A 41,299-nucleotide genomic window follows, 5' to 3' on the forward strand; every position below is an offset into this window, starting at 1 on the left:
GTTCTGAAATACTATAAATTTAAGAAATTTGCAATTGAAATTTTAGAAAAAAAAGACTATGATTTTATAATTGTTTGGAATGATATTGCAATTTTTATGTTTGCGGATTATTTAGCAAAAAAGTGGAAGGGTAAATATTGTTTAAATATAAGGGATTATAGTGGTCAAAACAATCGGCTAGTATACCTGATTTTTAAACATGTAATAAAAAACTCAGCTTTTACAACAATTTCATCGGATGGGTATAAAAAATTCCTACCGAAGTTTAATTATATACATGTTCATAGTTTAAATATGGAAGTTCTATCTAATATTGAATCTCGTAGTTCTTTACAAAGCATTGATAAGCCTATTAGGATAAGTTTTATTGGAAATATTAGATTTTTTGATATGAACAAAAAATTGCTTGATATTTTTAAAAATGATAAAAGGTTTGTAATACAATTTTTTGGTACTAATGCTAATGTTCTTCTACAGCACGCAGAATTAAATGGAATATTTAATGTTAAATTTCATGATACATTTCAAGTTTCAAAAACATCAAAATTCATAAAAGAAACTGATTTGGTTAATAATTTGTATGGAAATGGATCAATGGCATTAGATTATGCGTTGTCAATAAAGTTATATCATGGCGTTTATAACAGAACTCCAATATTAGTTTTGCCTAATACTCATATGGCTAGGGTAATTGAAAAATACCAAATTGGTCATGTTGTAGAATCGATTGATAATTCGCTTCCTGATAAAATATTTAACTGGTATAGGAGCATAGACTTTAAAATTTTTAATAGAGGTTGTATGAAACTTTTAGAAGAGATAAATGAAAGCAATGATAACTTTGAACAAGTCTATCAACAGTATATTAAATAGACAAAAATCCTTCTATTAGAAAGGGCAACGGTATATATGATACGCTTTTTGTTCCAAAGTGTAATAATAATCACTACAATTATTAGCTTAATAGTATCAATTATTCCTCAGCAGGTGGAATTAGGATACCATTATTTATGGGTTCATCCTTTCATCTTTCTGTGGGTATTTTCACTTATTTTAATTCCATTAATTAAAATAGGTCAGTACAGGATTACGGTATATTCTTTTATTGTAATTGCTTGGTTTAGATTTACATTGATACCTTTAGGGAGTGCATTAACCGGAATATACAACGGAGTTCCATATATATATGTCGGTAGTGACTCTATATTTAATGCAATTTTATTAGTTGTATACGAATTATTAGTGACAAGCTCTTTTTTATTTATATTGGTAATAATAAATAAGAGAAAGGGACAAATGACTAAAGGTAAATATAAAAATGTTAATTTGATATTAACTGGAAATAAGAATATATATGCGCTTTTTATTCTTTTAGCCATAGTGTTATATGTTGCTATCGGCAGAAACATGAATTTAATTCAATTATTTATTATATCTGCTGAATCAAAACAGAGAATTGGAGACTTAGAATCAACAGGGCTAATACTTATAAGACAAATAATAATCACATCTTTGATTTTTGTTTTTGTATGGATTGTAAGTTATTGCAAGAAAATGTATGACGTTACGGGTAAGAAAAGGTATGTTTACTACGCTATTATAATAGCCATTTTTAACATTGGTGTAATTGTAGGTGAGAGAAGAACATCACAACTATATACAGCTTTAATAGTTATGTTTATATTAGTTCATGTATTTGAAAATTATAGAAAAAGAATTATATCCATAGTATCATTGGCTGCTATGCTTGTATTGTTGTTCATGAGTGTATATAAACATTATTCTGCATTCGCATATGGATCATATTACTCAGCTTTAGACTCTTCAAGTTTTGATTTAGAATTCATTACAACAAATTTACAGTCATATTTTTTTGGAACACAGAATGTTGCTACAGTGTTTGAATTAAGTAAACATAAAGATATAAGTATTATTAATATGATTTATGATTTTGGCCGTTCTGTTTTTGGTTTAAATTTTTTTCTTAAAGATAAAATGGAAATGACACCAGAAATTTTCAATACATTCATTTATGGTTATAAAGTTTCAACGGGCCATATTATGTCCGGTATAGGGTATGGGTACTTGTATTTAGGTACAATCTTATCCCCCTTATTTGTATGTTTAAATATTTTTATATCAACTAAGCTTGAATGGTGGTTTAATAAAGCAAATTCAATAGAAATAAAATATATTGTAGGTTATATTCTTATCCGATTTTCTACTAACATTTTTGCAACTACACCTCCACTAATTAGCTTTGCTACGATATTCTTATTCACAGCTGGGCTGTTATATTTTCTGGCATTGATTTTTAAAAAAAGTAAGAAATCCAATATTATTTCAAATAATTAATTTGCAAAATTAAATAGTAAACTAATCATTATTATAACTCGTAGGAGCGAAAAGATATGTTGAAGAGTTTGTTCTATTCTAAGCACATGCTATGGTGTTGCAGACTTTTTTTTAGTTTGTTTTATAAACAGGAATATCTAAAAGGTAAATATTTTGAAGAAAAAAGAATGGGATGGCTCTGGGCATTTCTTGGATTACCTAGTAAAATTTTAGGCAAACATAGAAATATTCCGTGGCCTGTAGGGAAAAATACACTAGTCTCAAACGGTTATAATCTACTTTTTGATAATAGCAGTATAAACGTGTTTCAGATGCCGGGTTGTTATTTTCAGTGTCATGACGCAAAAATAACAATTGGTAAAAATGCTCAAATTGCACCGAATTGTGGAATCATTACTACGAATCACAATATATATAATCCGAACGAGCATATCCAAGGGAAAGATGTTGTAATTGGAGATAATTGCTGGGTGGGAATGAACTCAGTGATTCTGCCAGGAGTAGTTTTAGGTGACCATACAGTAGTTGGAGCAGGGTCAGTTGTAACTAAAAGCTATTCCGAAGGTTACGTTGTAATTGCAGGTGTTCCTGCTAAAGTAATTCATAAATTAGATAAGTCAAATTTTATCTGAGAAAGCTGAGATAATAAAGCAATGGGAATTAACATGAAAAACTCTTTTGTTAAATCAATATTTATTCTAGCTACAGGTTCGCTATTTGCTCAACTCTTAACAGTCATATCTGCCCCTTTTTTAACTAGATTGTTTTCTCCAGAAGACCTAGGTGTATATACTTATGTTCTTTCTGTAGCCACAATTTTCATGTCTGTAATTAATGGAAGATATGATATGTCAATTGTAAATGAGGAAAGAGAGGATCGAATATATCCACTTATAAAACTTTCTCTTATAATATCCTTTTTTGGAAGTTTAGTTATTGCTGTTGGCTATTGGTTATATATACTATGGTTTTCAGAGGAATATAATAGTTATTTATATACTGCCGGTTATATATATTTATTTTTATTATCCTATGGGGTTATTAATGTACTAACAGCCTATAACAATAGAAAAAAAGAATATAAAATTATTACTTCAGTTTATATAATAAGAACTGCTTGTCAAAATATAGGTGCAATCTTTTTAGGCTTTTTAAAATTTGGGCTTATTGGTCTTTTAATTCCATATACTGTAGGCCAACTTTTAGGGATTAACCGTCAAGCTCAGTCGTTAAAACCCCATCTAAAAGAAATAAAAAGAGTTAAAATTTCAGAAATGTTGGAAGTTCTTAAAATACATTATAAACAACCACTGTTTTCTGCTCCTGCTATATTTGCAAATAGTTTTTCATATTCTTCAATTACATTATTTATTGGATTTTTATTTGGTATGTCGACAGTAGGTTATTATTCTATATCAGTAAGATTACTCGGCTTGCCTTTATCGATCATAAGCGGGAATGTATCAAAAGTTTTCTTTGAGGAAGCTTCAAGAGAATTTAATGCAACTAATCAATTTTATAATACTTTAAAAAAAACCGCATTTTACCAAATTATTATAGCAATTCCCATGGTAATAGTTATTATGATTTCTTCTCCAAAAATTTTTGGTCTTATATTTGGAGCGGATTGGACAGTAGCAGGTGAATATGTTGTAATACTAGCCCCAATGTTTGGAATTAGGTTTATCGTATCCTCTATTTCAACGGGGATGATAATTGCTAATAAGCAGAATTTCGAGTTAATATTACAGATCGGATTTATTTTGGCTTCGGTTGTATCTTTTATTGTTACTAATGCCCTTGATTTATCTGTAGAACGCTTTTTAATAGTAGTTTCAATACTATTTTCGATTGCATATATATTGTATTTTATTGCAGTCTTAAGATACTCAAAAGGAAAAAATGGGATGTATTAGTAAATTTTAAAAAAACTAATGTAAATTGGAGAAATGTATAATGAAGAAAATTTGTGTAATAGGACTTGGGTATATTGGGCTTCCCACTGCAGCAATGTTTGCAAAATCAGGGCATGATGTTATTGGTGTTGATATTAATGAAAATGCTGTTAATCTTCTAAATAAAGGTGAAATTCATATCGAAGAAGTAGGATTGGATGATTTGGTTAAGAAGGTGGTCCAAGAAGGTAGATTAATAGCTTCATTGGAACCAGAGCCTGCAGATGTTTTTATTATCGCTGTTCCAACCCCTAACTATGAAGATCATACAGCGAATCTTGATTACGTAAGAATCGCAACAGATACTATTCTGCCATTCCTTAAAAAAGGTGATTTAGTTATTGTAGAATCGACTATTCCTCCTAGAACGATTGATGATTTTGTTGCCCCTATTATACAAAATGACGGCTGGATTGTAGGAGAAGAAGTATATTTAGCTCATTGTCCGGAACGTGTATTGCCAGGGAGGATTTTAATTGAACTGAAAGAGAATACTCGTATAGTCGGAGGAATTAATGAAACATCTGCACAGAAAGCAGCTGAAGTATATTTATCTTTCGTTACAGGAGAAATATTAAAAACGAGTGCAGTCACTGCAGAAATGTCTAAGTTAATGGAGAATACTTATAGAGATGTTAATATTGCTTTAGCCAACGAACTTGCTAAAATCTCAGATAAACTTGGGATTAATGCTTTGGAAGTAATTCAATTGGCCAATAGACATCCGCGAGTAAACTTACATCAACCAGGACCTGGCGTCGGTGGTCACTGTTTAGCAGTCGATCCATATTTTATTATCGAAAAGGCTCCTGATGTATCGCTTTTGATAAGTAACGCAAGAAAAATAAATAACTCCATGCCAGAATTTGTTGTTAATCTAGTTGAGAAACTAGTAGAAAGAAAGGGTAAAGTTGCTATTTTTGGTCTCACGTATAAAGGGAACATTGATGATGTTCGGGAAAGTCCTGCGATGGATATTGTAAGATTGTTAAATGAAAAAGGCTTTGAATTAACATATCATGACCCTCATGCTAGACAAGAGCAGCTAAGCTTTCTGCTTTCTTCTTTTGAAGAAGCAATTGATCAGGCGGATTGTATTTTAATCTTAACTGACCATAATGAGTTCAAGAGGATGGATGAAATTAAAATTTACTCAAAAATGAGAAATCCTGTTATTTTTGATACGAAAAACTGCTTACAGATAAATAGCGAAGCAATAAGTTATTATAACTATGGAAATCTTTATAAAATGGGTGAGAAGCCATTAGCCCTTGTTTAATATTATAAATTGTAGGTTAATCGAATTTTGTCCGGATTTTTAGTAGTTTTGAGATGGGGAGAGTGGGTCTGCTAGGCATACTCTCCATGGCTTCTTTTCTTCTTTTCTATTTCAAAACCGATTTGTCCGTCCCCATATTAGGAAACTTCGTACATCTCCTTTTTTATCGGATTTTTTAACACTGTCTTATACCTTACATCATCTTACTAAAACGGTGGAATCCATTGTAATAAGTTGATATTGCGACTCACACCTAAATTGTGCATGTTTTGCTAATATTCTCTATGTAGTATAAATTTTTACCTACAAAGATATGCGTAACTTGACGAATTTTTCTTTTATATTGAGCATTATAGCCAAAAGTATCGATTTCCAACTTGAATTCCTTCTGGCGGAGATAGAGTGTATGCTATTTCTTTTTCCTCCAGCTAGCTAGCAAATTCAACGGATGCTGATTTCTGCTCGACATTTGTATTTTGCAATAAAAAAGTGCATAACTGCGCAAGATTTTTTGCAGAGTTTTGCCACCCGATCTAAATAACTACCTAGCCTTAGATAATGCGTTTGAAAACCTGTAACTTCCACCATTGAACGTTTAACACATGTGCGTGATGAATCAACCGATCTACTAAAGCAGCCGTAAGCCTTGAGTCAATGAAGATTCGATTCCATTGACTAAATCCAAGATTCGAAGTAATAATTAAGCTTTTTTGTTCATAGCAATCGGCAATTAGCTGAAACAATAATTCCGATCCTTCCTTACTGAAAGGTAGATAACCCATCTCATCAAGAATTATCAAGTCTACCTTTTCAAACCTTTTCCTAAAGGATGGTAACTTATCCTGCTTAAGGGCATGTTCTAATTGCTCGAGACACCGGGACGGTTCTTATGTCTCATTCGGGAGCCGAAATAGAATTAGTAAGCGTAAGCGTAGTATTGGGCATTTTTAAATTGTTGCTAGATTTAGTGTATGTTCAAGAAGAAGTAGTAGGATGTACCCGCTTCTTCTTTTTTAGTTACTAAATTTAGCAAGGGTCAGATTGATTTTATTATTTATTGCTTCTGATTTTAAATAGTTCTGGATATGCTAGTTTATATAATTCCATCATTGCTTGCTTCGCTGCTTTTCTTTTGCTGCGTGGGTGGATGGCCGTGGTGGTGATGTCTTTGAATGGTGGTTTTTTGTCGCAGATGTTTACGGTGACTTGATATTCGGTTGGATATTGGATGATGTCCATTTCGATTTCGTCGCCGTATTCGTTTATTAATTGTGTTACTTCCCAAGAGATATGGCCTATTGTATTCATTTCGGCACCTACATTTGTGTAAGATATGGGAACTACTCAGTCATCTTCTTCAATGATTACGATATCAATGATTTCTTGAATGTCTTTAATGTTTAGTGCTTCGCTGATTCTTTAAATATGGTTTATATGGATGTTTTTTCTTTTATTGTTGGCTAATTCGCTGAGTGTTGCATGCCGGATATCGGTTAAGCGAGATAATTCTCTTAAAGAGATATCATGCTTTTTTAGCAATTTGTTTATATTAATCCTCACCAGAACTTCTGCCATACCTTACACCCATTTCCATTGACTATAAGGCAAAACTATCATCTTTAGATGAACGAAGTGGTACGCATTCGCGTACCACTTCGTTTGTTTTTGAAAGAAATTTTGTGAATAGAACATGGGGAAGGTTCTGGCGTACCAAATACATGTAAGATTCGTCCCCAGGTAATATTCTTTCAGACTGTGTAGCAATTAAAATATCTGGATATGGGTTAGAATTTAGCTGAATTTAATGAATTCTGTCGACATGTCATGAAGTGTGATTGGTAAAGATGAGTGATAAAGAGAGGAAGATAAAACTTTATAAACCCTACAGGCCATTTGATTTGAATGATGGAGATGATTATATTCGGATTGGTATAATGAAGTTCAATATCTCGAAGATCTTAGCTGACATTTCGTCAGATAAGCTGGTGGCTGAAAGAGTGGAAGTTAATGTTATGGATTGGTTCAAGTCGAATTTTAGAAAGAAAGTCAATGAGGAGCATATTCCTAACGTACAGCTCGGAAAACCAATCGTGATGGCAGAAATCCGGCCAGGAATGTACTCTGTTATTGATGGGAACCATCGTATGGAACGGGCGTATCGGGATGGGGTAGAGATTGTCGAAGCATTTCGATTGAAAGGAGAACAGCTTTTACCCTATTTTTCGGATAGTAGGGGATATGAAACATTTGTTGAGTATTGGAATTCGAAGTTGTAGGGATGGGTGCTTGGGAAAGAACAGCTGTTCATTTGAAATTCTTAGTCCAAATTACCAACATGTTATTTCCACAACATGAAGATGGAATCTCCCGGCACCCCTAACTAAAAACTCCAGAGATATGTTTTTCAGTCAGCTGATATTGGCGCAGTTATACATATGGAGGTGTCTTTTCCTTTTCCGGATAATCTTCATGGACATGATATTCGTCAACTTCCGGTATCCAAGAGTGTCAAAAACCCATTATTTATTTAATTACAAAGAACATTGACTGATTTAGAAGCATCCGAAGCCTAAGGTTTTCCCCATTTTTGCTGTTAGTGGGCTGATTGGATGAGGTCAAATTATAAAGACTTGAATATTTGGGCAAGCAGCAAAAAAAAGAAATGAATAATTCATCACCATAACAGTGACGAGTTCATCATTTCTAATATTTGATTATTTTTATTAAACGGAAGGCTATTACTCTTATGACAGAGTTATAGCCCAACCGTATCCGTTTTATAATTTAGGAAAGAGTCAGTGAGATTAATTGTTTAGAAATTATAGTTCGTATTCACATTCCAGTTAGCGTCTAAAGCGATTTTTAAGTTTTCTCATTGTTTCTTGGAAAAGGGGGTTGTGACAAAGATTCACAATTGCAATAATCAATGCAGCTAGCCCAATAAGTTTCATTATCCGGTTATCCTCCTGAAGAGGACACGGTTTAATACTGACTTTCCTATACTTGGATTATATTCATTAAATGATACAGTTATGCATGAGCAAGGGGACGTACCTAGCGCTTCTTTCATATGGTGAAAAAGTTGATTGTAGATAAAGATTGTCAGCCTTTGTACAGGCAACACTGTCAGCAAATTATGTTATTTCTGCAAGGATGTCAGCGGAATTTGTTTTGGAGGTTATTTTTAGCCAGCATTGAGAAAATAATTTAGATTACAAAATTATTTTTTAATTTTTCTTGGTTTGGGATTTAATGAGTGCTTAATTTCAATGATTGGTTTATGATAGATTTGATGATCGATATCTTCTAGTATTCTTCTTGATTTCCTATCTTGATTTCCTTCCTTTATGCTCTTCTTTTTAGACATTTTCCTTCTATGACTCATCCCTTTCTGACCTCAGTTGTATTATTCCTCTCTCAATATTTCTTTTCTAAGCCTCTGCCTATTCATTTTTTCTGCCTGTTTTCGTGCATCATTCCATTCCTGTTATAGTTTCTTATTCTCGATCGATTTTCTATATGGAAATCTATTTTTTTGGAGGTTTGTGTATGTCGGTTAAGGTTGCAAGTATTGGTTTGAAGGGACTTGAGGGATACCGTTTTGATGTTGAGGTCCAGGTAAAGGAGGGTTTTGAGTCCATTGTGATTGTCGGGCTCCCTGATGCTTCGGTGAAGGAGTCGAAGGAGAGGGTGACGGGGGCGCTGTATACATTGGGTTTTCCGCTGGTGGAAAAGAAGGTGATCATTAACCTGTCACCGGCGGAACAGAAGAAGAACGGGCCTTTGTTTGACCTTGCCATCGCTCTTGGTATTCTGAAGAGCGGGGGCTTTATTCAGGAAAGGATTCCGGTTGATGCGGGTTTCATCGGCGCATTGTCGCTCGATGGGACAGTCCATCCGGTGGAGGGGATGATCGCAGCTTTTAGCGGCGAGGAAGCTGCACTTGAAGCGGCTGATCCTGCCATTTGATCCAAGCATACCGAGGATTGAGATCGATGAGTTAGAGCTTGTATATGTTGAAACATTGCAAGATGTAATCAATCTGCTGGCTAGCAAATGCCTTTGCTTCCGAGAGTGGAATTGGTTGAGGAGCCTAGGGAGACCAGCAGGGATTACAGTCAGATTATTGGGCATGAGTTTGCAAAGCGTGCACTTGAAATTGCGGTTTGCGGTGGCCATTATGTGCTGATGGATGGTCCGCCCGGCTGCGGGAAGAGCCTTCTGGCTGAGACATTCCCGACCATCCTGCCATCCCTTTCGAAAGAAGCCCAGCTCGAAAAAATCAGCTTGTATCAGCTGGCGGGTTCCCCATACTCTTCGCTGACTCTTCCCCCCATTCGTCATCCCCATCATTCTGCATCTGCCGTCTCCATTATCGAAGGCGGTACCAACCCAAAACCAGGTGAAGTCTCCCTTGCTCACCGCGGTGTCCTTTTCCTTGATGAATTAGGCGAGTTTTCGAAAAAGACATTAGATATGCTCAGGTAGCCTCTGGAAAATGAGAAAGTGACCATTAGCCGCATTCACTCAACTGTTACCTATCCAGCTAAATTTGTTTTTATCGCAGCGATGAATCCTTGCCCTTGTGGATATTTAGGATCGGACAGCCATTATTGCACTTGTTCGGAAAAGCAAATTAAGTCCTACAAGAACAGGGGTCTCGGGTCCGATTTTAGACAGGATGGATATCCTGTTATCGCTAAAAGCCGTCAATCTTAAGGGGCATGATTTTAGTAAAAATGATCTTCCGGTGAGGTTATAAGAAGAGTCATGGCTGCGCGGGAAAGACAATATGAGCGATACGGAAAGGAAATCTGCAACAGCAGTGTTCCGTTTGAACAGCTGATCGGCAGCAGGCCGCTCACGGATTCGCAGCAGGGACGATTGCAGGATTTGTCCATGAAATATGGACTTAGCAACAGGGTCCAGATCAAGCTCATCCGTCTGGCAAGAACAATCTCTGATATGAGGGGTAGCGGTTTATTTCTGATGAAGCAATCGAGGAAGCGCTAACGCTGCGTAAAATCGGTAGGGGAGTTGTTTGAGTTGCCTCGGGAAGCGATACGAAAAAGCATAACTGGTGTCTATCATGTGATCCTGCGTGGAGCGAACCGGCAGGAGATTTTTCATGATGATGAAGATAATATGAAGTTCCTTGATGTTTTGAAAAAGGTTAAAAGGAAGGGGAGAGTTGTCCTGTATGCTTGGTGCCTGATGAGTAACCATGTCCATCTGCTTTTAAAGGAAGGGGAAGAAGAACTGGCCACGACGATGAAGCGGATCGGCGTGAGTTATGCATCATTTTACAATTGGAAGTACCACACGACAGGACATCTGTTCCAGGACCGGTTCAAAAGCGAAAATGTCGAAACCGACGAGTACTTCCTCACTGTCGTTCGGTATATTCACCAGAATCCGGTGAAAGCAAGGAACAGTCCCAGAGTTGAAGAATGGAAATGGAGCAGCTGCGCTGGATATTACGGTCAGGTGTATTACCCTGGGGGCATGCTTGATCGTGGGAAGACATTGAGGATGTTTGGAGAAAACCGCACATTGGCAAAGGAGCGCTTCAGAGAATTCAATGAGCGGAACAATAACGACGTATGCCTTGAATATATTTATCGAGTGAGAAAACTGACAGACGAGCAGGCAAGGGAAGAAATCAAGCAGATGCTCGGCGAGGTAGAAATCGCCCAGGTAAAGAGCCTGCCCGGGTGGCAAAGAGACCATTATCTCATACTCATCAAAAGCATCGAAGCCATCACCATACGACAGGCAGCCAGGATATTGGGAGTTTCTAAAGATCTCGTCCATAGAGCGGGGAGCTAGTGGAACATGGGGACGGTTCTCGCGATCCAACTAGAACTGCAAAGTCCGTCTCCATGTTTCGTTGCGATACTTTAGTGTCATTAATAAGTGAACTAGGTTAAATGGTAAGTGCTCCTCTGGTATCGGTTATAAAAACAGTCTATTACTTGTGTTATCCAATTATAATGCTGCGCTTTAACCGCTTATTCATTCTCCTCAATTAATCTTTTCTTAAACTCTGATTGATAAAGTTGTTGCAGATTGATTAGGTTTTCCGCTGTGGCTGCTCCATCCTTTGTCAGAAAAGAGAGATTATCTACTGTAAGACAGTTTACTAGCCCATCATGATACTTTCGCAGGCTGTCCAAGTACTTTTTTTCTCTATCGGTTTTGGCTTTCTCCTCGAAATCGCTCTTAGCTCGATCAATCATTATTTTAGATTTTTTTTCCAGATTATCTACTGATGAATCTAGCTTATCTTTCAAGTCCAGTAAATTTTCTTCGATCTCTTTCATTTCTTTATCCCACTTAAGCTTCAAGTCTTTTCTTATTTTCTCGAATTCAATCCTAATGTCTTCTGGAAATGCCTTAAATGGAACTTTCTTCTTTTTGATATTTTTCACTTGCACATGCATGTCCTGCTCCAACTTGGAGTCAGAGGGGATAAAGATCAAGTTGGAAATCAGTCCCGCTTCACCAGGCAGCAAAGGTGCTTGTTCCAGTTCAACTAAAAGCTTATTAGGTAATTTGACACTCAGCTTTTTTAACTTATATTCAGGATTGCTCATGCTAAGTTCCCTCCTCAATATAGGGTATTTAGTCATGAGAATGTCCTATTACATATTTGTTTTTCGAAGATGGATTTAAGAAACGACGCCGGCAAAAGTGCCAGGCACCATCCATATTACACCATCCATATTATGGATGGTGCCTGTTACTTTTGATTTATACTTTCGTGAATGGGAAGGAATTTCTAGGATTGAAGGAGTATGTTAAAGGAAGAGGGTAGTGATAGGAAGTTTTGCTTAGTAAACTAATACAATCTTAAAGACAAGGAGAATTTATATGGTCGGTACAAAAGGCTTTGTAAGGACAAATAGAGAGCGTTTAAACGATGATGATAAGCAGTTATTCGAAAAATGGCGACCGCTGATTGACTACTTGGAGGAGAAAAATAGAAATTCCACCACTATTTTAGAAGTCTTATCTCAAATCGATGTTATGCTAAATAAAGATAAAGTCTTAGTTTCAGGAAAAAATCATTCTTATGATAAAGATGTGGATACTATTGAGTTAAAAACTTTATCAAGAAACCGAACCTTCAGGTATAAAGGATCGGTTAAAGAAGGAACGACTATATTTTTTGGCCAGAATCGAGTAGAGGTCGTTAAAGCAGACCAATATAAGATAATGCACGCTGCATTTACAGGTAAAAGAGTACAAATAGGGACTTCATTCAATAATCCGGGTGCAAAAAGTTTAGGTGCCTGGCTTCAAAGCAACATTACCAAAAGGGCAATTGCATCCTACGTTGCTCCGATTTTAATTAAAGAACGCTATGCTACTATACCTGGAGAAAACAAGACTGAGATTGTATTTAGATGAAGCGTGGGGACTTTCCTAGTGCTTCTTTTTAAATGAAAGGAAGTGTGTACATGCTGGCGGAAATTGAAGGTAAGATTAGCAGGATGGGTTCGAATCTATCCGAGCGGCTGGAGGATAATTTAACCGGGAATGTGTTTGGTGCATTGCGCTATATTCCGTTTTCAATAGGGCTCGGAGAAGTGCTGGCCAACAGTGTCTTCCCGCGTTCAATTAGTGACGAATTGCGGAAGATTAATAGTGACTTTTGGGCAGATAAGATTGAGTTTTGGCCATATGACCGCGAAGGCGAATTGGATGCGCTGATAGATTTTTCTACTATGATGATTGGGATTGAGGTCAAATATCAAAGTGGGCTATCTTCAGATGATGACGTAGTGAATGGTGCTGACGACGAAGAGGTGCAGCTAAGTGTTAACCAGCTGGCCAGGGAATCGCGGATCCTGGCAAGAAAGGGGCAGGGTAAGCAGAAGCTGCTGCTTTTTATCGCTGACCGCAAGGCTTGTAAGGAAGTCTATGAAAATATCACAGGGCGAGGGATCATTGAGCAGGGAGTCGTGTTTGGTTATGTTTCCTGGCAGGATATTTTACGAGCATTAAAGCAGCTGGTGCTGACAGAGGCCTATCTACAAGTCATCATCCAGGACCTAGTCAATCTTTTAACCAGGAAAGGGTTTGAAGATTTCACATCGATGGAGGTAGAGACACCGGCTCCAATTAATGAACATGATTATTTCAAGTTTGATTTAAAGAGCAAAACGGACATTAGCTTTAAAACACCACTAACAATAAGCGGGGGATTGTATTATGAGTTCAGCAAATAATATTCGCAATGCTTTTCACGTCGTCTACCAAACCTATGAAAATATCCATAAACTGATGGATTATTGTAAAACGGTTGCTGCTGAGGAAAGCAATTATGTAAGCGTAGTAGATAAATTCCTGCGCTATAAATCCGATAATGACTTTTCAGGCTGGTTCATACAAGACTTCATTCTTTTATTCCAAAATAAAAACGATCCGGAATTAGAAAACGAATGGCGCGATGGGCCGGTGTATGTAATGGAAATCGAGCTTTATAAAGCCGATGATAAGTTAGAAGATCAGCAGGAACTCCCGTGTATTCGACTGTCCAAATTTGAATACAGCGATATCCAGGATTGGAACAAAGGATGCTCCCCGGCAAACCACTGGAGGTTTTATTACCCATTACGCAACGAGGAGTATATGAATATACAAAAAGAAGGCGACAAGCTGTACAGCACGCCGAAAAATCAAGAAGACAGCGACCGTTACTACTGGGGAGTGAAGAAAGTCACCAGTAAGAGGATATCGTTGACAGAGGTTACTGGAGAGAATGTTGTGGAGAAAGTGTTTGGGGTTTTTGATGAGTTGTGAGAGGAACATGGGGACGGTTCTTGCATTCCAATTGTAACATAAGAAAGGCCACATATTCTATGAAGGTCATTAAATCTGACGATTCGGTCTCAAGCATGAAGGCGACCTGGGTAAGACTAAATGCTGGTATATCATCCATTCTTAGAGACGATTGGCAACAGTATTATGGTAAAGATAAGTAATGTAAAGTGACAGGCACCATCCAATTAATTGGATGGTGCCTGTCACTTTATGAAATTACATTTGATTTGCAAGTATTGTTATGAATGCGCTTAATAGGATGGAGAGTAGAAGGAAAGAGGTATATAAAATGACCTTATTTCTTTTCTTCTTCCTTTGTTTGGCTTCAGGTGTTAACCATTGATAATGTGTCGTCATCAAATGATCTCCTTTATCTATTTTGATGGCAGCTGGCGGGCTTTGTCTCAGACAGAGGCCCCTATAGCTTTGCGTCATTACTTTTCAGTAATTTTGCTCTATATAAGTATAATAATTTTCAGAATGATATCGCTATAGGTAAAACTTACCGTTTTCGACATAAAACTACAAAAAAGCCATTCCTTTTATAAAAAGAAATGGCTAAAGGTTAAAATTTATTTTAACTCCAGGTGCTCTTTTAAAGCTTGTTGTAACTTTTGTTTCTCTTCATCAGCTACCATATAATAGTAGATTCCATCAATCTTCGTACCGCTTCCGCTGACTTCCATTTGCCGAATGTTTTTGCTAGCGTCCTTATAATTTTTCTGGATATCTACCATCTCATCAAATGTCATATTTGTTTTGACATTTTGTCCTAAAGCTTTAAAAATATCATCGAATTTTGTTAGGGACGAGAAGCTTGCACCTTCTTTAATCACTGCTTGTATGATTTGGCGCTGACGCAATTGTCTTCCAAAGTCACCACGTGGATCTTTATATCGCATACGGGCATAGCTTAAAGCCTTCTCCCCGTTTAGCAGGATTTCTCCTTTAGGAAAATGAAATCCCCCTTCTGAAAAATCAAGATCATTGTTCACGGTTACTCCGCCTACAGCGTTGACGATATCCTGAAAGCTTTCCATATTGATTTGCATATAATAGTCGATCGGAATATCCAGGAAATTCTCAACCGTAGCCATTGACATTTCGACACCGCCAAAAGCATAAGCATGATTGATTTTATCTTCTTTCCCTCTACCTATGATTTCGGTCCTTGTATCACGCGGGATACTCAGCATTTTTGTCGTTTTAGTATTAGGGTTAACAGTAAGCACGATTAATGTGTCAGAACGGCCACTGTCACCTTCACGTTTATCTACACCCATCATCAATACGGAAAATGGCTGCTTCTTATCCAAAGTAACAGGGTCTTGACGCTTCTCCGATTTAGCCCGGTCAATTGGCTGGTGCATCGTATCCACAGCACTTGTTAGAGAGTTATATACCGTAAACGCATATCCTCCTACACCAATTACTAATAGAAGAATCACTATTCCTATAACCTTAAGCAATGTAGGCTTTTTCTTCTTTTTATCTGATCTCATATTCTTGTTCCTTCCTAATAAAAAGGTTTTTTGCACTATTCACTATCTTAACAAATTTTCATTTAATAGAGAATGTATTTTTTATCCAATAAGGAACATGGGGACGGTTCTAATGTTTCATTTTTTATTAAATAGCGGATAAGAAGGTAAACTTAAACGGATTAAAAAAAGTCAGGTTCTCAAAAATGAAAAATAGTGAGAACCTGGCTTTGTCGTTTAATTAAATTCCGATCCGTAGCTAATTAGATTGGTGAAGATTCTGTAGCCTCCTGGCACCTGGGTCTGTACTTGACGATAAGATACCACGCGATAAAAATTTGATAGGATAGTCTGAAGAGAAGAAAAAAACCTAGCTGATGGGCAGCTAGGCTTTTTATGTGCAACACAGTGACGGTTCTGTTTTTTCAGTCATTAGCTGCATGTAAAAAGAATTTGAATCCTACAGAAAAACAAAGGAAGAGGTGCAAGCATCCGCCCTATAAGCCTTATTTTTTAACTTCTTCATAGGCTTCTAAAAGAATTTGTTCCATATCGGAAACAAATAGATCCAGCATCTTTTCTCCCTTTTCTTTAGTGGCTTTTGTTGCATCGCCGTAAACTCCGCTTTTGCTTAGATCTCCTAAGGAGATAGATGATTTTCCGTACAGTCTAGGCTTTTCAGGATATTCCTTCACCGCTTTAGACATTTGAACTAGTTCGGGTTTTAGGGCCAGCATTAATGATGTTTCAAATTCACAAGCATGTACCATGCCATGCCATGTAGGGGAGTCACAGATATCTTCCATCACTTTATTTAGGTTTGGATAGAATAAATAAATGACTGGAATGTCGAGTTCATCGGCTAATTCTCGGGTAGCGTATTTCATGCTGGCATTATTGGCGTCATGGCCATTTACGAGAACAAGCATTTTGATTCCATATCGTGCAACACTATGCGCGATATCCTTAATCACTGCTTCCACATGATGCTGCTGAAGTGAAACTGTGCCGGGGATGTCTCTCCATACCCAGGAATAACCGAAGGGCTGGGTAGGTAAGACCAAGGCACCGGTTTTCTCTGAGAGCTTCCTGGATACTCCTTCTGCAAGGTAAATGTCTACTCCTAGTGGCAGATGGTGGCCATGCTGCTCGGTTGCTCCCATTGGTAAAATAGCTACAGGGAATTCTTTAATTGATGCCTCAACTTCGTTTCTTGTCATATTGATCAGTTCTCTGGCTTTGCCCATGCTATCACCCCTCAGTACTTAACATTTTTACGTAATTTTGAGCATTGTTTTTGATTTTCTCCCAATCTTTTTTTGTAGCTCCTCGAGGGACCAGGTCACTGCCAATCCCAAATGATGTGCAGCCAGCTTTGTAATAATCTTGGATATTTTCCAATGAAACTCCGCCCACTGCCATAATGTTAAGGTGAGGGAATGGTCCTTTTAAGTTTTTAATATAGTCAGTGCCAAGATTGCTGGCCGGAAAAAGTTTGACAACTTTAATGCCAAGGTTCATTGCCTGCATGATCTCCCCAGGTGTAAACACACCCGGGAGAATTTCTATATTTAATTTTTGGATTTCTTTCGCTAGCTCTTTATCCCATCCTGGAGTAATGATATAACGGGCACCAGCGTCTATAGCCTTTTTCGCCATGGCGATGGAAGTGACTGTTCCAACTCCTAGATGAATTCGATCACCATAAGTTTCATTAAGTATTCTAATGCATTCCAGTCCTTTTTCCTCTTCGCTTAGGGATACTTCTACCCAGTTTATGCCACCTTCCAGCAATGCCTCCTGGATATCGACTACATCTGCTGGCTCTACTCCGCGAATAATTGCGACTATCGTTCCTTTTTTAATATTCATTATTTCACCTTCTTAAAACTGGCCAAGCCAGCGAGCAGGGTTTTTGATGAAAATCGTATCGATATCTTCCTGGCTGACGCCTTCGTTCAATAGACGAGGGATGAACTTTTTAATAATGTACTCAAAGCCAGGGCCTCCGCCATAAGCATGTAGATAACTCTTTCTGCCCATATCGGCTGAAACTAACAGCTGTTCAACATAACCATTTTCAATCATATTCTTGATCAGTTCCACTCGCACGCTGTCAGGATAGTATTTAATTTTGCTGACTCCATCAAATTGAACATATGCTCCACGCTTAGCGAGCTCAAGGTGGTAGTAGGGATCTGCGTTTCGGTCACTGTGGCCTACAGCGACTTTGGATAAGTCTACGTTTTCTTCCTCAAGGATATCGAGCATTTCTTCCCCCATAGTTCCAGCTTCGGTATGGAGCCAAACGGGTGCGCCAGTCTCAAGTTGCGCCCGTGCCATTGCCCGAGTCACCTTTTCCTCAAGAGGGTGGATGAGCTGATCCCATGAACCGGATTTTAAGAAGCCAGCTTTAGCAGAAGTACCGTCCATACCTACCGTAACGTCTCTGACTAGTTTTTGCGTAATTTCTTCAATTTCTAATGCTTGTACCCATCTTGGAAAGTAGATATGTTTGTTGAATCCGGTTGTCATGACGAGATTTACACCAGTTTCTTCGGCCATTCTGATAAGGTGCTTGGCATCTCGTCCGTAATCCATTGTTGTAGCATCTACAAGCGCATTTCCGCCCGCGCGTTTAAATCTCCAAAGTTCACTTACACTAGCTTCATAGTCTGTTAATTCTAAATCTCGATCCTTTTGACTAGCCGGTGGGTTTGCCCATAAGTGTTCATGGCTGTATGTGAAACCTAAATCTTTTGCATCAATATCTCCTAAAACGGTACGAACTTTACCCATTATCATCACTCCTGATCTTATTATTTAAATAGTGAGAGGAAAGAATTTTCGCTCTTTCCTCTACGGGCATTGAAATTAAATTTGAATTCCGAACAGCATGCCAACCAGACGAATGAGGATTACTACGATGATTGCATCCGGAGAAGCGAACCATAATCCTTCAACGCCATATTTTGTTACATCCACAAGAGGGTAGGCAAGGGCAATTAGCAATGTCCAGCTGACGCCTAAGAAGAATCCACTTATAATGGCTCCGCGTCTACCGCCAGTTGCATTTCCGAATACACCTGCTGCCCCGCCCATGAAGAATAGACCAATAACAGAAGGTAAAACGACGACTGGCAATATGCTAGAAATAGCTGTTACCAATAAACTGCCAATCAATGCAGCCAAGAAGCCTAGTGTTACTGCGATTGGTGCGAATGAATAGAAGATTGGGACATCCAATGCAGGCTTAGCTCCAGGAACAATCTTTTCACCGACCCCTTTAAAAGCCGGGACTATTTCTCCTAGGAACATACGGACACCTTGAAGTAATACTAAAATACCAACAACAAATGTTAGTGCGGACATGATAGAGAATTGGATCGCGTTCTGCCCGCCAGCTATTTCCGCCATTTTTGCTGGTTCTACAAAGAGGGAAGTAACAACATAGATGACGATCATGACTATACCCATTAATACACTCATATCTTTTAAGAAATCGAGTGACTTAGGAACTTTTACATCTTCAGAAGACTTTTCTTTATTCCCAAATTTTCCGCCCACCCATCCAGACAAGCTGATCCATGAGCTGCCCCAGAAACCGAAGGCAACATGATCATTTCCAGTTATTTTACGGACAAATGGCTGAGAAATGGCAGGGAATAATACCATTGAGATACCTTGTATAATCGAGCCAAGGATGACAGTCATAGTTGATGATAACCCCATTTGATGGAAGACGATCGCCATTGTACCTGCGAATGAGAACATCATATGGCCAGTAAGGAAGATGTACTTCCATTTTGTGAATCTTGCAATGACTAGATTGATTAGGAAAGAGAATACAAGAATGAAAGCAGTTTCTTTTCCTAATACATTTTGTACCGCTGCCACAAGAGCATTATCTTCTGCCACAATGCCCTTGAGTCCGAATGCTTCGGTAAACATAGTGCTGAAGGGTATTAAAGCGGTTACAATTATGTTTGCACCTTGCTGGAGAATCAAGAAACCAAATATCGTTTTTAAGGTACCCTTAATTACATCGGAGGTAGACTTTCTCAAGGCTATTAAACCTAATGCTGCGATAAGGGCAAGGATGATGGCCGGATTACTTAAAATAGATACAATGAAATCCAGCATCTATTTCACCCCTTTAGCAATTTTCTCAATGACGGGCATTACCTTTTGCTCTATTTCTTCCTTATCTAATAGATTATTAATGGAGACTACTTCAACAGATTCACTGCTTAACTCAGAGGCGATTTCGCTGGAGGTGACCATAAAGTCACAGGCTTTACCCTTGGCTGACCCCAAATCTACAGCTTCGCCGTCTACATCATACCCATGTTTCTTGGCTATTGCCTGAACGTCCATCAACAACATTAAAGATGTTCCAAACCCCATTCCACACACAGTAACAATTCTCATTTTCCCCACTCCTTAGTTTAAAATTGAAAGAATTTCTTCTTCTGAATCCGATTTCAGGATGATTTCCAGCTTAGCCTTATCTCCCAACACAGCGGCGATCGATTGCAGCATTCCAATATGACTTGTACTATCAGTGCCGCAAATAGCACAGACCAATTGGACAGGATCATTTGTAGGGTGGCCGAATACTACTGGCTTCTTCAGCCGTACCAGGGAAAAGCCCTGCTCAAGAACACCATGTTCGGGTCTTGCATGAGGTATAGCAATGGAAGGAGCTAAAACGATATAAGGACCGACATCTTCAAAGCCTTTTACCATCGCATCGATATATCCCTCCTCAACTTTGTTTTCCGCAGCCAGTAATTTGCCTGCAGCCCGAATGGCTTCTTCTGCGGTTTCTACTTCAACGTCCAATTGAATGAGGTTTTTATTTATGGTTAGCATCTTTACTCTCCTTCCGTATTAAATGTTTTTAATTTGTTTCTGCCGACTAAATCAATATCATATTCATAACGATCAGACCTGTTGGCCATTTCAACCATCTCGAATGGGGTTCCATCAGGTAAATAGGAAACCCGGGTGATATGAAGGATAGCTGAATCCGGAGAGATCCCTAATTCCAATGCTTCTAAATCGGTGGACAGTCTAGCCTTGATTCTTTCATGTGCTTGTTCAAGATGGATACCGTAATCTTCCTCAAGTACTTCATATAGAGATTCCTTCATCAGGCCTTTTTCCATGAAACCAGGTGTGAATTTTGAACGGAAGTAGTTGATCAGGATTGAAATAGGTTCTCCGTCTGCACATCGCAAGCGCTTCAAGCATATAACCTTTTCTCCTTTGGCTAGCTGCAACTCTGCAGCTATTTTCTTCGATGGCTCTATTTCATAAATCATCATATTTTTAGTTTCAGTGTGTTTACCTTTTACACGCATTTCTTCAGTCCAACTAGTGATATTACCAGCTTTTTGGACGATATTTTTTGACTGTACGAAGGTTCCCCTTCCTTGAGTCTTGGTCACTACACCTTCATTGACGAGTTCCTCAATTGTTTTCCTGACGGTAATACGACTGACACCAAACAACTTTTCTATTTCTGACTCAATCGGAAGAGCATCGCCTTCCTTTAAGTTTTCCTCAATATACTCCATAAGAGCATCTTTTAATTGCTTATAAAGAGGCATCTTTAAGTTTTTATCTAATTGCAAAATGGTTATCACCTTCTTTTTTAAAGATTATGATGTATTATATGATAATTACTTAATTAAATATTAACATTATAATGAATTGTGTCAATTTTTTTTTTATTCAGATAAAGATTATAACCTTTTAGAAGAACATGGGGACGGTTCTCGTGTTCCTTTTAGGAACACTGGAATCGTCCCTGTCTTCTACTCGCACGGGGAAGCGCGGGGGACGTACCCTGAGAGACACCGGGAAGGTTCTTATAGCGGACATTCAGAAGTTTTGCGAGAAAAAAGCACGATGAGTGGTTTTTTAACTGCTCATCGTGCTTTTTGTTTTTCCTTTATTTACACAACACGCAAAATTAATAGTCCATTTTTACTGCATTATTATTCCTTGTAAATTCTCTGTAGTTCATAGACACAGGTACGGTTCTCGTGTCTCATTCGGGAGTCGAAATAGTATTAGTAAGCGTGAATTTGACATTTGTAAATTATTGCTGAATTTGTATCCAGGAGATGGTGGGGACGTACCTGCACTAGGATGAGATTGATTTATGGTGATTGTTTCTGACTTTGAATAGTTCAGGATAGGCGTGTTTATATAATTTCATCATTGCTTGCTTTGCTGTTTTTCTATAGCTGAGGTGGGTGGGTGGCTGGCTGGCTGGCTGGCTGGCTGTGGTGGTGATGTCTCTGGATGGTGGTTGTTGGTCGCAGATGTTGACGGTGACTTGGTATTCTTCTGGATAGTGGATGATGTCCATTTCAATTTCGTCGCCGAATTCATTCGTGAATTATCTTACTTCCCAGGAGTGATAGTCGATAGGTTTCATATCGTCACCTACTCATCCACTTATCTAGTGAAGAAAGCGTGAGGTCGTATTCTCGAATAAGATTCTTTCTTGGCTTTCCATTCTGATGGAGTTGAACGATCTGTTGTTGAATTCCGGAGTGAATGTTCGGCGTTCTTTTTTAGTCATTGTAGATTTCTCCTCAAATGTATTATCTGTAGTCTGCTTGCCCTTAATTTTTCTGTCCAACTAAGTGTAACCTATCCATAGCACGAATTTGCTAAGAGAGCGTTTGAAATTGCTGCGAGCGAGGAGCACTGTTGAAAATTCAAACTTGTTGTAATGATTAACTCAGTTAATACATAAACTCAGTAGTGTAAACGGATACAAAAGTAGTAAGAGGGGAAAATGATGTGAAAAAATTAAATATGAAGAAGGGCGCAAATCTTGAGGATATTCAAGAAATGAACCGTTCATTGATTTTAAAGCTAATTCGGAAATATAAAGTATGCACTAGAGCTCAACTAGCTAAGGATACTGGCTTGAAGCAGGCTTCTATAACAAAAATTATTGCAAGCTTAATAGAGCTTGGGATTGTTCAAGAGCTTGGGGTTGTTGAAGGTGAAAGGGGCAGACGTTCGATTGGGATTTCGATCAACAACCACTTGTATAAGTTTATCGGTGTTAAACTGTCGAGGAAATCTTTTTCGATTGGTGTTTATGATCTTTTTGGAGAAGAATACAAGTTCAGCAGTAAAAGCATTGACATGTCAAAGGGAGCGAAGCTGACGCTAAACAATATGAAAAGAGTGGTACAAAAGTTTCTAGTGGAACACGCTGACGTCGCAGCTATAGGTATTGCGATCCCAGGTCCATTTTTAAAAAGTAAAGGAAGAATCGCTCTAATTACTGAGTTGCCAGGCTGGGAGAATATTGACATTCAGAAGGAGTTCACTAAAGCTTTCACTCTGCCAGTGTTTATTGAACATGATGCGAACGCAGCGGCTCTAGCAGAATGGTGGTTTAGTGATAATCATTTTGAACATGGGGTGATGGTAAATTTCCTTGCTGGTGAAGGCGTTGGAGCGGGAATTATCATTGATGGTCAGTTGTTTTCTGGGAGCCAAGGGATGGCAGGAGAAGTAGGGCATATGAGTATCGATTTCAATGGCAGAAAGTGTTCTTGCGGAAGTTTTGGTTGTTTGGAGAAATATTGTACTACATATGCACTTGTTCATCATACGAAAGAAAACTTAAGCGTGCATGCTGAAAGTGTTCTAAATGATGGGGAAAACATAACAGCAGAAAGAATCTTTAAGGCTATGGACTCAGGAGATGAATTAGCAATCGAGATGGTAAAACAAATGGGTCGATATATGGGGTTTGGAATTGTGAATATCGTAAATGCCTACAACCCCAATTGGATCATTATTAGCGAGACGATGTCGCGAGGAGGGGAATTGTTATTAGATTCGATTCGTGAAACGATAAAACCTAGACTTATTTCGAGTGTATATGAGAATTTAACGATTCAAATTACGGAGTTTGCCAATGATTCCATCCTATACGGTGCAGCCGCCATCGCGGCAGACCATTTCTTAAAATCCCCTAATCGTTATTTATAACCACTCCAGTTTCTCATAACATTTTGGATTCCATATTACATTATTTTTCATATAGAAAGGATGAATTTTTCATGCTAAATAAACAAAACAAACAGTACCACATTGATCTTGCTAAGGGTGATGTTGGGCGCTATGTTTTTTTACCTGGAGATCCAGGCAGGGTAGAGTTAATAGCTAGTTTATTTGATGAGTCATGGAAGGTTGCAGAGAACCGTGAGTACAAAACCTATACTGGTTATGTTGATGGAATCAAGGTTTCTGTCTGTTCCACTGGGATTGGCTCGCCGTCTACTGCGATTGCGGTTGAGGAATTAAGTCGAATCGGAGCTGATACTTTTATTCGCATTGGCACAGCAGGACCGATTCAAGATTATATCCAACCTGGTGAGGTCGTTATCGGAACCGCTGCGATTAGGGATGAAGGAACGACTAGGCAGTATATGCCAATGGAGTTTCCGGCGGTAGCGGATTTGAATGTTTCCATGGCGTTATGCCAAGCGGCTACGAATCTGGGGAAAAAATATCATGCAGGTGTGATCCAATCGAAGGATTCGTTTTATGGAGAAGTCGAGCCAGAAACGATGCCTCTTGCCAATACCTTGAAAGAACGATGGAATTGTTGGATCGCAGGCGGAGCGCTTGCTTCTGAAATGGAGGCGGCAGCTTTATATATCGTTTCGTCTGTCAGAAAACTGAGAGCTGGCTGTCTGTTGAATATGTCGGGTTCAATGGAAGAAACCATCAAGGTTGGTTTAGAGGCTATTAAAATACTAGAAAAGCAAAACCAGTAGGAGGGATCATTTTGAGCACTCCAATCATTGAGTTCAGGAACTTCTCCTATTATTACCCTAATACAGAAGAGCCAGCTATTAAAAATATAACAGCCACTATAGAAAAAGGAGACTTTGTGGGACTCATTGGGCCAAATAAAGCAGGGAAATCGACCGCGTGTCTTTCGATGATTGGAATTGTTCCTCATATTATGGGAGGCGATTGGATAGGGGATGTTGCTGTTAACAAAGAAGTCATCGAGTCCTCTAATGTCTCTGATTTTACCAAAGTAGTCGGCGTCGTTTTTCAAGATGCTGAGAGTCAGTTTACACAGGAAACCGTTGAAGATGAGATTGCTTTTGCGATGTGTAATATGGGCTTTGAACGTTCAGAGATGATGAAACGAGTACAGGAAGTGGCTGTTAGTTGTAATTTAACACCATTTCTGGCGCGCTCTCCTTTTCAACTTTCAGGCGGGCAGCAGCAACGTCTAGCGGTTGCCTGCCTTCTTGCCTTACGACCGCAAGTGATTATTTTAGATGAGTCGACCGCTCAGCTAGATCCGAAAGGAAGGGAGGAAGTATTTAAGCTGGTTAAAGAATTACATCAACGAGGGCGAACGATTATTATGGTAGACCATAACATCGAGAAAATGGCGGAATATACGACGAAACTGATGGTCTTTAACGAAGGGGAATTAAAGTTGTATGGTCCCACAAAGGATATCCTCCAAGAAAAGGAATTATTGAACCAATATCGTATTCGATTGCCGCAAGTAACCGATGCCGCATATGGTTTAAAGGAAGTCTATCACTTTGCTCAGCTTCCAATCAATCTAGAAGAAGCGAGTCAGAAATTTAAGGGGTGAAGGGGGCAGGAGAATGGAAAACATTATTCAAACAAAGAATCTTGTCCATGAATATAAAGGAGGAGTGCAGGCATTAAAGGGTGTTGATATAAGCATTTTGCCTAATGACCTGGTGAGTATCATTGGCCAAAATGGCAGCGGGAAAACCACATTAGTTAGGCATTTTAATGGACTATTAAAGCCCACTCACGGCTCCGTCATCATTGATGGTGATGATACGACGAATAAAAGTGTCAGTTATTTATCACAGAAGGTTGGATATGTGTTTCAAAATCCGAATCATCAAATATTCTCCTCTAGTGTTATGGATGAGCTAAAGGTGGGTCCGAAGAACTTCAAATTTAGTGAAGCCAAAACAAAGGAACAAATTGAGTATGTAGTAAATTTACTGAATCTTGAAAATATTTTAGAAAAACATCCCATGATATTGGATTATACCAGAAAAAAACTAGTAACCATTGCCTCTGTGCTTGCCTATGCCCCTAAGGTCATGATTTTAGATGAACCAACGGGTGGGTTAGATGAGGACGGAAGGCAGCTTCTAAGAAAAATCATTTCGCTCTTACATGAACAAGGAAACACCGTGATCATGATTTCACACGATATGGATTTTGTCGCGGAGAATACAGACAGAGTCATCGTGATGGCAGAGGGTAAAGTCTTATTGGATTCCCACATAGCTAGTGTATTTGGGGAAACAGAAATTTTAGAAAAAGCATGGATTGAACCTCCACAGATTACGTTATTAGGATTAGATGTTGACCCCGAAAAGCGAATATTTTTAAGTGTAGGAGACTTTGTTTCCCACTATAAAAATAGATCAATTCAAAACTAATCTATTTTAAGGGAGGAAGAAAGCAAATGGAAGAAAAAAAGACCGCAACCCTTAACAGCAAGACCCGCACCACGTATGCCCTTATTCTCATTCCTATTGGCATTGCCATCAACGTGATTGCTGGAATGATTGCCGGGCAGCTAAAGTTACCGATTTTCATGGATTCGATCGGAACCATTGTCATCGCATCTATTACGGGGCCACTAGTCGGTGGTATTACAGGCTTGCTGACAAATGTTGTGTTAGGGCTTATTCATGGTGATGTGTTAGGAATGGCCTTTGGTTTGTGTAATATGGCTTCAGGTATCATTGTCGGTTATATGGCTAAAAAAGGGAAGTTCAAGAACTGGCTTCACATTGTACTTGCAACTGTCCTAGTTACATTAGCAAATTCATTCATTGCAGCGCCTCTAGTGGTATTCCTCTATGGTGGCGTCAGTGGCGCTGGTGTTGATTTACTGGTTGCCGGTTTCCTTGCTGCTGGAAATGATATCTTCTCTTCTGCCTTTGTTGCTAGATTGCCAGTTAACTTAGTTGATAAAGGAATTGCGATTATTATTGCTTTCTTAATTTTAAAGAAACTGCCAGCGAATATGAAAAATTTAATCCCTGTTAAACAGAAAGACTAAGGATATGATTTCATGCTAAGTATTCATGAAAAGGATACGTTCTTAAAGAGAATGTATCCAATGACGAAAATATGGGCCTCATTGGGTTTTATTGTCGGTGTATTTACTTTTTCTAATTACTATATTTCAAGTGTCATATTTGTCCTAGCCCTACTGGTTATTTTAAAAGAGAAAATGTTCAAGGAATTTAAGGTTTTATTAATAGCGGCTATACTTCTTGGTATCAGCTTGTTTTTAATACAGGGAATTTTATCTCCATCCAACCAGACTGTGGTTTGGAACATCATCTCTGGAACGGGTATTACGTTATATCAAGAAGGTTTAACAACGGCTGCTAATGTGTATTGCCGAATCGTTCCGCTTATTGCCGTTTTGTTTATAGCGATTCGGACCTTAAATATTACGGAGTTGGGGGTTGCTCTAAATAAAGCGGGTGTATCTTATCGAGCCAGTTTTGTGTTAACTTCCACTTTCCAAATCATCCCGGTTCTGAATAAGGAAATGCATCAGGTTATGAATGCCCAGAAATCGAGGGGGTTGGATACTGAGGGGAACTTGCTTAATCGAATGAAGGCGTTCATTCCGATCATGGTTCCGCTGATTTCGAACTCCATTATGAAGGTGCAAAACCAAGTGGTTGCATTAGAAAGCAAAGGTTTTAATTCGAGTGCTAAGAAAACGTATTACCGCGATCCTCCGAAACAGAGAGTTGATCATTTCATTGTTGCTAGTACAACTCTTTTCGCAGTCTTTGGAGTGGCTTATAGGCTGTATTTGATCTTTATGTGACAATTTATAGGTAGAGATACTTGTGAGAAACAAGTATCTCTATTTTATCGAAGAGCTGTTATTGGGTTAGCAGGCCTTTAGAAAAAGCAAAAGGGGGGGCTGGTTAGATGAATAAATTAGTTGGAATCGATGTCGGAACCTCCAGTTTAAAAGTACTGGTCACGAACGAATTTCTGGAAGTTTCAGATCATAATAGAGTGGATTATGATATTAATCAACCATTTCCTCAGTGGGCAGAGCAGGATCAGAATACATGGTGGCATGCCGTTTGTACATCTCTATCTTCGTTAGATTTAAAGGAGGAGCCGATAACGATTGGGCTGTCGGGTCAAATGCATGGTTTGGTGGCGGTCGATATTTATGGTAAGCCTGTTAGACCCGCTATCATTTGGGCTGATCAACGATCGGGTTTGGAACTACAAAAAGCCTTAAGATTCGTTAACAACGAAAAGGTACTTAACCTTTGGCTCGGAACGTTATTGCCATCCTTGTTATGGGTGAAGGAGCATGAACCGGATGTTTATACGAAAATTGATAAGGTGATGCTTCCGAAGGATTATCTTCGTTATAAGCTAACGGGTAAAATTGGTACGGAACATACGGATGCCTGTGGAACTGGGGCCTATGATTTTTCAACGCAAAATTGGGATTATGCACTTTTGGAAGAATTAGGTATAGACTCTTCGTTATTTCCCCCAATCCATCGTTCAACTGATGTAGCAGGAATGCTCATTCCAGAAGTTGCCCGTCAATTAGGTATTTCTGAACAAAGTAAGGTGGCTTACGGTGGTTCAGACCATTCGATGCAGCTTCTGGGAAACTCTATATTTTCTAAAGGAACATTAAACTGTAATATCGGCACAGGAAGTCAAATTAGTTTAACACAAGATTTTCATAAGGGTACGGGATTAGAAGGTTTAAGTATCTTCTTGCATGCGGTAGAAGATCTAACGAATATTGTGGGAACGAGTTTGAATGGCGGCAGTGTTCTTCAGTGGATGAAAGGCATTTTAGGATGTGAATTTTCATATGAGTATTTTGATCGGCTGGCAGAAGGGGTGAATGTAGGCAGTAACGGTCTAGTATTTTTACCATATTTAAATGGTGAACGAAATCATCCACAGGCAAAAGGTGTTTTATATGGATTGACTTCTGACCATTCCACTCCACATCTCATCAGGGCTGGTATGGAGGGAATGATTTATGGTTTGAGGGACCTTTTGGATGATTTTAAGAAAGCGGGACTGACCTATGATCGAGTTATTTCCTCTGGTGGAGGCGCAAAAAGTATGGTGCTTTTGCAAATGCAGGCAAATATCTTTCAAAGTGATATCTATGTTTGTGATACGGAGGAGCAAGCAGCAATGGGGGCTGCTATTGTTGCTGGGTTGAGTGTGGGAGTCATTGAATCACTAGATTCTGTTGCTGGATTATTAAAAGATAAAGTAAAGCTTATGGCAAGTCCAGTGGAAGAAGCTGTTGAAGCCTATAACAAGGGTTATGAATTTTTCCGAAAAATTTATAACCAGAATGTAAGGGAGGATTTCTAAATGAGTATGCTTGGCAACTTACCATTTGACTTAGGTGGAACGACACGGCAAATATCACCGGAAAATCCGACAGGTGAGAAAGGAAAGGCTTGTCTATGGGAACCTAATCCTTCAGATCCCTTTTTAGAACATAGCGATGCTGCTCTTGACCTTGGTAAAGGCTATAAGGTACGGCCTTTTATTAACGTGAGATCAGGAGAAACGGCAGTGTTGGCTGACATTAAGGGTATGGGGATGATAAATTACTTTTTTATCACTAGCAGTCTAGAAAACTATAGTGAGCTTGTGTTGCGGATTTATTGGGATGATGAGGAACATCCTTCTGTAGAATGTCCATTAGGAGCTTTTTTCGCAATGGGGCATGATAGTCAGCCTCATCTTGTTAATTCTATACCAGTCGTGGTGGCTCCAAGAAAAGGCTGTAATTGCTACTGGCAAATGCCGTTTAGAGAAGGAGCCAAATTTACCTTAAGTAACGAAGGGCCGATAGATTCGTTTATTGTAGCTTACAAAATTCAATACAAATTGAAGGAAGTTCCAAAGGATGCAGGCTATTTTCATGCTCAGTATCGCAAAAACGTGACGAGTATTGAAGATCCCAACTATGTGATTGTCGATGGGATAAAGGGCAAGGGGAGTTATGTCGGTACATATTTGGCTTGGAATGCTCTTTCGAGTAATTGGTGGGGGGAAGGTGAAGTTAAATTTTACCTGGACGGAGATACCGAATACCCGACCATGGCTGATACGGGAACGGAAGATTATTTCGGAGGGGCATGGGGTTTTTCAAATGTCGATACGTCAGATAACCAAACTTTTCAGAACAACGAGCAAGCCTTTAGTTACCCTTACGTAGGAATGCCGTTAGCTAAAATTGTCAATGACCATGCGCCCCGGAAGTACAGTCTTTATCGGTGGCACCTACTAGACGCCATCGGCTTTGAATCAGACCTAAAAGTCACTGTTCAAACCCTAGGATGGTACCCAAACTTCCCGAAATATAAACGATACAAACCCTTGAGCGAAGACATCGCATCCGTCGCCTACTGGTATCAACAAGAACCTCATAATCCATTTCCTGCACTGCCAGATTGGAAGAAAAGGTGGGATCGATGAGGGTGCGCTGGAACCGTCGCCATGTTCCGGATATTGTTAGAATATACAGAATTTAAAGTTTTTTAGTAGACTTTCCAGAAAAATCCTGATATATTTGCATTAGATAGTTAAATAGTACTAGGGCAACCTATCTGAAAAGGTAAGGACGCAAAGCTATAGGGGCTAAAACAGGATTTCCCGTTAAGCCAGCCAGTTGCAGATCACGTGAGCCCTCTTGTTTTAAGTGGGTTTTTTGTTTGGGTTATTTTAACTAATAGAGGAATGGGGAGAAGGCATGAAAAAACTAATGTCTATTGTGTTTTCGGTAGCATTGATTCTGGGAATTGCATCTACAGCCTCAGCAGAAGAAAATCGTGATGTTCAGAGAGCATTGGAATTGATTGAGAAAACCAATATGGAAATTGAAAAGAAGATTGCCAAAGGTGTGGAAGAGGCAGACGAGATAAGGGTGGACTATTTGGAGGATGTTCGGAAGATTGAAGAGGGTAAAGAGATCAGAAAAATAAATGAAGAGAAGGAAATCGTGTTATCTGAATTAGCGAAAGTGGAAAATGATGAAAAGAAGAAAGAAAAACTAAATGAGAAGTTAGCAAAATTAGAGATTAAGTTGGTAGAGGAAACGGAGAGACTTAATGCGAAACTCCTGAAAATCAGCCAGGAATTAGATGAACTGACAGCCTTGCTTTTATCGGCGGAAGGCAAGGATGAAAAGAAAATCAGGGAAAAGATCAGCAAACTGGAAGAAAAGATGAACAAAAGAGAAGAGATGCATCAAGCCAGAACCGAGAAATACGTGGAAGACCTTGATAAGGTCATCGGCAAAGTTTATGATGAAACACTTGAGATGTCTAATGAGACAATTAAAAAGGTTGCCGAATATGGGGTTACGGCGGAGTGCAGCTGGCAACTTGTCCGTTTTGGCGATAAGGAAGTCTGGATTGATCCTGTCAGAGTCGTAGGTCTTTAAATTACTGAAAATTAAGATTGTATAAACTACTTAAATAAATTACAATTATAGGTAAAGAGTCTATAGAACTACTATAGGCTCTTTTTGTAATTTTTCGTTAGAGGTGGTTCATGTGCCATTTCATCTTGGCCAAAAAGGAACGAATATTGAAGAATTCCAAGCTGAACATTTTTCGATCAGTTTACTAGGGCGAGGCGGAGGATCAGAAGTAATGGTCCAGACGATCGTTAAGGATACTCTTTTTTACGTATATCCAAGTGAGAACCCGGATGTCATGGAGTTTTTCTACATCCTGGAAGGGGAACTGGAATGTGAACTGGACGGAGAGAAAATAAAACTTGGGGCGCATGATTATTACTCTGCGATGAATATTGAAAAGCCAATCCATTTTAAAACTCTAACAGATGTTAGGTACTTATGGGTGATAACGGAGCCTACTTTTTATCAATTGAGCGAGAGTATTCAGCGTCTGAAAAATATTGTTAATGAGGTTGAACAGAAGGATCCATATACGTATAAACATAGTGAAAGAGTGTCTCAATATGCAATGAAAATTGCCAAAAAACTCAAGCTTTCCAAAGAAACTCTGGAAAATTTGTATATATCCTCGATCCTGCATGATATTGGAAAAATACATACGCCTGTTGAAATTTTAAACAAGCCGGGTAAACTGACAGATGAAGAATTTTCAGCAATTAAGCGCCATCCAATAGATGGTGCCCAAATGGTGAAGGATCTGTATTATGAGGGCATCGCTGCCATTATTGAACAACATCATGAAAGACTGAACGGATCCGGGTATCCATATGGATTGAAAGAAGAAGAAATCACCCTTGAAGCCAGGATCATAGCCGTCAGCGACAGCTTCGATGCGATGACAGAGGATCGAGCCTATCGCAAGGCGTTTACTGCCGAATACGCACTAAATGAACTAAGAAGATTAGTAGACACACATTATGACCGAGAAGTAGTAGCCGCCCTTGAAGAAGTGTTAAAAGAGGAAGGGCATGTGTAGAAGCACAGGGACGTACCTTGTGCTTCTTTTGTTAGCCTCAATTTCTGAGCAGAAAGACGTTTTCCATTTCGGATACCTTCTGTCTGCGACAAGAGAACCGTCCCCATGTTCATGTTCCTTTTACCAAGAGAACCCCATTGTAAATAAACCATGCTGGAATAAACAGTAATCCTCCTAATCCCATGCCAATCTGTACGAAGATGGAGAGGCCGGTCACGTTTCCAAGCACAGTCAAAATAAAACATCCTCCACTTAGCATTCCAAGGATGGATAATGCTCTTTGCTTTTTCCTTCTTAAGGTCATGGCACCAAAGGTAAAGATCCAAAGGCCAACAAAGCCAAAATCCAGCCATCCTTGTGGGCTAAGTTCCACCAGACCTGCCCATGAAAGGACTACTGTTTCGAGAATTTCTCCGCCCCTGTGTACTGCCTGATGGCTTAATTCATGGTCCAATCCGGTTTGTCTGAAATTATTGATGGCTAATAACGAAAATCCAATGATGGCCATGATTTTAGCGAACGGATACCATTCACTGTGCTGTGTAATCTCTTCAATGGTCCTGGAAAGAGTAAGGACCACCATGATGCCTAACACTCCTAAAAATCCTAATATATAATGGACGGCTACCAGCTGATTCATATACGTAACATGGTCAACTACAGCATTTTCTCCTGGAGGGGACAGCAACACAATAATGACCGTTACGATATACAACACGCCAACAAGGATGGCAGAGATCCCGCCTAATTTCGTCGATTTCATAAGACAGCTCCTTTTTTTTGATTTAATGATTGGGTTTTAAAACTAAGGCAAGATAAGTATGAAATGCTTCAAACTGGGATCTTAAGTTCGTTTTAACAGGACCTAAATGAAAACAGCCTATATACAATCCATCGCAAAACGTGATAATCGTCCCGGCAATATCATTGATTGGGACAATAGGGGAGAACTCGTTTTCTTGCACTCCTTTATTCATGATAGATGAGAAGCCTTCGCGGGCCTGTTCAAAGCGATTCTCCAAAAACGGAAGATGCTTATTGGTGATCCGGCCTGTAGTGAAATAATATTCATATATCGCAGGAACTAATAAATCACTCCCATTCTCAATTGCATCTTGAATGCTATTTAAGATATAAAGCAAAGCCTCCCAGTTTGTTCGGCCATTTTCATACACTTCTTCCAAGTCCCAAACATCTTCTAAATCCCGTGTTCTTAACAATTCCAAGAAAATATCCTCAGTATTTTGGAAGTAAGTATACACACCACCTCTGCTAATCCCAGAATGATTGATAATATCCTGAATCGTCGTTGCGTGAAATCCTTTGCTAATAAATACATCCTTCGCAGCATCTAAAATCATTTTTTTTCGCTCATCACGATGTTCTTTCGAAACAATAGGTGTCACTAAATACCTTCTCCTTTATAAGAGTCATTCATGACTCTTATAATAGTAAATATTTCCACGATTGACACCAGTGGAAGATGTGGAAGCATGGGGACGTTTCTTGTGCTTCTTGTGTATGGAGAATACTTATTAAATGAGGATATTTTAAACATAAAAACTCATCCCTTGAACAGGATGACTTTAGAACAAGAGATGGTTCTCGCTTTCCAAACAGAACATAAGAACTGTCCCCATGTTCTAGGGTTATGGCATCTCATTAGTCCCAAAAAGAAATGGTTGAATTTTTACTTTACATCCAGTTCCAAAGACCTATATACTTAATATGTAAATAATTCCAAATCAAATACTATGAAAAAGGTAAACTTCTTGAAAGGGGAGGGCGCAAAGCCGTGAGTCTAAGGCATGCTGAGGTGTGCTATGATCGTCAGGTTTCCATAGAATAGAGATCCTCTTGCTATGGCTTTTTGTCATAGTTTTTTTTATTATCCGGGAGGGGTAAATAGCATGAGCTTTCTTAAGACGTTTGGTAAATATGCAGGAAAAACCGCTGGGATTGTAGTCGGAGGACCAATCCAGGTTATTGGGGAGTTAACTGGATCAGATGTGATCGAGGACATCGGTAAAGGAGTAAGAAAAGCCTCTGAGTTCGCTGGAACTACAGTTGGACAAGCTGCTGATGGGGCTGTTGGGACGGTTGCGGGCATCATCAATGACAATCCTGCGCAGCGTGATCAGGGCTTGAATGAAATCGGAAGTGCTGTTGGAAGGACTGCAAAAGGAGTCTATCAAACTGCTAAACACACGGTTCATAATGGCGGTGAAGTCATTGGCGGTTTTATCGATGGAGATCATGCCCGTGTTAAAAAAGGTGCCATATCCATCGCTAAAACGGTTGCCATAGGAGCATTGGCTGTAGGAGTTGTCGATATTGTCGACGGTGTTGATATTGCTGATGCGGAGGAGACTGGATTCGATATACCAGATGAAGAAGTACCATTCGAGACCAAAACGATTGAACTTCCCGATGGAGAAACCGTTACTGATTCCTTCCCTGTATTTGACTGTGAATACGAAGTGGAAATAGAGGAAGACATGTATCTGAGAAGCGATTATATACATTTTACATATGCTAACTATGAGTTATATGAGGATATTCAAGGAGATCCGGAATTAGCTGAAGAGCTAGGCTTGAACGAAGCTGACATTGAAGCTTTGTCCAATGGAGATAATCCAGAAGGATACACCTGGCATCACAATGAAGAGCCAGGAGTCCTGCAGTTAGTTGACCGGGAAACACATGCAAGCGTGGGACATACCGGAGGCCGTGAACTTTGGGCTGGCGGGAGTGAGTATAGATAAGGTAGAAATAGCAAAATAGAGCCAAAAGGGGCAGTGCGATGGGTTTCTTTAGGAATGTAGTAGAAGTAGGTAAAATCTTCGCAGATTCAGGAAAAGAATTAGGGCAGATTTTAAGTGATGGAAGAAAAGAGTTTACCGAATTGATGACTGATGGCTTTAAAGAAATGGTGATTAAAGGCAACAACGATTATAAAACATCTTATGAAAAAAATAGTGAGGCCGGAGAGATCCTGTATGAGGCTCGAAGGAAGTATGATGTTTTGTTTGATGATGTTCACACTGAAATTCTTTGTGTTGAAACGTTGATTGACGATCATTATATCTATAAAAAGAAATTGTATGAAGAGATTAAAAGTCAATACGGAGCAACGGTGGAGAAATATATAACTGACTATCATTTGCAACGAAAGGCTTTTTATTCCTCTCAAACTGAGGATAGCAATCCTTTCATGCCTGCAGCCGCTGCGGTTATCGGTACATTGGGCTTAGGCCTTGTCGGTGGGGTTATTGGCATGGATTTAATCCAACAAAAAACGCGTGTGAAACAGGCAGATGCCTATTTGCAGGAATCGAAAAAAATAAAGGCGAAGCTGGAATTAGAGTGTGAAAGACTAAGAGTATTGAAAACAAATTTGGCCTTTGTTGAAAAAAGCATCTACGAAGAACGTTCGGTGATTGAGCGCCTGTATCGTCCTCTTAAAGAAAAAATGAAGCATACGGAAGAATTATTAGCTTCAAATTTTACCGATGAATCTGACGTCCAGGATGCAGAGCAAGCGATAGAAATCATAAAGATGCTGGAAAAAACGCTTACGACCCAGTTTCTACAAGACCAGGCTGTCATCACTATTCAGTATCAGGAACTGACTAAACAGTTAGAGCAATTAGTCCGACAATTATAGTGGAAACATCAAATTAAAAGGGGAAAAGTCATAATGAGTGTAAAGAATGTTTTTAGCGCATTGGATATAGCATCAGTTGTAACAGAAACGATTAATTCGGCGACAAGTTACTTGAAGACAAAAGAAGTGGAAGAAACCGAAAGACAACGTCTGATTTCTTGCCTCAATGCAATCACAGCTAAGATTGAGCTGGAAAGAGACAAGTTTGAGAAATTCATGAATAATAGTTTCGCAGAACGTGAACGATTATATAGCTCTGCAGATAAGGTACTTGAAAAGGGACTACAGGAAAATAATATGCAGCTTGTTACACTTGCATCCAATTTAATGATGAATGTCTATAACAAGAATCCGTTAGAAGGACTGGATAACAAAATGCAGGATGTAAAACTGGAGGGTCTTCAGCCTATAAAGACTTATATTGATTAATAGGAAGTGAAAATCATGTCCTCAAAAGAAGAATGGGAACAAGCTGAACAAATCATTAAAGAAAAATTAAAACAAGCAGCAGAAGAACTGGACGCAACAATAAAACAAGAAGAAGCAGAACGAGCAACGATCCTGGCCAAAGAACAACAAATTTACACCATCTTACAAGCAGACAAAGACAAGTTCAATGAAGAAATGCAAAACAAACAACAACACAACCAGCTGCAAATTTTGAACGAACAACTTGAAGAAGCTATTAAAAATAATGATCAAGAAGCAATTCAAAGGATAATGGTGGAGATGAACAGCATTTAAGGAACATGGGGACGGTTCTTGCGTTCCTTTTAGGAACGCGAGAACCGTCCCTGTGTTCGTAGCACGCTGTTCTGTGACACCACGAATATATTTGGAAGGAATGTAAATCCTTATGAAGAAACTAACTATTTTTCATTTACTTACATCTTCAACATTTTTACATGAATGGTTCCATGCAAAAGTTTTAAGAAATATTGGCGGTGGTGATAAAGTTTTTATTGTTTTAGGTGTTCATAATGAAGATAGAGGAAAGAGATTAATTGAAACAAATCTATTAGAGAATGAGGCTTATCAATGCTGTACTTTTGATGGATTTGCAGTTTATAAGAGAAAAGACAAAATGAATATGGGGTTTGGAAGAGCTGACGTGGATGATAGATCTGTTTTAGATAAAGAGTTAGTAAAAAAAGCATTGATTAGCCCATTAGTATTTGGAACTATTATTTCAACTGTCTCATTAATAATTTTTATTCTTACATTTTTTTATGTAACATTAGTGAGTCTTAACTTTCTATTCTTGTCAATCATATCAACCTATTTTTTTATTCTTGGTATTCTTTGTGCGATTGGCTTTTTTGGGGGGACTAATTCTGATTACATGAGGTGGCGAAACCCTGCTTTGTATACAGAACATTGACAAGGATGTAACCGTTAAGGACGAAACACAGGGAGCCAAAACGCGGGACGGTTAATTTGTAAATAAAATAGGAGGAATGACTAATGGCAAAAATCCCTATACAACCAATTATTAAGACTTTAAACACCCATGGACCAAAAGTAAGTAAATTTGTTAAGGAGAATTGGAAAGACATATCAAAAGTGGTTGCTGTGGTGGGACCTTTTATACCAAACAAGAACAGTGATAAAACGAACTCTAAAGAAGAGAAAATGCATTTTAGAAAAACAAGATATATTGAATACAAGGGAGAAATTCTAAAAAACTTAGAGACTAAAAATAGAAGAGAAATCTTTCGTTATAAATTGGAAGTGGACCAATTTATTAACCAAATTAAACAAGAAGGTTACGTAAATAAAAATCCATTGAAAATTAAACGCATTAATAATTGGAAAGAAATTCTTCTTCAACTTGATGATAGATTAGCAACTAAAGATTATGAAGAATACTTATTGATCTATAATAATTTAGAGTATCAAAGCATCTATTTTGAAGGATTTGACGGGCAAATTAAGAAATTTAAAAAATTGTTAATTAATGAGAGCCCGGAAGTGTTATATGAATATATTAAAGAAGTAACCGGAAAAGAAATATCACAGATAAAAAGAGATTTTATGTAACCTTAGACTTTAAAACTAATACATAATAAAGATTGAAATTAGAAGGTATATAAAATGGGCAAGTGTAAGAAATATGGGGACGGTTCTCGCGTTCTAAATGGAATGTAACAACCGTCCCCATGTTTTCAATAAAAGTGGAAGCAGCCAAATTTCGCTGCTTCCACTTTCTTTTTATTCTTGAGACCCGTAACTAATCAAATTAGTAAATATCCTATACCCGCCAGGCACCTGACTCTGAATCTGGCGGTAGAATACCAGGTTCGTATAAAGATACGTTCCTTTGCCATACTTGGCCATCAGGATGCCGCCGTAGAATGGTGCTTCGTTCGGATCGGCCATGCTGACGAATGTTTCGTATTCTGGTCCCCATTGCATTGGGTAGTATAGTCCTCGTTCCTGTACCCAGTTATCCCAGTCGCTGTCTGTGATTTTGTTTGGATAGTTGAAGAGAGGGGACTCTGGCTTCAGGACGTTTACTTTTGCGTTTTCATCGGTTACGCGCCATTTGATGGAGACGTCGCCGATTTTTAATGGGTATGGTGCTGTTGTGTCTTTGTTCCAGTTGTCGCCGGTTGGCTTGTGGTACTGAACGACTAAGTGCCCGCCATCTTCAACGTATTTTAGTAGGCGTGCATTATTTTGGAGTAAATCGACCCTTGATAGGTAGGCGCGAATTCCGACGACGATGGTGTCGTACTGGCTCAGGTCACCTGTAGCGACATCGGCTTCTGTCAGCTTTGTGATATTCAAGCCTGCATTTGTTAGGTAATCCGCTACCATATCAAATCCGCTGTCGATATAACCGACTTTTAGGTTGTCGTTCTTCAATAGTTCGAATGCCACTCCGTGAACCTGTGCTGGATATTGATAATAGAATGTACCGATATGATCGTAGTTGATTTCCTGGATCGTTGAGCTGAATGTTTTGCCGTTTACTGACACTTCTGCATCGATATTAAAATCACCACTTTGGATGCCCGTTGGAGGTGAAAGGGTGAAGGCGACTTCTTTTTCCTCCAGCTGGCTGGCAAAATCAACAGATGCTGCTTTCGGCTCGACATTCCAGCCTGCAGGAACTTTTAAAGAGACGGAAGCCTTGGGTTTCCCATTGGAATAATTTTTAACTTTGGCTTTTACCGGGATTTCTTTTTGCACATTGGCTGTATTCACGATGATATCTTCAGGATTCAACTTGACAGCAGCATCCGGCAGTACCGCAATGGTTCCTTCTAGCTCCTGTTTATGGACGGTTGTCGTTCCATCCATTTTGTACGAAACGGATGCCTGCAATGCAGGTTCATTGTATGCATGATAGAAATCTGCATCCTCAGGAACGCTTACGTTAAAAGTAAGCTGGGCAGTCTCACCTCGTGAGAGGGCGTTTTCTTTTTTAGTGGAGGTGACTTTCCATCCCTTTGGTGCTGATAATGACACTTGGGTATGCTCCAGTACCTGGCTTCCGTTGTTTTTAAGAGTTACCTTAACTGTGGTCTCTTGACCCTTTGTAAGAACCGTTGATTCTGCTTCAGCTTTTACATCAAGGCTTGAAGAAACAAAGCTTGCTTTCTGTAATTGCTGTTCTTTTAAGCTGAGCTTATGAAGCAAATCCAGTTCCAGCTGCATATCAAGCTTTGCGTCCTCTGTTCTCTTTTGAAGATGGCGTAAATCCTTTAATGCTTTTTGTGTTTGTGTAAAAACAGCATCACGATCAGGATACGCAGCGATAATCGAATCTAATTTTTCCTGGAGTTTCGTGTATTGGACTTTTAATGAGTTAGCATTCTTCGGCAGTGTCTGTGCCCATTCTGTAAGGTCATATGGTACTCCTGCAAATAGGTCATCGTTGCTGTTTGTGTCCACTGATGTGTGAACCAGCTGAAGATGTGTCTGGCGCGGAGCTACTGGGATATCACTTCCCATACCTTGGCTTTTGTGCATATAGCGGGATTCCTCGCCAAGCTGAGGATAGCTCAAGCCATAAATCGGGTCGTACATTCCAATTTCGATTGAAATTTTGTCTGGATCATTTGCAGCAGCAGGCAGGTAAAACTTCTTCATTTTCCAGACAGATAGTCCTTCTTTTAACTGTTCAGGAAATACGTTCGGATCTGCTGCATCTTTAAAGGCGCGTTCTGTGAGGATGGCCATGGTGCGGTGATGGCCGTGCTGTGATGGGTCGTTCTTGAATGAAGGCATGACGATATCCGGCTGGTAAGTTCGGATAAAATGGATTAACCGTTCGTAGGTTTCATCTTCGCCCCATTTTGCCAGCGTTTCTTCAGGGCTTTTCGAGAATCCAAAATCATAAATTTCATCGGAGGTCGTTTCACTTAAATGATAGGCCGTTACACCGGTGATTTTAGCGGCTTCGATCATCTCACGGGAGCGGATGATTCCAAGAGCGTTACCGAGCTCATTGCCGATTTCATTCTGGCCACCTTCACCGCGATTGGCAATCAAACTGGCGGTTGTAACACCTAGCCCTCTGGAGAGGTAGGCTAAAAAGTCGCTTCGTTCATCATCCGGATGGGCACCGGTATTCAAAAAGGTAACAGTCGTTTCGAGAGGCTTTACTGCATTCCAAAGGTCAACGTCATGTTCCTGCGTCTCCACAGCTGTTCCGCTTAACGGCACCATCGACACGATCAGCAGGAAAGAAAGCAATCCAATCAAATACTTGCGCATTTTTGTAACCCCTTTCATTTTTGGATTCCGGTAAAAAATATCCCGCACTCCTTCCTCTTTATGTATTTATTCGGTTAGTTAATCTGTCTAACTAACGACAGATATAACCCCTAGTTAAAGATAATCACAGTTAGATAATATTGTAAATTGTTAAGTTGTCAGAAAATTAAAAATGGTCTTTTTATACTATTTTATATGGTAAAATGGAACTAAATGGATATTTAGCTTACTAATTTAATATCTTCACTTGCATAAATACCAGAACGAGCCAATATACCTGATAATAATTAGTTTTTTAATTTTCTGAACTTAATAGTTGAAAACGATTACAAACTATTATATATTTTTAGTTAATTAGTAAATCTTACTAACTTAAAGGCTCTGTAATAGCACGATGTTGTTTTAATAAAACCTGTTGATTGTAGTGGAAGGCG

Annotated in this window: 43 protein-coding genes, 3 pseudogenes and 3 riboswitches; of the genes and pseudogenes, 30 read left to right on the forward strand and 16 right to left on the reverse strand. The window is 39.0% G+C overall.

Annotated features, from left to right (window positions below; all coding sequences use genetic code 11):
* The 5 genes from V7654_RS18765 to V7654_RS18785 all read left to right on the forward strand — a co-directional run.
* A partial coding sequence (locus tag V7654_RS18765) for a capsular biosynthesis protein (RefSeq protein ID WP_335432310.1) occupies positions 1-873 on the forward strand: 873 nt, incomplete at its 5' end.
* A gap of 48 nt (positions 874-921) precedes the next feature.
* Positions 922-2,355 (forward strand): hypothetical protein, encoded by a 1,434-nt coding sequence (locus V7654_RS18770; RefSeq protein ID WP_335432311.1) that lies wholly within the window; start codon positions 922-924, stop codon positions 2,353-2,355.
* A gap of 56 nt (positions 2,356-2,411) precedes the next feature.
* Entirely contained in the window at positions 2,412-2,987 is a 576-nt protein-coding gene (locus tag V7654_RS18775) for an acyltransferase (RefSeq protein WP_335432312.1), read from the forward strand.
* 33 nt (positions 2,988-3,020) lie between these two features.
* Positions 3,021-4,271: a lipopolysaccharide biosynthesis protein gene (locus V7654_RS18780; protein WP_335432313.1), complete on the forward strand. Its 1,251-nt coding sequence runs from the start codon at positions 3,021-3,023 to the stop codon at positions 4,269-4,271.
* Positions 4,272-4,308: 37 nt separating this feature from the next.
* Positions 4,309-5,589, forward strand: a complete 1,281-nt coding sequence (locus V7654_RS18785) for a nucleotide sugar dehydrogenase (protein ID WP_335432363.1) — start codon at positions 4,309-4,311, stop codon at positions 5,587-5,589.
* A gap of 541 nt (positions 5,590-6,130) precedes the next feature.
* Here the strand turns inward: V7654_RS18785 and V7654_RS18790 are convergent.
* The 3 genes and pseudogenes from V7654_RS18790 to V7654_RS18800 all read right to left on the reverse strand — a co-directional run.
* A pseudogene (locus tag V7654_RS18790) lies at positions 6,131-6,455 on the reverse strand (ATP-binding protein); the annotation flags it as partial.
* 184 nt (positions 6,456-6,639) lie between these two features.
* Positions 6,640-6,897: a hypothetical protein gene (locus V7654_RS18795; RefSeq protein WP_335432314.1), complete on the reverse strand. Its 258-nt coding sequence runs from the start codon at positions 6,895-6,897 to the stop codon at positions 6,640-6,642.
* A gap of 114 nt (positions 6,898-7,011) precedes the next feature.
* Positions 7,012-7,164: pseudogene (locus tag V7654_RS18800) on the reverse strand (helix-turn-helix domain-containing protein); the annotation flags it as partial.
* Between the two features lie 359 nt (positions 7,165-7,523).
* On the opposite strand from V7654_RS18800, the gene V7654_RS18805 reads away from it, so the two are divergent.
* Entirely contained in the window at positions 7,524-7,865 is a 342-nt protein-coding gene (locus tag V7654_RS18805; protein ID WP_335432316.1) for a hypothetical protein, read from the forward strand.
* 944 nt (positions 7,866-8,809) lie between these two features.
* Here the strand turns inward: V7654_RS18805 and V7654_RS18810 are convergent.
* Positions 8,810-8,956: a hypothetical protein gene (locus V7654_RS18810; RefSeq protein ID WP_335432317.1), complete on the reverse strand. Its 147-nt coding sequence runs from the start codon at positions 8,954-8,956 to the stop codon at positions 8,810-8,812.
* 182 nt (positions 8,957-9,138) lie between these two features.
* On the opposite strand from V7654_RS18810, the gene V7654_RS18815 reads away from it, so the two are divergent.
* The 4 genes and pseudogenes from V7654_RS18815 to V7654_RS18830 all read left to right on the forward strand — a co-directional run bounded on the left by V7654_RS18815 (position 9,139) and on the right by V7654_RS18830 (position 11,418).
* Complete coding sequence (locus tag V7654_RS18815) at positions 9,139-9,558, forward strand: magnesium chelatase domain-containing protein (RefSeq protein WP_335432318.1); 420 nt, start codon at positions 9,139-9,141, stop codon at positions 9,556-9,558.
* 105 nt (positions 9,559-9,663) lie between these two features.
* A pseudogene (locus tag V7654_RS18820) lies at positions 9,664-10,308 on the forward strand (ATP-binding protein).
* Positions 10,309-10,359: 51 nt separating this feature from the next.
* Complete coding sequence (locus tag V7654_RS18825) at positions 10,360-10,602, forward strand: hypothetical protein (protein ID WP_335432319.1); 243 nt, start codon at positions 10,360-10,362, stop codon at positions 10,600-10,602.
* Positions 10,603-10,635: 33 nt separating this feature from the next.
* On the forward strand, positions 10,636-11,418 hold the full coding sequence (locus V7654_RS18830) for a transposase (protein ID WP_335432320.1): 783 nt from the start codon (positions 10,636-10,638) through the stop codon (positions 11,416-11,418).
* A 182-nt stretch (positions 11,419-11,600) separates the two neighbouring features.
* On the opposite strand, the gene V7654_RS18835 is transcribed toward V7654_RS18830, so the two are convergent.
* Positions 11,601-12,185 (reverse strand): hypothetical protein, encoded by a 585-nt coding sequence (locus tag V7654_RS18835; protein ID WP_335432321.1) that lies wholly within the window; start codon positions 12,183-12,185, stop codon positions 11,601-11,603.
* 277 nt (positions 12,186-12,462) lie between these two features.
* Between V7654_RS18835 and V7654_RS18840 the strand changes: the two genes are divergently transcribed.
* The 3 genes from V7654_RS18840 to V7654_RS18850 are packed head-to-tail and all read left to right on the forward strand — an operon-like array spanning position 12,463 to position 14,397.
* Entirely contained in the window at positions 12,463-13,002 is a 540-nt protein-coding gene (locus V7654_RS18840; protein WP_335432322.1) for a hypothetical protein, read from the forward strand.
* A gap of 32 nt (positions 13,003-13,034) precedes the next feature.
* Positions 13,035-13,823 (forward strand): hypothetical protein, encoded by a 789-nt coding sequence (locus tag V7654_RS18845; RefSeq protein ID WP_335432323.1) that lies wholly within the window; start codon positions 13,035-13,037, stop codon positions 13,821-13,823.
* On the forward strand, positions 13,807-14,397 hold the full coding sequence (locus V7654_RS18850; protein WP_335432324.1) for a hypothetical protein: 591 nt from the start codon (positions 13,807-13,809) through the stop codon (positions 14,395-14,397). Before V7654_RS18845 ends, V7654_RS18850 begins: the two co-directional genes overlap by 17 nt.
* Before the next feature lie 402 nt (positions 14,398-14,799).
* Positions 14,800-14,883: riboswitch (cyclic di-GMP riboswitch) on the reverse strand.
* A 107-nt stretch (positions 14,884-14,990) separates the two neighbouring features.
* On the opposite strand, the gene tagU is transcribed toward V7654_RS18850, so the two are convergent.
* The 8 genes from tagU to V7654_RS18890 form a co-directional block, all read right to left on the reverse strand.
* Complete coding sequence (gene tagU, locus V7654_RS18855; protein WP_335432325.1) at positions 14,991-15,920, reverse strand: polyisoprenyl-teichoic acid--peptidoglycan teichoic acid transferase TagU; 930 nt, start codon at positions 15,918-15,920, stop codon at positions 14,991-14,993.
* A gap of 485 nt (positions 15,921-16,405) precedes the next feature.
* Entirely contained in the window at positions 16,406-17,146 is a 741-nt protein-coding gene (locus tag V7654_RS18860) for a creatininase family protein (protein ID WP_335432326.1), read from the reverse strand.
* Between the two features lie 4 nt (positions 17,147-17,150).
* Entirely contained in the window at positions 17,151-17,771 is a 621-nt protein-coding gene (locus V7654_RS18865; protein WP_335432327.1) for a bifunctional 4-hydroxy-2-oxoglutarate aldolase/2-dehydro-3-deoxy-phosphogluconate aldolase, read from the reverse strand.
* 12 nt (positions 17,772-17,783) lie between these two features.
* Entirely contained in the window at positions 17,784-18,701 is a 918-nt protein-coding gene (locus V7654_RS18870) for a phosphotriesterase family protein (protein ID WP_335432364.1), read from the reverse strand.
* A gap of 72 nt (positions 18,702-18,773) precedes the next feature.
* A complete protein-coding gene (locus V7654_RS18875; RefSeq protein WP_335432328.1) occupies positions 18,774-20,042 on the reverse strand; it encodes a PTS ascorbate transporter subunit IIC in 1,269 nt (422 codons plus the stop codon).
* Positions 20,043-20,330 (reverse strand): PTS sugar transporter subunit IIB, encoded by a 288-nt coding sequence (locus V7654_RS18880; protein WP_335432329.1) that lies wholly within the window; start codon positions 20,328-20,330, stop codon positions 20,043-20,045.
* A gap of 12 nt (positions 20,331-20,342) precedes the next feature.
* Positions 20,343-20,774: a PTS sugar transporter subunit IIA gene (locus V7654_RS18885; protein WP_335432330.1), complete on the reverse strand. Its 432-nt coding sequence runs from the start codon at positions 20,772-20,774 to the stop codon at positions 20,343-20,345.
* Between the two features lie 2 nt (positions 20,775-20,776).
* Positions 20,777-21,538 carry a GntR family transcriptional regulator gene (locus tag V7654_RS18890; RefSeq protein ID WP_335432332.1) on the reverse strand — a complete coding sequence of 254 codons (762 nt, stop codon included), beginning with the start codon at positions 21,536-21,538 and terminating at the stop codon, positions 20,777-20,779.
* 686 nt (positions 21,539-22,224) lie between these two features.
* Here V7654_RS18890 and V7654_RS18895 point away from each other — a divergent pair.
* The 11 genes from V7654_RS18895 (at position 22,225) to V7654_RS18945 (ending at position 32,473) form a co-directional block, all read left to right on the forward strand.
* Positions 22,225-22,392 (forward strand): hypothetical protein, encoded by a 168-nt coding sequence (locus V7654_RS18895; protein ID WP_335432333.1) that lies wholly within the window; start codon positions 22,225-22,227, stop codon positions 22,390-22,392.
* A 329-nt stretch (positions 22,393-22,721) separates the two neighbouring features.
* Positions 22,722-23,933, forward strand: a complete 1,212-nt coding sequence (locus V7654_RS18900) for an ROK family transcriptional regulator (protein WP_335432334.1) — start codon at positions 22,722-22,724, stop codon at positions 23,931-23,933.
* A 71-nt stretch (positions 23,934-24,004) separates the two neighbouring features.
* Entirely contained in the window at positions 24,005-24,724 is a 720-nt protein-coding gene (gene udp / locus V7654_RS18905; RefSeq protein WP_335432335.1) for a uridine phosphorylase, read from the forward strand.
* Between the two features lie 11 nt (positions 24,725-24,735).
* Positions 24,736-25,572, forward strand: a complete 837-nt coding sequence (locus V7654_RS18910; RefSeq protein ID WP_335432336.1) for an energy-coupling factor ABC transporter ATP-binding protein — start codon at positions 24,736-24,738, stop codon at positions 25,570-25,572.
* Positions 25,573-25,585: 13 nt separating this feature from the next.
* Positions 25,586-26,407 carry an energy-coupling factor ABC transporter ATP-binding protein gene (locus V7654_RS18915; protein WP_335432338.1) on the forward strand — a complete coding sequence of 274 codons (822 nt, stop codon included), beginning with the start codon at positions 25,586-25,588 and terminating at the stop codon, positions 26,405-26,407.
* A 26-nt stretch (positions 26,408-26,433) separates the two neighbouring features.
* Positions 26,434-27,036, forward strand: coding sequence for an ECF transporter S component (locus V7654_RS18920; RefSeq protein WP_335432339.1), 603 nt, complete (start codon positions 26,434-26,436; stop codon positions 27,034-27,036).
* Between the two features lie 12 nt (positions 27,037-27,048).
* A complete protein-coding gene (locus V7654_RS18925) occupies positions 27,049-27,825 on the forward strand; it encodes an energy-coupling factor transporter transmembrane component T family protein (RefSeq protein WP_335432340.1) in 777 nt (258 codons plus the stop codon).
* 107 nt (positions 27,826-27,932) lie between these two features.
* Positions 27,933-29,375: a xylulokinase gene (gene xylB, locus V7654_RS18930; RefSeq protein WP_335432341.1), complete on the forward strand. Its 1,443-nt coding sequence runs from the start codon at positions 27,933-27,935 to the stop codon at positions 29,373-29,375.
* The gene (locus tag V7654_RS18935; RefSeq protein WP_335432342.1) at positions 29,376-30,491 is read left to right on the forward strand and encodes a glycoside hydrolase family 172 protein; all 1,116 of its coding nucleotides are present in this window, start codon (positions 29,376-29,378) and stop codon (positions 30,489-30,491) included.
* 111 nt (positions 30,492-30,602) lie between these two features.
* Positions 30,603-30,692: riboswitch (cyclic di-GMP riboswitch) on the forward strand.
* A 73-nt stretch (positions 30,693-30,765) separates the two neighbouring features.
* Complete coding sequence (locus V7654_RS18940; protein ID WP_335432344.1) at positions 30,766-31,458, forward strand: hypothetical protein; 693 nt, start codon at positions 30,766-30,768, stop codon at positions 31,456-31,458.
* Positions 31,459-31,570: 112 nt separating this feature from the next.
* On the forward strand, positions 31,571-32,473 hold the full coding sequence (locus V7654_RS18945; protein WP_335432346.1) for an HD-GYP domain-containing protein: 903 nt from the start codon (positions 31,571-31,573) through the stop codon (positions 32,471-32,473).
* A 109-nt stretch (positions 32,474-32,582) separates the two neighbouring features.
* Here the strand turns inward: V7654_RS18945 and V7654_RS18950 are convergent, their stop codons facing one another.
* Positions 32,583-33,236, reverse strand: coding sequence for a hypothetical protein (locus V7654_RS18950; protein ID WP_335432347.1), 654 nt, complete (start codon positions 33,234-33,236; stop codon positions 32,583-32,585).
* Positions 33,237-33,258: 22 nt separating this feature from the next.
* Positions 33,259-33,879, reverse strand: coding sequence for a TetR family transcriptional regulator (locus V7654_RS18955; RefSeq protein ID WP_335432349.1), 621 nt, complete (start codon positions 33,877-33,879; stop codon positions 33,259-33,261).
* Positions 33,880-34,225: 346 nt separating this feature from the next.
* Positions 34,226-34,316, forward strand: a riboswitch (cyclic di-GMP riboswitch).
* Between the two features lie 67 nt (positions 34,317-34,383).
* On the opposite strand from V7654_RS18955, the gene V7654_RS18960 reads away from it, so the two are divergent.
* From V7654_RS18960 to V7654_RS18985, 6 genes are all read left to right on the forward strand, one after another.
* On the forward strand, positions 34,384-35,238 hold the full coding sequence (locus V7654_RS18960) for an HNH endonuclease (RefSeq protein ID WP_335432350.1): 855 nt from the start codon (positions 34,384-34,386) through the stop codon (positions 35,236-35,238).
* A gap of 38 nt (positions 35,239-35,276) precedes the next feature.
* Positions 35,277-36,140, forward strand: coding sequence for a hypothetical protein (locus V7654_RS18965; RefSeq protein ID WP_335432352.1), 864 nt, complete (start codon positions 35,277-35,279; stop codon positions 36,138-36,140).
* Positions 36,141-36,173: 33 nt separating this feature from the next.
* Positions 36,174-36,569, forward strand: coding sequence for a hypothetical protein (locus tag V7654_RS18970; protein ID WP_335432353.1), 396 nt, complete (start codon positions 36,174-36,176; stop codon positions 36,567-36,569).
* Between the two features lie 15 nt (positions 36,570-36,584).
* Positions 36,585-36,884 carry a hypothetical protein gene (locus tag V7654_RS18975; protein WP_335432354.1) on the forward strand — a complete coding sequence of 100 codons (300 nt, stop codon included), beginning with the start codon at positions 36,585-36,587 and terminating at the stop codon, positions 36,882-36,884.
* A 112-nt stretch (positions 36,885-36,996) separates the two neighbouring features.
* Positions 36,997-37,521, forward strand: coding sequence for a hypothetical protein (locus tag V7654_RS18980; RefSeq protein ID WP_335432355.1), 525 nt, complete (start codon positions 36,997-36,999; stop codon positions 37,519-37,521).
* Positions 37,522-37,604: 83 nt separating this feature from the next.
* Complete coding sequence (locus V7654_RS18985) at positions 37,605-38,180, forward strand: hypothetical protein (RefSeq protein WP_335432356.1); 576 nt, start codon at positions 37,605-37,607, stop codon at positions 38,178-38,180.
* 171 nt (positions 38,181-38,351) lie between these two features.
* On the opposite strand, the gene V7654_RS18990 is transcribed toward V7654_RS18985, so the two are convergent.
* Positions 38,352-40,883: an NEW3 domain-containing protein gene (locus tag V7654_RS18990; protein ID WP_335432357.1), complete on the reverse strand. Its 2,532-nt coding sequence runs from the start codon at positions 40,881-40,883 to the stop codon at positions 38,352-38,354.
* Between the last annotated feature and the right edge of the window lie 416 nt (positions 40,884-41,299).

The organism is Bacillus sp. JJ1609 (assembly GCF_036967045.1).
Taxonomy (GTDB): domain Bacteria; phylum Bacillota; class Bacilli; order Bacillales; family Cytobacillaceae; genus Mesobacillus.

Excerpts from the sequence above, each read along its gene's own strand:
- V7654_RS18775 (WP_335432312.1), top strand. The coding sequence starts at position 2,412 with ATGTTGAAGAGTTTGTTCTATTCTAAGCACATGCTATGGTGTTGCAGA.
- V7654_RS18780 (WP_335432313.1), top strand. The coding sequence starts at position 3,021 with ATGAAAAACTCTTTTGTTAAATCAATATTTATTCTAGCTACAGGTTCG.
- V7654_RS18795 (WP_335432314.1), bottom strand. The coding sequence starts at position 6,897 with ATGAATACAATAGGCCATATCTCTTGGGAAGTAACACAATTAATAAAC.
- V7654_RS18805 (WP_335432316.1), top strand. The coding sequence starts at position 7,524 with ATGAAGTTCAATATCTCGAAGATCTTAGCTGACATTTCGTCAGATAAG.
- V7654_RS18810 (WP_335432317.1), bottom strand. The coding sequence starts at position 8,956 with ATGTCTAAAAAGAAGAGCATAAAGGAAGGAAATCAAGATAGGAAATCA.
- V7654_RS18815 (WP_335432318.1), top strand. The coding sequence starts at position 9,139 with ATGTCGGTTAAGGTTGCAAGTATTGGTTTGAAGGGACTTGAGGGATAC.
- V7654_RS18825 (WP_335432319.1), top strand. The coding sequence starts at position 10,360 with ATGGCTGCGCGGGAAAGACAATATGAGCGATACGGAAAGGAAATCTGC.
- V7654_RS18835 (WP_335432321.1), bottom strand. The coding sequence starts at position 12,185 with ATGAGCAATCCTGAATATAAGTTAAAAAAGCTGAGTGTCAAATTACCT.
- V7654_RS18840 (WP_335432322.1), top strand. The coding sequence starts at position 12,463 with ATGGTCGGTACAAAAGGCTTTGTAAGGACAAATAGAGAGCGTTTAAAC.
- V7654_RS18845 (WP_335432323.1), top strand. The coding sequence starts at position 13,035 with ATGAAAGGAAGTGTGTACATGCTGGCGGAAATTGAAGGTAAGATTAGC.
- V7654_RS18850 (WP_335432324.1), top strand. The coding sequence starts at position 13,807 with ATGAGTTCAGCAAATAATATTCGCAATGCTTTTCACGTCGTCTACCAA.
- tagU (WP_335432325.1), bottom strand. The coding sequence starts at position 15,920 with ATGAGATCAGATAAAAAGAAGAAAAAGCCTACATTGCTTAAGGTTATA.
- V7654_RS18860 (WP_335432326.1), bottom strand. The coding sequence starts at position 17,146 with ATGGGCAAAGCCAGAGAACTGATCAATATGACAAGAAACGAAGTTGAG.
- V7654_RS18865 (WP_335432327.1), bottom strand. The coding sequence starts at position 17,771 with ATGAATATTAAAAAAGGAACGATAGTCGCAATTATTCGCGGAGTAGAG.
- V7654_RS18875 (WP_335432328.1), bottom strand. The coding sequence starts at position 20,042 with ATGCTGGATTTCATTGTATCTATTTTAAGTAATCCGGCCATCATCCTT.
- V7654_RS18880 (WP_335432329.1), bottom strand. The coding sequence starts at position 20,330 with ATGAGAATTGTTACTGTGTGTGGAATGGGGTTTGGAACATCTTTAATG.
- V7654_RS18885 (WP_335432330.1), bottom strand. The coding sequence starts at position 20,774 with ATGCTAACCATAAATAAAAACCTCATTCAATTGGACGTTGAAGTAGAA.
- udp (WP_335432335.1), top strand. The coding sequence starts at position 24,005 with ATGCTAAATAAACAAAACAAACAGTACCACATTGATCTTGCTAAGGGT.
- V7654_RS18915 (WP_335432338.1), top strand. The coding sequence starts at position 25,586 with ATGGAAAACATTATTCAAACAAAGAATCTTGTCCATGAATATAAAGGA.
- V7654_RS18920 (WP_335432339.1), top strand. The coding sequence starts at position 26,434 with ATGGAAGAAAAAAAGACCGCAACCCTTAACAGCAAGACCCGCACCACG.
- V7654_RS18925 (WP_335432340.1), top strand. The coding sequence starts at position 27,049 with ATGCTAAGTATTCATGAAAAGGATACGTTCTTAAAGAGAATGTATCCA.
- xylB (WP_335432341.1), top strand. The coding sequence starts at position 27,933 with ATGAATAAATTAGTTGGAATCGATGTCGGAACCTCCAGTTTAAAAGTA.
- V7654_RS18935 (WP_335432342.1), top strand. The coding sequence starts at position 29,376 with ATGAGTATGCTTGGCAACTTACCATTTGACTTAGGTGGAACGACACGG.
- V7654_RS18940 (WP_335432344.1), top strand. The coding sequence starts at position 30,766 with ATGAAAAAACTAATGTCTATTGTGTTTTCGGTAGCATTGATTCTGGGA.
- V7654_RS18950 (WP_335432347.1), bottom strand. The coding sequence starts at position 33,236 with ATGAAATCGACGAAATTAGGCGGGATCTCTGCCATCCTTGTTGGCGTG.
- V7654_RS18960 (WP_335432350.1), top strand. The coding sequence starts at position 34,384 with ATGAGCTTTCTTAAGACGTTTGGTAAATATGCAGGAAAAACCGCTGGG.
- V7654_RS18965 (WP_335432352.1), top strand. The coding sequence starts at position 35,277 with ATGGGTTTCTTTAGGAATGTAGTAGAAGTAGGTAAAATCTTCGCAGAT.
- V7654_RS18970 (WP_335432353.1), top strand. The coding sequence starts at position 36,174 with ATGAGTGTAAAGAATGTTTTTAGCGCATTGGATATAGCATCAGTTGTA.
- V7654_RS18975 (WP_335432354.1), top strand. The coding sequence starts at position 36,585 with ATGTCCTCAAAAGAAGAATGGGAACAAGCTGAACAAATCATTAAAGAA.
- V7654_RS18980 (WP_335432355.1), top strand. The coding sequence starts at position 36,997 with ATGAAGAAACTAACTATTTTTCATTTACTTACATCTTCAACATTTTTA.
- V7654_RS18985 (WP_335432356.1), top strand. The coding sequence starts at position 37,605 with ATGGCAAAAATCCCTATACAACCAATTATTAAGACTTTAAACACCCAT.
- V7654_RS18990 (WP_335432357.1), bottom strand. The coding sequence starts at position 40,883 with ATGAAAGGGGTTACAAAAATGCGCAAGTATTTGATTGGATTGCTTTCT.